The sequence below is a fragment of the Clostridium gasigenes genome (assembly GCF_900104115.1).
GTDB classification, from domain to species: Bacteria; Bacillota; Clostridia; order Clostridiales; family Clostridiaceae; genus Clostridium; species Clostridium gasigenes.
In genome coordinates this window covers 1-57,671 of sequence record NZ_FNJM01000008.1, presented here as the reverse complement: position 1 = coordinate 57,671, position 57,671 = coordinate 1, and the positions used below count along the sequence as shown (strand labels likewise).

Sequence of the window (57,671 nt, the reverse complement as noted above, 5' to 3'; positions counted from 1 at the left end):
TATAAAAGCAGGATATATTATAGCTATAAGCAAAGCATATAATCCATATTTTTCATTAAATATTTCTTTTATAATTAAATATATTAAATATGCCGATCCAATAGATAATAAAACATTTATAAATTTCACAACAAATAATGGATTCGGAAACAGTATTTGAATATACCCTAAATAAAGCATAGTTATAATAAGATGTGGAAACCTGCCCATATATGAGGTCCCTTGCATTGCCGAATAATCACCCTTAAAAGCATTTGGGGCTAAGTCCCATATCAAGCTAAAATCAGATGCAGGTAATGTTTTTACTGTGCATATCCACAAAAACCTAAACAAAAATCCTATTAATAAAAGAATCCCTATTAACTTTATATTATCATTTTTTATGTAACATTTGTTAATTATTTTTACCCCATAAAATATAAACCCTCCAATAGCTAATGTTATTATTAATGATAATATTAATAATAATATATAGCTTGTCTTATCTTTATTGGCATAGTATAAGGTAACTAAAAAATATGATGCTATTGTTAAAATAACTGAATAAGCAATAAGTACTGGCATTATAATTTTTAATCCTCTGTTCATTAGTTTAGAAAAACTACAACTTAATTTATCCATATTTCCCCCTTGATTATTGTAACTTTATCTAATTATACCATATTTATCCCTATTTATAATAATAAAAAGAAAAGTAAAACACTTATAAAAGTATTTTACTTTCCTTTTTTGCAAAATATCAAAACTCTCATAGAGAGATTTAAACTAATTAAATTATCCTCTAAGCAAAGCTACTCTTTGCTATTCCATAGCAATAAAATCCACCTTTTCTACATTTGGTATTTTAGCTAAATCTTCAAGTAAAGTTTTTATATCTCCATCTAATGATGATATATCTACTGTTAATGTTAGACTTGCCGCTTCATTTATTGGTATGCTTTGGTTTATTGTTAAAATGTTTCCACCTTCTTCAGATATATAATTTAATATTTCTGACAAAACACCTTTTTTATCTTTTATAATCATGCTAAATGTTACTTTTTTCCCTTGAGATGTTTCTGCAAATTCAAAAACAAAATCTTTGTATTTATAATAAACGCTTCTACTTATTCCAGCTGTTTTAGCAGCTTCAGTAACATCCTTAACTTTACCATCTTTTAAAAGATTCTTAGCATTAACTACTTTTTCATAAACATCTGCAAGTACTCTTTTATCAATTACTAAATAATTATCCTTCATTAGTTTTCTCCCTTTAAAATAACAGCCCCAGGATTATCTACTTTTAATTCTACTACATCCCAATTTATATTATTATTTTTTAAGTACTTTTTTATACCTATTAAAAAATCTTTATTATCATCTTTTATCATAGTCATAATAGTTGGCCCTGCACCACTTAAAAAACAACCTACTGCCCCAAGTTCATATGATTTATTATATACTTCATCATAATGATTAATTAATTTACTTCTATAATTTTGATGAAACATATCATCACATGCATATTTCAAAAGCTCATAGTTTCCAGTTGAGAAACAAGAAACCATTAAAGCTGCTCTGCCTACATTATAAACTCCTTGCTTTAAGGATATTTCTCGTGGCAAAATTTCTCTAGCTTCCTTTGTTGATAATCTGAAATCTGGAATTAATCCAATAAAACTAATTCCAGGTTTTATATGAACTTTATTATATAGAGACCTTCCATTATCTATTATAGCCACAACCATATCTCCAAACATAGCTGGTGCCACATTATCTGGATGTCCTTCCATTTCTACTCCAATATTGAAAAGTTCATCTTTGCTAAATTTATTTTCCGCAATACAGTTTGCTGCAACAAGTCCCGCTACAATACAACTAGAACTTGATCCAAGCCCCCTTGATATTGGTACACCCTGCTTAATTACTTTTATTTTTAAACCTTTAGCCTTATAATTAGCTTTTTCAAAACACTTCATCATAGCTTCATATATAATATTCTTTGTGTTACAAAATTCTTCTGGAATTCCCTCAAACACTAGCCCAGTATCTACTTCGGAAATTTCATACTCATTATATAAATCAAAAGCTATTCCTAAAGAATCAAATCCTGGCCCCATATTTGCTGATGTAGCCGGAACTCTAACCCTTATCATTATTATTACCTTTTAAATATGAAAGTAATGCCTCTTTCATATTACCACTATCCCATACCTCATTATGAAGAATAGGCTTTTTATCTAATTTTTGTAAGTTAGTTGGAATATTCACCCCTGTATATTCCTTTAACTTATTTACAACTTCGAAATCATTTATTTGCGCTACATCTAGCCCTAGTGCAGTGCAAATACTTCTTGGAAATTTATAAGGACTAGCTGTTGATACTAATAGGTATTGCGTATTATCACCTGTTTCTTTTACATACTTTTGATTAACTACATAAGCAACAGCTGTATGAGTATCCATTAAATATCCTTCAACCTCATATACGCTTCTTATAGCAGTATAAACTTCATCCTTAGTTGCATATTCTCCATAAAAATCTTTTAAAAATTCTTTATAATTTTCTTTAACAGTATATATTCCATCATTATTTAATGAATCCATTAAATTTTTAACTTCCTCACAATTTCTATTACTGGCTTCAAATAATAATCTTTCTAAATTAGATGAAACTAGAATGTCCATTGACGGTGATTCCGTAAGTTTAAGTTCACGACGTTTGTCATATACTGAAGTTTTAAAGAAATCTGTTAACACTTTATTTTCATTAGATGCACATATAAACTTAGCTATAGGAAGGCCCATTTCCCTAGCATAATATGCAGCTAATATATTTCCAAAGTTTCCTGTTGGAACTACTACATTTATTTTATCGCCCTCTTTTATTTTTTGCTTATTGACTAATTGTAAATATCCGTAGAAATAATATACTATTTGTGGTATTAATCTACCAATATTAATAGAGTTTGCAGAAGATATTATATGCCCCTTATCTTTTAACTGTTCTCTAAAATTTTTATCTCCTAAGATTTTCTTTACCCCAGTTTGCGCATTATCAAAATTTCCATTAATGCCTATAACTTTTAGATTTTTCCCTTCTTGAGTAACCATTTGCTGCTTTTGCACTTCACTAACTCCATTTTCAGGATAGTAAACTACAACTTTAAAACCTTCTACATTTTTGAACCCCTCAAGAGCTGCCTTTCCAGTATCCCCAGAAGTAGCTGTTAAAATTACTATTTCTTCTTCAACACTACAATTTTTTTTAGCCCTCTTCATTATTTGTGGAAGAAATAGTAATGCGGCATCTTTAAATGCAGAGGTTGGTCCATGATAAAGCTCTAGAAAACTTTTCTCTTCTTTAACCTGAAATTTACCTTTATAGGCTTCATCTATAGCTTTTTTTAGTTCCTCTTTTTTTATATCTGTGAAAAACTTACTTATTATTTCATTAGCTAAATCTTCATAACAAATATTTGTTCTATTTTTTATTTTTTCATAAATTCTAGGGAATTTTTCAGGAACATATAGACCTCCATCACTAGCAATTCCATTTATAATTGCTCTTGCGGATAAAATGTCTTTTTCAGCTCCTCTTGTGCTAATAAATCTCATATACCCACCCCAAGTTTTTTTTGATTTTTACATCTATTCTTTTATTTTCCATCCTATTATATTATATTATCATGTCTTTTATTTGTGCACAAGTGTTTTTCACAGAAACACAATTTATTTTTAAAAATATTAGTTTTTTCCCTATTTATGGCACTAAAAGAAAATAATATACTAGCCAATTAATCTTTTTTAAAGTGTCTTATTTAATTTCTAAATTAAATAAGAGTGATAAAAGTATATTTTTTTACTTTTATCACTCTATTTATTTCCTTGCATCTCCCTAAGACTTGTTTAAAATTATTTTTTAGATTTTATAAGTAAGTATACACTATTTATAATGAATATTACTCCTGAGAAAAATAAAACAAGCATCCATTGTCCTATATTTAATGCTACTGTATTAAATACCCCTGATAAAAATGGTATATAAAGTATACTTAAGACCATTATCATTGATATTGCAACAGAACCTACAAGCCATGGGTTTGAGAATATCTTTATTTCAAATATTGAATGTCTTTCTGATCTACATTCAAAGACATGTAAAAGTTGTGATACCACAAGAGTTGTTAATGCTAGTGTTCTACATGTAACTAAATCATAATTATAATATCTGCCTACCATAAATGATAACAGCGTGCATATACCAATTAAACATCCTCTTACTACTATTTTTGACCAAAGCCCTCTTGCAAAAATACTTTCTCCTTTTGATCTTGGTTGTTGATCCATAATGTCCTTATCTGCCGGATCCACTCCAAGTGCAATAGCTGGCAAACCATCTGTTGCTAAATTAACAAATAATATTTGTATTGGAGTAAGTGGATTTGGTAAGTAGAAAAGAGTTGCCAAAAACATTGTTAAAACTTCTCCTAAATTACAAGATAAAAGATATCTTATAAATTTTCTTATATTATCATATATAACTCTACCTTCTTCTATAGCCGAAACTATAGTTGCAAAATTATCATCCATAAGAACCATTGCTGCCGCTTCCTTAGTAACATCTGTTCCTGATATCCCCATCGCTATTCCAATATCAGCTTCTTTAATTGCAGGCGCATCATTAACTCCATCACCAGTCATTGCCACTATATTATTTCTTTTTTTAAATGCTTTAACTATCCTTAATTTATGATTTGGTGATACCCTTGCAAATACCCTTACATTATCAACTTTTTTCATTAACTCTTCTTCACTTAATTTCTCTATTTCATCACCAGTTAAAACTTGATCATCGCTACTGCAAATATTTATAGCCTTAGCAATAGCTAGTGCAGTATTTTTATGATCACCTGTAATCATAACAGGTTTTATTCCTGCAAGTTTACACTTCATAACCGCATCTCTAACTTCTAGCCTAGGTGGATCCATACTTCCAGCCACCCCTAAAAATACAAGCCCATTTTCTACTCTCTCATTTTTAACTAATTCCTCATCTTTATAAGCTGCTGCAATACACCTTAAAGCCCTATTTGACATAGATTCAATATATGATGCAACTTGCTTTTTCTTTTGAGGAGTTAATGGTTTTACTTTCCCCTGCTCAAGAATATGGGTACACTTATCTATTACTCTCTCCGGCGCACCTTTCATGTAGCAAGTTTCTTTGCCATCCTCTCTCATAATAACTGTCATCATTTTTCTAGTTGAGTCAAAAGGAATGTCAAATACTCTATTTGCATTTACTACAAAGCTTTCAAGTAATGGAACATCCTTAAAAAAACCTTTAATTAAAGCTGTTTCTGTTGGATCTCCATGCAAAGCCTCTTCTATATTTTTAACTTTAAAATTATAATTACAGTCATTACAATAAATAAATGCTTTCATTAACATAATATGTTCTGCAAGCTTTTCCTTTTCTAATTCATATATTTTCCCATTCATATACATTTCTTTTACAGTCATTTTATTTTGTGTTAATGTTCCTGTTTTATCAGAACAAATTACTGAAGTACATCCAAGTGTTTCCACAGCTGGCAACTTTCTAATCAATGCATTTCTTTTAAGCATCCTTGAAACCCCTAAAGCTAAAGCAACAGTTACAATAGCTGCAAGCCCTTCTGGAATAGCTGCAACTGCAAGTGACACTCCAAGTAAAAACATTTCAGTTATATCATTTCCACGCATTATGCCTAAAACTGTTACTACTACACATATAACTAGGCATAGTGCAACTAAAACTTTACCTAAGGAATCTAATCTTTCTTTAAGCGGTGATTTTTCTTCTTCTATATTATCTAATAAATCTGCTATTTTACCCATTTCTGTTCTCATACCAATGGAGTCAACTAGCATTATACCTCTACCTTTTAATATAGTAGTTCCCATAAAACATTCATTTTTACCTTTTCGAGTATCTTTTGATACTCCAGCTGATTCCCCTGTTAAAAGTGATTCATCAATCATCATCGATGAAGCTTCAATAAAAGTTCCATCTGCCGGAATTCTATCTCCAACTTCAAGAATAACTAAATCACCAATAGTTAATTCTATTGAATTTAATACTTTTAGGGAACCATCTCTTATAACTTTACAAGTTGGAGCCGCAAGTTCCTTTAATGCCTCTAGAGATCTCTCTGTTTTATATTCTTGAACAAACCCTAAAATAGCATTTACAACTACTATTATTAAAATAGTTATTGCATCCGCTTTATCCCCAATTATTCCTGAAATTACAGTTGCACCTATTAGTACCCAAACTATAAAATCATTAAATTGTGCTAAAAATATTACTATTGGAGATGTTTTCTTTTTATGTTTTAACTCATTTAATCCATAGTTTATGCTTCTTTTCTCTGCTTCTTTTGTAGTTAGTCCACGACTAACCTCTCTTTCTTGTATCACTGATTTTCCTCCTTAAATAAGGGAGCTTAAATAAAATAACAAATCAAATATTGTGACTAGTTATTTTTTTGTGGATCCCTAAGCCTTCTCTAATAATATATATTAGAATTTAATAAATTTATGAGGATTTTCGCAACAAAAAAATAGCAATGCATATGTATGCATTGCTATTTGTGTGAATAAAGGAGCTTAAATAATCTGGCTAGTTGTTTTTTAAATATCCCTTAGCCATGATTAGTTTTTAAAATCTTCTATTCTTATAATATTATCTATTTTCTTTACTGTTTTAAGTTCATAAATTTCATCTATAGCTTCTATAACTTTAGCTTCTTTTGTATAGTGAGTTACAAGTACAAGTGTTACCTTATCATGCTGTGGGCTTTCCACCCCTCTTTGTATAACTGAACGTAAACTTATACCACAATCCCCTAAAATAGTAGTTATTTCACCTAAAACTCCAGGCTTATCTTCTACTGTTGTTCTAATATAATATTTACTTTCTACACTTCTAATATCCCTTATTTTTTTATCCCATAAATTATTTTTAACTACTGGGTTTATATTTTCTAAATCTATATTACTTCTTAATATAGAAATCAAGTCACTAACTACAGCACTTCCTGTTGGCAGATCTCCTGCTCCTCTTCCATAAAACATTAAATCACCAACTGCATTCCCCTTTATAAAAATTGCGTTAAATGAATCATATACATTTGCTAGAGGATGATTTTTAGGAATCATTGTTGGATGAACTCTAAGTTCTAATTTCCCATTAACATCTTTTACTATTGCTAGTAATTTAATTACCATTTTAAACTCTTTTGCATAATCCATATCTATTGATTTTATATTTGTTATACCTTCTCTATAAACATTCTCTACATCTATTTTAGTTCCAAAAGCTAAAGATGATAAAATAGCTAATTTATATTGAGCATCAAAACCTTCTATATCTGAAATTGGATCTGCCTCTGCATAACCTTTCTCTGTTGCTTCATCTAATGCTGCTTTAAAGCTTAAGCCCTCTGTTTCCATTTTACTTAATATATAATTAGTAGTTCCATTAACTATTCCATATAATTGCTCAACTTTGTTAGCTGTTAAACTTTCGTTTATACCATTAATAATTGGTATTCCCCCAGCAACACTTGCTTCATAATGAAACATTACTCCCATGCTATCAGCCTTTTCAAAAATTTCATCCCCGCCAGTTGCAAGAAGCATTTTATTTGCAGTTACTATATGTTTCTTCTTATCCATAGCTTTTAACATATACTCTCTTGCCGGTTCTATGCCACCCATTACCTCAATTACAATTTTAATGTCTTTGTCATTTAATATTTCATTAAAATCCGTTGTTAAAATTTCTTCTGGTACAATAACCCCTCTATCCTTTTTAGTCTCTCTTACCAAAATTTTAGCTACTTCAATCTCATAACCAGAACGTTTTTGTATTTCTTCTTTGTTTGAATTTAAAATCTTCCAAACACCACAACCGACATTGCCTAGCCCCAGCAAAGCAATTTTAACTTTTTTCATTTTAATAGCCCCCTTTTTTTTGCAATTTTATAACTATAAAGTCCCTATTATGTTTTTTATTATATCCCTATTATATTTTTTTTTCCATAATAATAAAATATTCTGTTATTTTTATTTTTGTATTTATTTTTATTTCTTTTAAATATATATCATTTTAGAAACTATTATTTTATAGAACTCTTTACAAAACTCTCTCCTATATATAAAATAGTACTATATAAATATAATATTTAGGAGGTAACAACTTTGAAGGACATAATATACGTAACTGGACATAAAAACCCTGACTCTGATTCAATATGCGCAGCTTTTTCATATGCTGAGTTTAAAAATAAAACTGGAAACTTACCTGCAATTCCTGTTAGGCTTGGAGATGTAAGTCAAGAAACTCAATATATTCTTGATTATTTCGGTGTAGAAGCTCCACAATATCTAAAAACTGTTAAATTAAAAGTTGAAGATTTACAATTTGATACTATTAGCCCAGTCTCCCCTGACATCTCTTTAAAGATGGCTTGGAACATAATGAAGGATAAAAACATTAAAACTTTACCTGTTGCTGATTGTAACGATCATTTACTAGGTGTTTTAGCGGTATCTAACTTAACTTCATGTTATATGGACATATGGGATAATACTATACTTTCAAAAAGTAATACATCTCTTGATAACATAATTGATACTCTTTCAGCTAAAGAATCATACATAAGTGACTCAAAATCTTCATTTCCTGGAAAAATAGTAGTTACTGCTATGCAACCAGATAGTATGAAGGGATATATTGATAAAGGTGATATTGCAATAGTTGGCGATAGACACGAAGCTCAAGATGCTTTGCTGGATATTGAAATTTCATTAATGATAGTAACTGGCTCACATACACCAAATGATGAAATTATCGAAAAAGCTAAAGATAAAAACATTACTATTATTGTAACACCACATGATTCATTCACTACTTCAAGACTTATTGTTCAAAGCATACCTGTAGGTTATGTTATGATTCGAGATAATCTTATCACTTTCTCAAGTGATGATTTAGTAGATGATATTAGAGGTATAATGGCTGAAACTAGATTTAGAAGTTATCCTGTAACTGATTCTAATGGAAGAGTACTTGGAACAGTTTCAAGATATCATTTAATTTCAAACTATAAAAAGAAAATAATTCAAGTAGATCATAACGAAAGAGGTCAATCTATTGATGGACTTGAAGATGCAGAAATTCTTGAAATCATCGATCATCATAGAGTTGCTGATATTCAAACAAGTAATCCTATCTTCTTTAGAAATGAACCCCTTGGGAGCACTTCAACAATAGTTGGTAAAAGTTTCTTTGAAAATGGTATTAGACCATCAAAACAAGCTGCGGGACTTTTATGTGGAGCTATAATTTCAGATACACTATTATTTAGAAGCCCAACATGCACTTACCAAGATAAAAATATGTGCAAAAAGCTTTCTGAAATAGCAGAAATTAACATTGAAGAGTTTGCTAAAGAAATGTTTAAAGCAGGAACTTCTTTAAAAGGAAAAACTGTTCCTCAAATATTTAATCAAGATTTTAAACCATTCCAAATAGAGGATATAAAAGTTGGTATTGCACAAGTTAATACTATGGATATTGAAGGTTTCATGCCACTTAAAGATGAAATGCTTAGCTATATGGAAACTAAAGCTAAGGAAGCTAACCTTGATATGGTAATGTTGTTATTAACAGACATATTAAATGAGGGTTCACAAATACTAGTTGCAGGCGAAAAACCTGAAATAGTAGAAAAAGCTTTCAAAGTAGAATTAAAAGATAAAGGTGCTTTCCTTCCTGGAGTACTTTCAAGAAAGAAACAAGTTGTACCACCGATTACTACAGCTATAACTTCATCTTAATATTTAGAAGGCCTCTTTTATGAGGCTTTCTTTTTTTAGTAATTATAAATTTAAATTATATATATAAGGCATATCCAAATAAATAACTTTCAAATTAATTTTAGTTATAAATAAAAAAAGTGGTAACTAAATAATTGTATACTTAGTTACCACTATATTAAGAACACTATCTAGCTCTTAAATTATTTACCATTCCCCACATTTCATCTGCAGTTTTTACCCCTCTTGAACTTAATTCAAAGCTTCTTTGAGTAACTATCATATCTGCGAATTCTTCTGCTATATCAACATTTGACCCTTCAGTAAATCCTTGTGATAAATTAGCATTCCTTGTTCTGAAAACTTCTGTTCCATTCACTGGTTGAAATAAATTGTCTCCTATAGATACAAATGCTTTATCTCCAACTGCGCTATAAACAGGTATTTCTCCGATTTTTAAAAAAGTATCATTTTGTTTTAAATGAACTGAACCTTCTTTATCAATCAAGAAATTATCCTTTGTAAACTTCACATTATCACTGCTAAAGCCATTAGCATATTGAATGTCCAATTTATTTCCTCTTGCATCTACAAGACTTCCTGCTCCATCTACAGCAAATGCTCCATCTCTTGTATATGCACTTTCTCCATTTGAAGATATCACCCTAAAATATCCAGTCCCATCTATTGCTATATCAGTACTTCTTAATGTTTCCATTAATTGCCCCTGACTATTATCTCTATACCATTCTCCAGTCTTTATACCTGTCCCTATAACTGATTCTTTATTATTTATAGCATAACCTTTTCTATCTAAACTTTCTGTTAATAAATCTTGAAATCCAACTTCTGCTTTTTTATATCCTATAGTTGTTGAATTTGCTAAATTATTTGATATAGAATCTAATTTTTCTTGATTAGCATTCATTCCACTTTTAGCTGTCCATAAAGTTCTTAACACTATTTCCACTCCCTTTTAATCCTGTTTATTATCTAACAGCTCCAACTTCATTAGCTGCCTTTCCTAGTGACTCATCAATAGTCTGTATCATCTTTTGATTTGTTTCAAAACTTCTCATTGTAGTAATCATTTCTACCATTTCATTTGAAAGATTAATATTTGATTGTTCTAAAGCTCCCTGATTTGCCAGTACCTGTGTATTATAAACTGGATTTTCTGAAGTATATTGATTATCCCCAACTTTTTTCAAAGTTTTATAATCCTTAAAATCTGCTAAGGCTAATGAATGTGTGGATTTTCCATTAACATTAACCCCATTATTATTATCAATTACAAAATTATCAGTTCCAACAAAAATTGGCTCCATTGCTCCAGTACTTTTATTTATACCTAAAACAGGATCACCACCATTTGTAACTAAGTACCCATCATTTTTAACTCTAAAGCTACCATCTCTAGTAAAAACTGTTTGATCCCCGCTTTTAACTGCAAAAAAACCTCTTCCATCTATAGCTAAATCCGTAGGTTTATTTGTTGACTTTAATAGACCTTGTGTAAATCTAGTATCTATACTATCAATTTTTGTACCAAGGCTAAGAGTTCCTATTGGATTTTTTACATTATGCCCGCCAGATATTTTATCCTTATTTTGTATTAAAACTTCATCAAAGCTTTTCATTGATAAAGTATCACCTTTAAACCCTGTAGTATTAGCATTTGTTATGTTATTTGTTATTGTTGCCTGCTTATTTTCTAAAGTTATCATTCCTGATACTGCTGTATATAAACTTCTAATCATTTGTATCATCTCCTCCAAATAAAACTTTACACTCATAATCATAGTGCATGCCAAATCCTCTTGCTTTTTCTTCTATTTTATCATCTGAAATACTGGAGTTATATTTATAACTAAACATTATTACTGATGCTATAATCATTCCTATACCGATTCCCATTAATATTTTTCTATCACTTAGGAAACCTACTACACTTTTTAACTTTTGAATAATCCTTTTATTAATAGTACTTCCCCCTTACCTATAAACATCTTCGTGCAAATTTCTTCATCTGTAAATCCATCTTGAACTAACCTTTTCACTTCATCCACCTTATTAATTTTTTCAGGCTTATATGCGAAATTTATTTCTGATATAATATTCTTATCTTCAACTTTAATATCATTAGTTATAATATCGTCCTTTTCTATTTTTTCTTCAATACTTTCTAAATAATTTATTGTATTTTCTTTATTAGTTATGTCTAATACTGATGCTTTAATTTCTTCCATTTCTTTTTGTATATCAAAAATACTTTCTGCCAAATCTTTTCTTATTGATATAATCTCCACATCATAATCTCTATTTACAGTAGATTCTTCTCTTTTTAAAATTGAACTAAAAGAATTATCTTCTTTTTTTATTGCCCTAATATTTAATAGAATAAGTAACGCACCTATTATAATAAGTATAAATCCCATTACCATACCTCTTTTATATATATTTAACCTTTTCCATTATAACCCTTAAATTTCTAATTGCTCTACTATGTAATTGACATATTCTAGACTCAGATACTTCAAGTACATTTCCTATCTCTCTTAAATTTAATCCCTCAAAATAATATAAATTTAAAACTAATCTATCTTTCTCTTTTAACTTTTCTATACACTGTGCTAAAACATCTAATTTTTCTTTTTCTTCTAATGACCCTTCAGGACTTGGTGTTGTTTTATCTTCTACAAGACCCATAAATGATACATCATCATCTTCTGAATAAATTATTGTTTCTAGCGATACAATAGACATATAATTTATGTAATTTTCAATTTCACCAACTTCAAATAGTGTCATATTTAAATCTTTAGCAATTTCTGTTATAGTTGGCTCTCTCATAAACTTATTTTGAAGCCGTTCAATACTATCATTATATTTTGCAAGCTTATCCATAGCACCTTTAGATATAGGTCTATTTTTTCTAATTTCATCAATCATAGATCCTCTAATTCTAATAGATGCATATGAAGAAAACTTCATCCCCTTAGTTGGATCAAATTTACTAATAGCATCCATAAGTCCAATAATACCGTAGCTTACTAAATCTTCGTATTCTATATATTTAGTTTTCCCAATACTAACCCTAGACGCTAAATATTTTACTAACGGAATATATTTTTCTATTATTTGTTCTTTATACATTACTGGACTTTGGCTCTCCATAACTTATCCCCTTTTATCGTAATTTTCTTTGTTCTCTCATAATTCTAAAAACTATTTGTATAATTCTTTCTCTTGTCCTATTATCTAATTCTTCAAAACTAATTCCATAAATGTATCTTTTATCTTCGGTTATATCCACCCTTACAATTTTCCCTTTTATTAAAACTTCCTCATTTTCACTACCTATCTTTGCACTTATTACATCACTTTTTTCAAGCTTTTCTCTTAACTTTATTCTCATACCTCCGCCACTTAGGTCTAATAATAATGCATTAGAAATTTTATCATCTGCTTGTCCATTCGTTTCTTTCTCATATTTTTTTATATCCTTAATTACTTGAACTGTATCAACACGTACATAATTACGTCTTTGAATCTTAATTACATCATATGGTAATGTAATACTATAGTAAGATATATTATTTTCTTTTATTCTATTTATTACTCTACATTTAAAGCTGAATATATTTTCTCCATTATCATAATAAACTAGTTCTATTTCTTCACCCGTTTTCAATGTAAGATATACTCCACCTACTACTGGAATACTAATTAATATATTTTTACTATTACTATCTTGAACCAAAGTTTTGTAAATTCCATCTGCCCACTTAACCTCTAATTTACTATTTATAACCACATCAAATTTTTTCACTATAACACCCCTATGAAAATATATTAAAAAGTCTTTTAAATAGCCCTTCAACTCCGGAACCTTTTTGCTGTCTTTTTTCATTTATTATTTTTTTACTTATATCTTTTATACACTTTGCTGCGTTACTGTTTGGGTAAGATATTACAACTGGACTTTGCTCTCTTACTGCCATAACTAACTTTCTATCATCATCAATACAGCCTAAATATTTAGTTTCCAATTTTAGAAATCTTCCTACTGCTCTTTGAAATTTAAAGAAAGTTTCTTCGCCTTCCCCTTTATGAAAAGTTCTATTTACAACTATGCTTGTATCTTTATTTATTTTAAAGTATTTTACTGCTTTTAACAAGCTATATGCATCAGTTAGTGATGTTGGCTCTGGTGTAGTTACTATAATTACATCATCTGCACAGGCAATAAATGCCAATACACTTCTACTTATTCCAGCTCCTGTATCAATAAATATATAATCAAAGCCCTCTATATTTTCTATTTTTTCAAGAAATCCTTCTCTTTCATTTTGCTGAAGATCTTCTATATTGTTTAATCCTGAACCACCAGGTAATAACTTTATTCCCTCTGGTCCATCAACTAAAACATCTTCAATTGACATGCCGCCTTTCATAAGATCTAGCACATTATATTTCGGATATATTCCCATTAAAACATCATCATTTCCCATTCCTATATCAGCATCAAAAATCATTACTTTTTGACCCTGCCTTTGAAGAGAAATAGCTAAATTAACAACGAAATTGCTTTTACCAACTCCACCTTTTCCAGATGTTATAGTTATTATTCTTGCTTTTTTTCTATTATTAAAATCATTTTTTTCACCACTTGCCAGTCTTCTTAAGCTTTCAGCTTGATCTAACATATGGTTTCCTCCCCGATTATTAATTTAATTAATCGGTCTTTAGTAGGAACCTTAATATCATCTGGTACATTTTGGCCCGTTGTTATAAATGAAACTGGTTTATTCGCTTTATTTATAATATTGAATATTCCTCCATAAACTGTTGTTTCATCAAGCTTTGTTATAATTATTTTATCATATTTAAGCTCTTCATATCCACTTAAAATTGTATCTATATCTCTATTTTTAGTTGTTCCACTTAGTACTAACGCTGTATGGTCTGGTTTTGCATTTTGTACGTATGCTCTAAGCTCTGAAATCTGCATTGTATTTTTGCTACTTCTTCCCGTTGTATCAATTAATATAACATCGCAATAGCTTAAAGCTTCTACAGACGACTCCATTTCTTTAATTGTGTTTACAACTTTAAATGGTAGATTCATAATTTCTGCATAGGTTTTCAATTGATCTACAGCACCAATTCTATAGGTGTCTATAGTTATTAATCCTACTTTCTTTTTTTCTATTAACGCAAGCCTACCTGCAAGTTTTGCAATAGTTGTAGTTTTACCAACTCCTGTTGGCCCAACTAGAACTACTCTTCCAAGTAAATCTTCACTATTTATTTGAATTTTAGAATTTAATATTTTTTTAAAATCTTCTTTAAAAATATCAAAATCCTCTGAACAGTTCTGCTTTATCTCTTTAAAATATTTTTCATTTATATCTATTTCTTTCATAAATTCAACTGATAAATCTTTCTCTTCTTCTTTTGATGTATTTTTAATAACTTTATTTAAAAGCTCTTTCATTTCCCTTACTTCTTCTGTAAGCTTACTATCTTCTTCACTACTTTTTTCTAATTCTTTAGATTTTACACTTAAAGTATCTTTATTATTTAATTCTTCAATATCCATAAGTTTTTTAAGTCCTTCTAAGGACTCCTTAAAGGATTCGTCCTCTTCTTCTTCTTTTTCAGCTTTAACTGCTTTTTTATTATTTTCCAAAGCAGCTGTTACCTCTATTAACTTAGGAGAAAAATATCCTTTAAATCCAGGAGATTTAATTTTCCTTTGACTTATTATAATTGCATCTTTACCTAATTCATATCTTATTCTAGTTAATGCTTCATTCATACTTTTAACTGTATATTTCTTAATTATCATTATAAAGATACAACTCCCTCAGTTCTTATTTCTACATCATTTGGTATTTCATTTAATGAAATTACCATTATATGAGGAAATACCATTTCTATAAGCTTCCTAAATACACAACGAATATTTGGAGAAACTAAAATAACTGGTTGATTATTAAAGAAGTAAACTATTTCCACAGTATTTTTTATACTATCTAAAATTCTAGTTGTAGTATCTGGATCTACTGCTGGAAATGATCCCTGCATAGATTTTTGAACATTAGCTGCTATTATTTCTTCTATTTGTGGTGACAGCGTAACTACTACTACACTTCTATTTTCATCTATAATTTGATTGCAAATTGTTCTTCCAAGTGCAAACCTTACATATTCAGTTAAAAGTTCTAAATCTTTTGTAATTCTTGAGTTATCTGCAAGAGACTCCATAATTGTAACCATATCTTTTATTGGAACTTTCTCTTTTAAAAGATTTTGTAATACCTTTTGAAGTTCTCCAATTGTCATTAAATCTGGAATTAACTCATCTACAACAGCACTATATTTCTCTCTTGTATTATCAACTACTAATTTAACTTCTTGTCTACCTAGTAATTCATATGAATGTGATTTTATAGTTTCTGTTAAATGAGTTACCATAACGGTTGTTGGATCCACTACTGTTAATCCCTTTATTTCAGCCTCTTCCCTTTGATCCTTATTTATCCAAGTTGCTGGCAAGTTAAAGGTTGGCTCTATTGCTCTTATCCCTGCAATGCTTGAATTATCTCCTGATGGATCCATACAAAGCAACATATTTGGCATAAGCTCTGAGGCTGCAACTACAGTTCCTCTTATTTTAATAACATACTCATTTGTTTTTAGTTGCAAGTTATCTCTTATTCTTATAGGTTGTACAACTATCCCCATTTCAATAGCACACTGTCTTCTAACAGATGCAATTCTTTGAAGTAAGTCTCCACCTGTAGATTCATCTGCAAGTGGAATTAACCCATATCCAATTTCTACTTCCATAGGTTCTACATGAATTAAATCCATAACATTTTCAGGTTCTTTTCTTTCCATTTCAGTATATTCTTCTTCAACTTTTGCAATTTCCATTTCTTCTTTTTCAGATTCATCCTTATATAGTGCATAAGATAAATATCCTACAGCTGCTGCTACAGAAAAAAATGGTATCTTAGGCATACCTGGAACTAATCCTAATGCAAATATTACAGCAGATGCTATTGCTGTTGCAACTGGAAATGCTGTAAGTTGTTTAGTAATTGTTTTACCAAAATTTTCAGAAGATCCAGAACGAGTTACTAATAAACCCGCTGCTGTTGATATTAAAAGTGCTGGTATTTGACTTACAAGTCCATCTCCAATTGTAAGCTTTGTATATAATTCAGCAGCGTCTGCAACTGACATCTTAAGTTGCATTACCCCAATAATAATTCCTGCTATAATATTTATTATAGTAATTATTATACCTGCGACTGCATCTCCCTTAACAAACTTAGATGCCCCATCCATTGCCCCATAAAAATCTGCTTCTGCTTGCAAATCTTGTCTTCTTTTCTTTGCCATTATTTCATCTATAAGACCTGAGTTTAAATCTGCATCTATACTCATTTGTTTACCAGGCATAGCATCTAATGTAAATCTAGCTGCTACTTCAGATACTCTTGATGATCCACTTGTAATAACCATAAATTGTATTATTACTATAATAAGGAATATAATTATACCAACTACATAATTTCCTCTAATAACAAAATCTCCAAATGCTGCAATAATTGATCCTGCATCTGCCTCTGTTAAAATTAATCTAGTTGATGACACATTAAGACCTAGCCTAATTAATGTAGTTACAAGTAGTAGTGTTGGAAACACTGACATCTGCAATACATTAGTTGTAAACATTGTTATTAGTATTATTACAGCCGAAAGTGTAATATTAAAAGCTAATAAAATATCTAGCATTGGCTTTGGTATTGGAATTATTATCATCATGACTATTCCAAGAACCCCAAAGGCAACTAGTATATCTAGATTCTGTTTTAACTTAAACTTATTATCCGAAATCACCAAAATCACATCCTTTTCTTAGTAGAGTTATTTTTTCTTTTGCTTTAACTTGTATATCATAGCTAAAATTTCAGCCACAGCTTGATACATTTCTTGAGGTATATCTTGTTCTAACTCAACTTCTTGATAAATTAGCCTTGCTAGCGGTTTGTTTTCTATAATAGGTATATCAGCCTCTTTGGCTAATTCCTTTATTTTAATAGCTATATTTTCTGCTCCCTTTGCAACAAGCTTCGGGGCTTCCATTTGTCCCTCTACATATTTTATAGCAATTGCTATATGTGTTGGGTTTGTAATAATAACTGTAGCATCTGCTACTGATTGCATCATTCTATTTTGAGACATTTCTTTTTGTCTTTGTTTTATTTTAGCCTTTAATTGAGGATCGCCCTCCATTTGCTTATACTCTTCTTTTACTTCTTGCTTAGACATTCTTAATTCTTTATTATGCAGTCTAAATTGAACAAAATAATCTATTGCTGCTAATGTTACAAGTAGCAATGTTATTTTTTTAAAAATCCCTAAAATTAATGATTTTATTTCAATACCAATTGTTGGTAAATATAAATTGCTAACCTGCATTATTTTATCGAAATTATCAGCAATATACTTGTATCCAATAAAACCAACTATAGATATCATTACTAGGTTCTTTACAAGTTCTACTAATGTTTTCTTAGAAAACATATTTTTAAAACCCTTTATAGGATTTAGCTTTCCAAGTGATGGTTTAATAGGTTCCCCTGTTACTAAAAAACCAGTTTGCATTAAGCTAGCAAATACTCCAGCTAGCATTATTGGAAGTGCTACTGGTAATATCCCCATAGCTATCCTTCCTACTACTGTCAAACTTATTGCTTTAATGCTTGTTTCTGTTAACTCCATTAAAAGATTATCTCCTAAAAAGTAAATTACATTTCCTTTTAATCCAGATATTAAAAACCCACTTAAAGCTATAATCACCAATGTACAAGCTGCCATAGTTAAAGCTAACCCTATATCTTTACTTCTTGCAATTTGACCTTTTTTTCTTGAATCTTGCTTTTTCTTGGAGGTTGCTTCTTCAGTCTTTTCTTCTGCTGCAAATATAAATACCACAGGCATTAATCCAATTATCTTCCTGTATATTTCTGGCAATGAACTAATTCCACTAATAAATATTTTTATTATTATTGGTAATGCGATTGTTATAGATATAAGTCCTACTACTATTTTAACTGGCATACCAAGAATCATTACATTAATCTGTGGTACTGCTCTTGATATAAGTCCCATACAAAGATCAGTTATTATAATTATCAATACAATTGGTATTGCAATTTTCAATCCTATTACGAAATATTTTGTTATTATTTCTATTAGTGCCATCATGGATTCTCCACTTACTATGGTATGACCAAGTGGAACTAACATAAAACTTTCAATTAAAGATTTTATTAACATATGATGTCCATTTATAGAAAAAAATACTATCATTGCGATAAAGTGTAGTAAATTACCTGTTATTGATGTATTAGATTTACTATTAGGATCTAATACGCTAATCATACTAAGCCCTATATGAACATCCATAAAACTACCTGCCATAATAACTACTTCAAAAGCTACATTAGTTATTAAACCAAGTATTAATCCTGTTGTTATTTCTGAAATTATGTATGTAATTAATATGTAGTTATTTGTTATTGCCTCTATCGCTTTAGTATCTATTCCTCCAACTAGTGTTATTGAAAAAATTAATGCAAAAAACATTTTCATTGTTGGAGGTGTGCCATTTGGAAAAAACACCTTTGTAATTGCAAAAAAGCTAGTTACTCTTATAAATATAAAGAAAAGGGCTAAAAACTGGGCTATATTAACCATTTAAATGCCCCCTATGTAGATATTTTAATTATTAATTCAAATATTCTTTCTGTAAATCCTACTATTGTATGAAGCATAAAACTTGCTGTTAAAAGACCTACCGCAGCTACCCCTATAAGTTTTGGAACAAATGTTAAAGTCTGTTCCTGTATTTGTGTTGTAGCTTGAAAAATACTTATTATAAGACCTACTACTATAGATACTAGTAGTATTGGACCTGCCATTTTCATTGATGTGAAAAGAGCATCTTTAACTATTCCTATTATTAAATTCTCACTCATTATAAGTCACCTCACCCAAAACTTAATACTAATGCTCTTGTAATTAAATACCATCCATCTACCATTACAAATAATAATAATTTAAAAGGTAGTGCTATCATAACTGGTGGAAGCATAAACATCCCCATAGACATTAGTACACTTGCAACTACCATATCTATAATTAAAAATGGTAAAAATAATAAAAACCCTATTTCAAAGGCGGTTTTAAGTTCACTTATTGCAAAAGCTGGTACCACAACATATAACGGCACATTCTCCCTTGTTACCTCTTCTTTATTTATTTTAGAAGTTTCAATAAATAATTCTAAATCCTTCTGCCTTGTTTCTTTAAGCATAAACTCTCTTAAAGGTTTTGCTCCTGCCTCAAAAGCTTGATCTTGATTTATAGTGTTTTCCATAAATGGTTTAAATGCATTATCATTTATAGTTGTATAAACTGGTTGCATTATAAATATTGTTAAAAACAATGAAATCCCTATTAAAACTTGATTAGGTATTGATTGTTGAGCCCCTAATGCACCTTTTAAAAATGAAAATACAACTACTATTCTTGTAAAACAAGTTGCCATCATTATTACTGATGGTAATAATGTTAAAATAGTTAAAAATATTAAAAGTTTTATATTATCTACATAATCTTTAGGAGTACCCTCTCCCCCTAAAGAAATATTAACATCTGGTATATCAACCGTATTTGGTGCTGCAAAGGCTTTCGTTGTGAAAAATATTGTTACTATTGCAAATGCTATTAACATAATACCTAAATACTTCTTTTTATTTTTCATTTCCTTTACCCCCGCCACAAATCTTCTTTTTTAGTTTTAAAGCTCTTTCTTTTATTAAATTAATTGTATTTTCATATTTAATATTTGTTTCTTCAAATCTTTTTAATTTTTCTTTTTGTATATTAATCATTTCCTCTTCAGATAAATCTTCTAACTTTTCTGTTTTTCCTTCAGATGATGACATGACATATCCTTTTTTCCCTATTTTCACAATTAATATGTAGCTATCTTTTGAGATTTGAACTTTATCTATTACATTAATATATTTATTATCATTAATATCATTAATCTTCTTATTACTTAGATTAAATAGTATAAGTATTAATCCTAGTATTATTGCTAATGATATTATTAATTTTATAATCATCATAAAAATATCCATTTAACGCTTCCTTTATTGTACAATTTTCTCTGTTATATAAACATTTAAAATTACACCCTTTGTTAGTTTTTGATTTAACCTTTTAATTAACTCACTTTTTAAAGCCTCTTCATTTGCTGCTTCCAAATTTTCTACAGTGCAAGATTCAAAATAATGTACAACAACATCTCTTATTACTGCATGCTTTTTTTCAACTTCCGCAGTTAACTCTTTATTTTTTTCATCAAACCCTATTGATAATTTTAATTTAACATATCTTTTCGCATCCGTATCACTTAAGTTTACAAATACTTCTCCAACTTCACTAGTTATTTCTTCTATAACTACTACTTTTGCAGTGTCTCCACCTTTCATTGATGTAAAATATACACCTGCAAAGGTAGCTCCTCCAATTACTAATAGTACAACTATAAACGCTATTATTTTTTTTCCTTTACTCATCTCTTTCTCCTTTAAACTTTTTTATTAATTGTTATCAATTGCCATAATCAATATATCAACTCTTCTATTTTTCGCCATATTTTCTTCTGAATCATTTGCAGCTACCGGTTGATATTCCCCATATCCAGCTGCACTAAATCTCGCTGGGTTTTGCCCCATATTTTCTATAAAGTACCTTACTACATTTACTGATCTATCTACCGATAGCTCCCAATTTGATGGAAACTTCGAGGTATTAATAACTCTGTTATCTGTGTGTCCTTCTACTAATATCTGATTGGGCACTGATCCTATTAATGAATTTATTTTTCCAAGTACTTCTTTACTATCGCCTCTTAATATTGAACTTGATGTTTCAAATAAAATATTATCTCTTAATTGAATTACAATTCCTCTTTCACTATTAATTATCTCTACTACTTTCTCTAAATTATTTTCTTCAACAAATTTTTTAACATTATCATACATTTGTTGTTGCGCTGTTGCTGCGTCATCAACAGGAGTTTCTATGTCCTCCTCCCCACCGATTAACGGAACCGTTCCATTATACAAATCATATTTCATTATAGTATCTCCAGATTCACCAGCCATAACTGTTTTAAAAGCTTGTGATAAGCTATCCATTTTTTCTTGTTCAACACTAGACATTGCATATAAAAGCACGAAAAATGTAAGTAGCAATGTTATACAATCTGCATATGTAGCTAACCATTCATCACCTGTAAGTCCACCTTCCTGCTGCTTTTTCTTCCTAGCCATTATTTACAACTCCTTCATTAAGTTCAGCTGTTGAATTTTGATATTCTAATCTAACTTTTGGCTGCAGATATGTTAAAAGTTTTTCTTCTACTATTCTAGGGTTAACACCAGATTGAATTGATAAAATCCCTTCTAACATCATTTCTCTTATTCCAACTTCTTTAGCACTTTTTCTCTTTAAATCAGTTGCAATTGGCACACAAAAAAGGTTAGCCAGTATTGTTCCATAGAAAGTTGTAAGTAATGCTACTCCCATCCCTTTTGCTATACTAGTTACATCAGTTAAGTTTTGCATCATTTGTATAAGTCCTATTAACGTACCTATCATACCAAATGCTGGTGCAAAACCACCCCAAGCACTAAAAATCCCTGCATTTTTTGAATGCCTATCTTCCATTTCTCCAATTTCAAGTTCTAATATATTCTTTATAGTTTCTGGTTCAATACCATCAACTACCATTTGAAGTCCTTTTTTTAAAAATTTATCATCAATTTGGGATATTTCATCTTCTAGTGATAATAACCCTTCTCTTCTAGCCTTTCTTGAAAGCTCTGAAAACTTCATAATTATTTCTTTACCTGAGGTATCTGCCTCTTTAAATGATTGTCCAAGTAACTTAGGTATTTTCTTAATATCTTCTACTGAGTATGCAATTAAAACAGCACAAAAAGATCCACCTACAGTAATAAACACTGATGCCAAGTCCCAAAATATTTTTAGACTTCCACCCATTAACATCCCATAAAGTATTAATGCAAGTCCAATTACTATTCCTGCTGGCGTTAATTTATCTAACTTTTTCATATCTTAACTCCTCCTAAAACTTATAATTAATAATTTTGCTTTTATATCTAATTACCTTTTCTCTTACTTCTTCAATACTATCTAAAACAATATATTTTTTACTATTAGTTAATGTAATTAGAGTTTCAGGCATCTCTTCAATTTTCTCTATATGATCTGCATTTAATGTAAATTCTTTATTATTCATACCAGTTAAAATAATCATAATTTTACCACCTTTTTTTAAATTAATTAAGTTTAGATAAACATTTTTATATTATATTTACCTAAAGTTAATTATTTTTTTAATATATACTTATATTTAGTAATTTATAAGCTATAGGCCAGAAAGTTCTTTCGAACTTTCCTTTAGTACTCTATTTTCATTTGCCCATAGCTTATTTTCTACTAATTAAAAACTATCTCTTTAAGTTAATAATATCTTGTAATATTTCGTCTCCTGTTGTTATCATTTTACCTGCGGCTTGGAATGCTCTAGTTGAGATTATCATATCAGTAAATTGCTCTGCTAAATCTACATTTGACATTTCAAGCATTCCTTGCAAATTAGCCCCATATCCCTTTGAGTTATCATCTCCAAGAGTTCCTATACCACTTTTAATTATAGCATCACCGGAGTTAACTGATGATGAATAAAGATTACCACCAAGTTTTGCTAATCCTTCTGGATTTTTAAAATTTGCCATTCCAATTTGTCCAAGTGCTGCAACTCTACCATCTTCTAATACTCCATTTATTATTCCTGTACTATCAATTGTATAAGTTTTAACTCTGAGCTCTAAATCTGTTCCTGGTATTCTTACCTTATCTGGTATTTTCATAGTTTTTAATTGTCCGTCATAAGCTTTAAGTGTTTTAGTTCCATCAACAAAATTTAACAATCCATCTGTTCCTAAACTTTGTATTGGTGTACCACCAAGAGTAAGTCCTGATTCGGTTCCACCAATTTCCATAGTTTTACCTGTCACCATTATTGATTGATTAATTCCTTTGTTTTGAAGAGCTTTGTTAATTGAGTTTTGAGCTGCATCTATTGTCATTGCTCCAGCTGTAGTGAAATCTCCATTAATTGTAATTGTCTTATTTTTTTCATCTATTTCAGTATCTGATTTTGTTCCTGCTGTTATTTTACCAATTTGAATTTTATATCCATTTAAAGATCCACCTGGTGTAAATGCGAATTGCATTGAACCGAGCTCAAGAGCTGTTGCTGTCATTAGCTCTCCACCACCCTCAATTGCATCTGCAGTTAATCCTGAATAAATCTTAGCAGTTCCACCTACCTTTATTTTATAATCAGCTGTAATTGCTACTCCTTTAGTTTTTAATGCTGCATTTATTGCATTTTCAATCTCCACTGCACTAGTTCCTGGATATGAAGCAAAGTCACCTGACAAAACAATTTTTGCAGGTCTATTATCTGCAGCAATTGGTTTAGTTGGATCTTGTAGAGTAACTTCAGCACCAGGCACAGATGCTCTTGTATCTCCTATTTCAATTTCAATACCATTAAATTCAGTTCCTTCTGGTAACTCAAATTTAAATCCACCTACATTAATTTCTTTAGGAGCCTTATTATCAGTTCCTCCAGCAATTTTTATTTTACTACTAATATTATTCACAACTGCTCCACTAACAGTTATTGTAGTTTTAATACTAGCATTTTTTAATGCAGTCTTCATCTTAGCATCTATATCTGCTGATGTAGGTACTTTTGTAGAATCAACTGATGAAAAGTTCCCCTTAATAATAATAGATGGTCCTTCTTTATTTATTAGCACTTCTGTTGGTCCATCAACTTGTTGTGCACTAATTGTATATCCATTTAGGTCTTTTCCGTTACCAAATGTAAAGTTCAAACCTGCTAATGGTTCAATTACTACTTTACCATCTTTATCTACTAAAGCTCCTGTTGGAGGTGCTGCTATAGTTCCACTTATATCTGTTTTACCTGTAATATTTGCTAAGTTCATAGCACTACCACCAATATTTAAAACTTGCTGTTTATAACCTTTACCTTTAATTTCTGCATTTATCTTTTCTTGTAAATTCTTAGCAGATACATTTCCGCCTACAAAATCACCATCTATTTTAATTTTTTTTGTATCTGGATCCAAATTAACTTTTAAATCTGTTCCTTTACCAACTTCTCCTATTTGAAAAGTATAACCATTTAATCCACTACCTTCACTTAATTGAAGTGTGAACCCACCAATTGTAACTGCATTAGGTGAAGTTGCATCTGCTCCTCCCTTAACACCTTCTGATGATAAATCCGCTATATTTATAGGTTTACCTGATACAAACACTTGTTGTGATATTCCAGCTGATGAAAGTCCTTTATTTATAGCTGATTCTACTTGTGCTGTTGTCAATCCATTTACAGTTGAAAAATCTCCATTTACAACAATAAGTTTTTGAGTTTTATCAACATCTGAAGTTGTTACCGTTCCAGGTCCTACAGCTCCTAAAACAACTTTATAACCATTTAATTGTGACCCAGGTCCGAATTTAAAATCTAGTCCTGCTGTTGATACGTCGTTTGGTTTCTTTGCTGTAGCTTCCATTGAGCTATCATCATTTGTTAATGAATATCCCATAACTCTGAATCCGTCACCAGTTAAAAGATTACCACCTTCATCTAATATAAATGATCCATCTCTTGAATACATAATCTCTGTATTTCCATTTGCAAGTGATTGTGAAGTTAGTCCATGTGCCCCAGCTCTATGATTTACTTCTAAAACCCCATCATTTATTGCAGGTCCCTTACTTACCATAAAGAATCCAGAACCATCTATGGCTACATCTAATGACCTTCCAGTTGGTTGCATCATACCTTGAGTCATTACTGAATCAATACTTGCAAGTTGAACTCCAAGTCCTACTTGACTTGCATTTACCCCACCTTTATTATTTCCAGGTGCCATTGCATCTGAAACATTTTGACTTAGCATATCACTAAATCTTGCTCTTGATGACTTAAAGGAAGTAGTACCTACATTTGATATATTATTTCCTATAACATCTAATTTTACTTGGTTAACCTTCATTCCACTTATTCCTGAATACATTGATCTTAACATAAAATTTGACCTCCACCCTTTTTTAAAAATACCTTGCTTCTATCTTTCCACAAGGCAATAGCCTCCATTTCTGGTCCAGCCTATAAAATAACTACACTATCTATATTGGTAAATATATTTTCCTTAGCTCTTTCTTTTTCAACTGCTGTAATAATTGTCTTATTTTCAATACTAGCTATTAAAGCTACATCTTTATACATTATCACAGAATTTTTCGCACCTTTAGCTTCTGCTATTTTAAATCCTTTTCCTATAGCATCCATGTCTTGCTCATTAAAGTTTATCTCCTTTAACCTATCTGCTGCATGTTTTGAAAGAGTATATCCCCTATTTTTTTCTATGGTTTTATCTAATATATCTTTAAATCTATTACTATTTTTCAGCTTATTTTGATTTATGGCATTTCCTGCACTAACATTCGGAAAATTTCCTACTGGATAAGCCCTTCCATCAACTATTCTAAATCCCATTAAAACTCACCTGTCTTTAATTTAATTAATTAAACACTTTCTTCTTTAGGTGTTTCTGTATCTGGAGTCTCTGGTACTTCGTCCCCCTTTTCTGATACTTTAATAACCTTATCATAAGTAAATTCTTTAATTTCATCTGTACCCTCTAATTTAATTCTAACCTTTATAACACCATCATCTTTAACAACACCTAAAACAGTGCCCTTTAAGTTTTTCTCATCTTTATCTTTTTCACTTAGTTCAACATTCTTACCAATAAATGCTGTTGCCACTAAGAAAGACATATTTCCATTCATATTAGTAATTGGAGGAAGGGTATAATCTGGTACATCTAAAACTGTTACAACATCAGCAATATCAAAAGGCTTAATCTCATTTTTACCATTTACATTAACTTCTACTGAAATAGTAGTCTTCCCAGCTGTAGTAGTAACAGCTCTAACTACTCCTGTATATGGTTTACCTTCATTATCAACAGCCTTCATGGTAACACCTTTTCCAGCTAAATCATGGGCTGTATAATTAGTCATTGTAGTGTTTAGATTATTCATTTGCTCCATTGATGAAAATTGTGCCATTTGAGTAACATATTTTGTTGAATCATTGTCTCCCATAGGATCCATATTAGATAATTCTGCTGATAATATTTTCAAAAAAGCATTTTTATCCATATCTTGCCCGGGTTTCATAATTTTAGTTCCTTTTTCTGTTGCTCTTTCACCTGTATAATTATTTATAGTTAAATCTGTCATAGTTTTCTTATTTACATTTATATCTGCCATAGTTTTCACTCCTTACACTAATAAATTTACACTACTATCATCATATAACTTTTCATCCTCTTGTAAATCCTCTGTAAAAAATCCTGATTCCTTAGATGAATTTCTACCTTGTTTATTTTGATTATTCTTAAACAATTCATCTTGACTACTTTCTCCACCGTGATATGTAGGATCATCACTATATAGTCCAATATTTACTTCATGTATTTTAATATTTTGTTGCTCTAAACTCTTTTTAATCTCATTAAGATTAGAATTTAATAAGTTATATGTTTCTTTTGATATAGCTTTAATATCAGCTTTTAAAATCCCCTCTTCAGAAAGTAATTTTATTGTCATTTCTCCAAGTTCTTTTGGATAAATTTTAACTTTCAATTCTGCTACAGCATTTTTCATCATAAACTTAACATTTTTAATTATATCTGTATCTATAGTCTCTTTACTTACAACCATTGGCTCTTTAATAACTTCGTTGGATTTAACATTTAATCTGTTTATTAAAGTATTTTGATTATTTAAGCCTGCATTTTCATTTCCACCTAATATTTTTGCAAGAAGCTTATCTTCTTTAGAAACTTCAGTCTTTAGTTCTTCTACTTCTAATAACGATTTATCAACTACACCATTATCTTTAACTTCGCTAAATCTTTTAGGATCTAAAGTTGCTTTTAAATCTGCTAATACACTCTTAACTTCACTTTCAATAGTATTATCAGTAGAAGTATCTACATTACTACTTTGCTTAACATCTATAAACCCCTTAGTTACTATTGATCTATCTTCAATTTTTTCAGTTCCTAAGATTGTTTTTATATTTGTTACTATACTTTCAACTTCGCTCTTAGCTTCATTGTCAATAGTATTAACCATAGAAATATCCACCGTACTATTTTGCTTAGCTACTTTAATTTCCTTAGTTTCAATTCCTTGCTTAGTAATTGTTTTTGGTACTATATCTACCTTATTAAACAAGTTTTCAGTTAAGCCTTCTAAAGCTGTTTTAAATTCTTGCATTTGATTAGTAGATAAAACTCCATCAATTTTTTTTGAATTTAAAGTCTCTAAAATAGTATTTGTTAAATTCAAAGCCTCTTTAGTAAGATTATTATTTTTTATTACTTCCATATCAACTTGAGTATCAATATTATTTAACAAAGGAATCTCTTTATTATTAACTTCTGCAATACTACTTTGCATAAGCATTGGATCTTCAAGTTTTACTGGTAATAAACTTTTAATCTCTGGTGAATTTAAAATTTGATTTAAAAGAGCTACTACTTCTTCAAGTATTTGGCCTTCAAATTTATTTCCTTGGAAATTTTCTTCATTACTAATAATTTCAACTACTTCTTTAACAGTCTCTTTAACCTTAGAATCTTCTGTTACTTTAACATCATTGCTATTTATAAATTCTTTTTTATTCAAACTATTATTTGATCTATTTTCATCATTAGTAGGTTTTTCTGTTTTTTTATTTAAAATCTTTTTGAAATTATTATCTGTAGTTATTTTTTCTACATTATTACTTTTCGAAATATTTTGAGTTGGCTCTTTAGTAGGTATGTTTAAACTAAATTTGTTATCTATCATCTATTTTTCACCTCCCTCCCCTTGGACATCTCTATTATTTTCTTTGAAGCTGCCTGATTTCTCATATATGCATAAAGAGCAAATTCATCATTATTTATTTGTTCAATTCTGTTTTGCTCCTTGTTATATGATATCAACTGATTTTCTTTAAGAATATCAACTGTTTTTCTTTCTATTTGCTTCTTTTTTAAGTCTTCTCTTCTGAAATCTAACTCTCGCTCTCTAAGCTTCAGTTCTTTTTCTGTTTCATCTATTCCCTTATTAATAGCAAACAAATAGTTCTTTTTAATTTTTTGATAAACTAAGGTTTCACCTTTATTTATGCCATTATATTTTTTATAATTATCATTTAAGTCATTTAACCTAATTTCAGTTTTTTTAGTTTCTCTTTGACTTTGGGTAAATTTTCTTTTACTTTCCTCTTCTTGTTTACCTCTTATTTCTAGAAGTTTTTCTAAACCAAATTTAAACCCTTTTGGCATATTACCCCTTCTTTCTATCTATTAAATAGCGATATTAAATTTCCTACTGAGTCTTCAAATTCTGATTTTTCTTCAACACTCTGCTTCAAATAATTTTCTAAAGCATCATGATATTCTATAGATAAATCAATTTTTTTATTGCTACCTCTTACATAAGCTCCCAGGTTAATTAAATCCTCTGATTCTTTATAAGTTGCAAGTAAATCTCTTGCTATTGATGCTGATTCTTTATGATCATTATCCGTAATTGAAGACATAAGTCTACTTACACTATTTAGAATATCAATTGCTGGATAATGGTTTTTATGGGCAAGTGCTCTTGATAACACAATATGTCCATCCAAAATACCTCTTACCGCATCTGCAATAGGTTCATTAAAATCATCACCATCAACAAGAACTGTATAAAAGCCTGTAATTGATCCCTTGTCTGAGGTCCCTGCTCTTTCCATTAACTTAGGTAACATTGCAAAAACTGAAGGTGTATATCCTTTTTGAGCTGGAGGTTCACCAATAGCAAGTCCAACTTCTCTTTGAGCCATAGCAAACCTTGTAACAGAATCCATCATTAAAATAACTTTCTTACCTTGGTCTCTAAAATATTCTGCTATAGCTGTTGCTGTTAATGCACCTTTTATTCTTACAAGAGCCGGTTTATCTGAAGTTGCACAAACTACAACTGATCTTTTCATACCTTCTGGTCCTAAATCTTTTTCAATAAACTCAAGAACCTCTCTTCCTCTTTCACCAATTAAAGCAATTACATTTATATCTGCTTTTGCCTCTCTTGCTATCATTCCAAGTGTTGTACTTTTACCAACCCCTGACCCCGCAAATATACCTATTCTTTGACCATCACCACAAGTCAAAAAGCCATCAATAGCTCTTACACCTGTAGGTAATACTTCTTTTATTCTTTTTCTTTTTAATGGATCTGGAGGTTGATTTTCTAAAGGATATGCTTTATCACTTAAAATATCATTTCCCTCTAAAGGATTTCCAAGTCCATCAAGAACCCGTCCTAAGAGTTCATTTGAACACTTAACTTCTAAAGGTCTCTTTTCTGGTATTACTCTACACCCCGGAGCTATTCCTATAAGTTCTCCAAGGGGCATTAACAAAACAGCATCTTCCCTAAACCCCACAACTTCACAGTTTACAGGCTTGTTTTCTAGATTATATATAGTACAAAGCTCTCCTACAAAAGCTTGTATGCCTTGCACTTCAATAGTTAATCCAATAATTTGTTTTACAATGCCTTCACAGTATGTTGTATTTATTTCTTGGATTTTTCTATTTAACATATCAAAATCTATGTTTATCATATTTTCCTCCAACATACTATTTAAGTATTAGTTCTTCTAATTTTTGCAGTGCAATATCCATTCCTACAATTGTCTTACCTGTCTTTTTTTGAACTTCAGCATTTCCAGGTTCCATAAGTGTATCTTCTAAAATAAATATTTCTCCCTTTATTGCATAAGCTTTTTGCCAATAACTTAACTTTTCTCTAATAGGTTCACTATGCACTGGGTTACATTTTATAACTATATTTTCTTCCCCTTTAGATTTTTCTAAAATAGGATCTATTAAATGTAATATTCCCTCTGACAATTTAAGTTCTTTACCTGAAATTACTTTAGCCATTTCTAAGGCAAGGTTAATTATTTCACTTCTTTTTTCACTCATATAGTTTTCATAATCACAAGCGGCTAAGGCTAAAATACTTTCTGCTTTTTCTATATCTTTTTTAACCTTATCCTCTGTATCCATTAAAGATTTTTCATAGCCCTTTTTATAACCATCCTCATATCCATTTCCAGTACCATTTGCATATCCACTATCATAAGCAACTCTTTCAGCTATAGCTGCTTCTTCTAAGGATTTTAAAACTATTACTTCTGCCTCTTTTTTAGCGTTTTTAACAATTCCTACACCAATATTTTCATAACTCTGTATTATGGAGTCAACATCTATAACCTCTTCTTGCTTTTGTTTTTCTTCTCTTAAAGTTTTATTAATGTACTTAGTAGCAATTATTTGATTATTTCCTATAGTTGCTACTGCACTCTTTATAAGGTTATATGATGATTGCATCTTCCCCACCTCTTGAGACAATTATTTCTCCTGCTTCTTCTAATCTTCTAATTATAGAAACAATTTTTTGTTGTGATTTTTCCACATCCATTAATCTTACAGGTCCAAGGAATTCCATATCTTCCTTTAATGAAGCTGCAGCTCTCTTAGATTGGTTCTTGTAAATAACATTTGCCACATCTTCAGAACATCCCTTAAGTGCAAGCGCAAGTTCTTTAACTTCAACTTCTCTAAGAAGTCTTTGAATTGAAACATCATCAAGAGTAATAATATCTTCAAATACAAACATTGAATTTCTAATTTTTTCAGCAAGGACCTCATCTTCTCTTTCTAAGCCTTCTGTAATATTCTTCTCTGTAGTTCTATCAACTTGATTTAGTATATCTACAAGTGTTTCTACGCCACCAAGAGTTGTCATCTCAGTTCTTAAAACACTAAACAATTTATTATTTAGTACTTTTTCAATTTCTTTAATTACCATTGGCGATGTATTGCTCATAGTAGCAATCCTTAAAGCCACATCACTTTGAACCTCTTCTGGCAGATCTGCTAAAACCTGAGCTGCTTTATCTGGTTGAAGATAACATAATATTAAAGCTATAGTTTGTGGATGCTCATAGTTAAGAACATTTAACAGTTGGCTAGCATCTGCCTTTCTTGCTATTGCAAATGGTCTATATTGTTGGTTTGCTTCTGATACCCTACTAAGTATTTCACTTGCTTTTTGAGGTCCTAAAGCCTTTGAAAGTAATGCTCTTGCATAATCCATTCCGCCTTCAACAATATAGTCTTTAGCTTTATTTGTTTCTAAGAACTCATTTAATATATTTTCTCTTTGCTCTGAAGAAACTGAAGCTATATTTGCAATTTCATAAGTAATTTTTTGTATTTCACTTTCTGGAAGCTTCTTTAATATACCTGAAGATGCTTCTGGTCCAAGAGTTATAAACAGTATAGCTACTTTTTGTATTCCATTTAATTTATTTATGTCTCTTGCCATTTCATCACCTCTCATTTTCAGATAACCAAGACTTAACAATGTCTACTACTTGTTCTGGTTTATCTTGTGCATATTTTTTAATTTCTTCTTCGAGCTGTGTCTTAGGACTATTATCACCAAAATCTATTGGAGTTAATGGTTCTTGTATATTTTTAGATATTCTATCCTCAATAACCACATCTAATAAATTCCCTTCTTCTTTGACTTCAGCATTTTTTCTTCTCTTTTTAAGTAGAACTACTATAATCGTAATAATTATTCCTAAACCAAGTAATCCTATAACAACGTATGTAATAATTTTATTTCTTTGTTCTGCCTTTAACATTTCATCCATAGCTGCAGCAGCTGCATCATCTTTTGCAAGCGGATCAAAGTTTATACCTTCAATAGTAATAGCATCTCCTCTTTCAAGGTTAAATCCTATAGCCGTTCCCACTGATTTTTCAATTGCTTTTTGCAAATTCGGATCTAAATCCCCATCTATAAATACTGTTGCTGTTAATCTTTTAACTTCCCCTGGCGCACTAATTACCTTACTTTCTATTTTTCCACTTTCATAATTAGTTTTTTGATCTTCCTTTGAAGATTTGGAAGTTGTATTTTTATCCGCTATAGTATTTCCCATATTATTATCTACAGGACTTTCTGTTGCTTGTCCATCATTTGTTCCATTAATTTCTTTTAAAGTTTGTTGACTTACTATAACTTTATTTGGGTCAATTACTGTTTTTGTTTCTTGCTTTGAATCAAAATCTAAGTCTACATTTACCTTTGTAGTTATTTTCTTTCCTACAACAGGTTGCAATAGGTCAAGTATTGATTTTTCAAGAGTCTTTTCATATTTTTGTTCTAATAAATTCTGTTTTTCAATTTCATCAGAACTAACAATACTTCCATCCTTATTATTTAAACCCTTAGTTAGTAAATTCATCTTATCATCAACAACTTCTATATTTTCCTTAGGTATATTTTCTGTACTTCCAGAAACTAAAGCTACAATTGAGCTAACTTGTTCCATAGATAGATCATTCCCAGCCACAAGTTTTAAATAAACTGCTGCTTTTCCTGGCTCCTTATCTTCTACAAATACAGAATCCTTTGAAGGAGTTATATGTACTCTTACATTATCAACTTGAGAAAAACTTCTTATAGTTTTTTCCAATTCCCCTTGTTGCATCCTAAGCTTCTTAATTTTAAATTCCTCATCAGTCATTCCAAAAGAACTACTACCATCCATAAGTTCAAAGCCCTTACTTCCTGTAGATAACTCTGGAGCAATTTCTAATCTTAACTCATCTACATTGTCTTTTGGCACCATTATTGCTTCGCCTTCTATTTTCATGTCTACTTTCTTTTCTTTTAGCTTACTTGTAACAAGCTGTGCGTCACTTGGCTCAAGCCCTGAAAATAGAATTTTATATTTATTATTGGCCGAATAAAAAAACATTGATATTATAGCAATAATTAATGTAACTAATGCTATAACAATCGCAATTTTTACACCTTTGCCTAAAGCTTTAAATCCTGTCCAAAGTTTCTTGAAGCCTTCTTTAAGCTTATCCATCTACACTCAATCTCCTTACACTATAGCTGCATTCTCGTTAGTTCTTGTACTGCCTCTACTACTTTATTTCTAATTTGAACTGCTAATTGAAGAGATATTTTCGCCTCTTCACCAGCTAACATAACATCATTTATATCTACATCTTGTCCTGATGCAAGCCCTTTAGTTAATTCATCAGCTATAACTTGTTTATCATTTACTTTATCTAAGCTCTCTTTGAAAAAGCTATCAAAACTTACCCCACTTGATTGTTTATCATTCTTTAAAGGATTATTAAATATAGCTTCACTTGGTACAAATTCATTAATTTTCATATTTACAACTCCTACCTTCCAATTTCTAATGATTTCATAAACATGCTTTTACTAGCATTTAAGGTATCAACATTAGCTTCATAAGATCTTGAAGCCGATATCATATCTGCCATTTCATTTAAAACATTAACATTTGGCATTGTTACATAACCTTCTTTATTAGCATCTGGATGACTTGGATCAAAAACAGTTCTTAAAGGAGACTTGTCCTCAAGTATTCCAACTGCTTTAACTCCATTTAATCCTTTTTCATTATCTAATGATTCTTGAAAAACAGCTACTTTTCTAACATAAGGTTTTCCATCTTTTCCTCTTGTAGTTGTTGCATTAGACATATTAGATGTTATTGTATCCATTCTTAACCGCTCTGCTGAAAGACCACTTGCACTAATTCTCATAGAATTAAACATACTCATTATTATTTACCTCCCACCTGCTATTATATTTTTCATAGAATTTAACTTCCCATTAGCCTGAGTAATTAAAGCATTATACATAAGTGTATTTGAAGCTTGATTTACTTTTTCCAAATCTAAATCTACGTTATTTCCATCAGTTCTCATACTAGTACTTTTATCTTGTTTTATAGATATACTTCCTAACTCATTATCATCTTTTATATGACCAGGCTTAGTTTGTTTTAACTCAAAGTTTTCTTTTTCATTTTTAAAATTCTCTTCAAAAGTTACATATGATTTTTTATATTCTTTTGTATTTATGTTTGCCATATTATTTGCTATAACTTTTCCTCTTAAAGTTGACGCTTTAAGCCCCTGTTTAATCAAGCTATAGGTTTCATTATTGCTTATATCCAATGTTCTTCTCTCCTCTACAATCTTTTTATATTAATTCGTCAAATTGTTATCATATAGAACATTATATGATAACCGGCTTCTTTTTCATAGTCCTTTTTTGAAATACATTAACTTTTATATTAAACTTTTTTTAATTTTTTTATAATAATATTTGCTTGTTTTTTTTATATTTCGCTTATATATTCTAGCTATTTCCTCCTTTAACCTACTATTTTTTCCATATAATAGATTAAACATATTAATTTTATTATTTTGCAAATAATTTTATTCTATTTTATTGTATTAGATTAATTTTTCACGCGAATATATTATTAAAAATGTCGAATTATAGTTTTCCATTTAAATAAGGACTTTACATTTTGAAATTATTGTGGTAAAGGATTTTTATCCATAAATTCAAAAAAACCTGCCAATTTTTATTGGCAAGTTCTTCTTTATACTTAAATATATACTTTTACTGTTATATTTACTAAAACAATTTCTATTTAACTCTTTCTAAAATGCTTAATATATCTGATGGGAATCTATTTGTTTGAGCAAGCAAAGCTGTTGAAGTTTCATGTAAAATTGAAGTTCTTGCATAATCAGTCATTTCTAAAGCAATATCCGAATCTCTTATACTACTATCAGCTTTTTCTAAACTAGCCATACTACCACTTAAATTATTTGCAGTACTTTCCATTCTATTTTGAATAGATCCATACCTACTTCTAACTCTATTAACATTATCTATAGCTTCATCAATAGACGATAAATTTTTATTAATATTTTCAACTTTAGTAACATCAACTTCACTTAAGGGATTATTCCCATCTTTATCTCTTAATGCATCCGTAGTTACATTAACCATAGGTATTTTAATATCCTCTTTAGCATTAGCCCCTATCATAGATGTTTTATACTCTGGTTTATCATTATTACTAACAAATTTATTACTTATTAAGTTAACTCCATTAAAATTAGAATTTGTAGCAGTATAATCAATATTTTTTTTCAATTGATCAATTTCTAATTGAATAACTTTTAAATCTTCAACATTATTAATCCCATTACTAGCTTGAACAGTAAGTTCCTTCATTCTAACCAAAGAATTACTTACAGTTTCTAAAGCGCCATCTGTCGCTTGCATCATAGAAACTCCATCTTGAAGATTTTTTGATGCTGATTGTAATCCTCTAATTTGCATTCTAAAATTTTCACTTTGTCCAAGTTTATTTGGATTATCCTTTGCACTATTAATTTTTTGCCCAGTTGATATTCTATTAAGAATTCCAGCTTGAACATTTAAATTTTTCTTATAATTTTGATATACATTTAACGAATCCATATTTTGATGTAATCTCATAAAACTATCACTCCTATAACTACTTAGGCATCATAAAATAAATAACTATACAAAGATTCTTAGGCTTTTTTGTACTAAACCATAAATTTAAGGCAGTTAATACTATCTACACTAGCTGTCATTTACTTGTAGCGTAAGTATAAAAAAGATAAAAATACTAATTAGATATTTATTTGCAGATTCCTTACTTATATATTATATCGTCCAGTTCCTATAAATCTTAATACATATTTAAATTGCCCAATTATATATTATTCCCTTTTCCCTAAGTCACAACTATATTTATTCAAATTCTATGTTAATTTATGCTATTGATTCTTCTTTACTTCACTATAACTTCACCATGTTTTGATATTATTTTTCTTTTATAATTATAAAACATTAAAGATAAAAATTCTTATTGTCCCCTCTTCTGAAAATAGGTATCCTTTATAATTTCGCTTTAAAATATCCACTAATTCCTCTATTCCTTCATTTAATATAATATACAAAAAAAAATGGCAAAAGCCATTTTTTTAAGATTTTATATCAATAATATTCCCCTTACTATTATCTACAGCCATGATTTTCATCATTTGCTTCATTCCCACTTCCATTTCACTATTAGTATTCAGTTGTAATTTCATTACAGAAAGACTAACTGCATTCTTAAGATTATTTTGACTCATATTCATTGATATTCTTCCAATATCCATATTATTTCTCCTCCTTAAAATTATATAACATATTCATTAACTAATTACTAAAAAAAGCATCTACTTGTGTTGTTATATATTCAAGCTTTTCTTCTGTCATTCCTGGATATACTCCTAAGAAGAATGTTCTTTCAACAACTTGATCTGTATTTTTCAAATCTCCAACAACCTTATGTTCTATGTTTTTATATCCTGGTTGTCTTAATATATTCCCTGCAAATAACATTCTTGTTTCTATTTTCTTATCTTCTAAGAATGTTACAAAATCCTTCTTAGTAAATCCTGCATTTGCTCTTACTGTTAGTGGAATTGCAAACCATGATGGTTCTGCTTTTAGAAGTGCTCTTGGTAATATAAATTTATCTTCATATTTCTTAAAGCAATTATATAACACATCAAAGTTATGCTTTCTTTTTTCTGAGAACATAGGTAATTTATCTATTTGTTCTACTCCCATTGCACATTGTAAATCTAATGGCTTTAGATTGTATCCTATATTATTGTAAACATATTTATGATCATATCCGTCTGGTAACCCTTCAAATTTAAAGTTAAATCTGTTTTTACATGCACCAGCCTGATCTGCTTCTCCTGTTTGACAGAAGCATGCTCTTCCCCAATCTCTTATTGAAAGCGCTGCCTTGTATAATTCCATTGAATTAGTACAAACTGCGCCACCTTCTCCCATAGTCATATGATGAGCTGCATAAAAACTATATGTTGAAAAATCTCCATATGTCCCACAATATTCTCCATCATATTTAGAATCTAATGCATCACAAGTATCTTCAATCACATATAAATTATGCTTCTTTGCAATAGCCATTATCTTATCCATTTCTGCTGGGTTTCCAAGCGTATGTGCAAATATTATTGCTCTTGTCTTATCTGTAATTGCAGCTTCTATTTTAGCTGCATCTATATTATAAGTATCTTCTTCAATATCTATGAATACTGGTATTAATCTATTTTGTATAATTGGGTTTAAAGTTGTTGGGAAAGTCATTGCTGTTGTTATTACTTCATCCCCTGGCTTCATTGGATTCTTTATTGTTGGTGAACATAGCGCTGATACTGCTACTAAGTTTGATGATGAACCTGAATTTGTAACTAAACAGTTCTTCATGCCTAAATAGCTCGAGAACTTTTCACAAAACTCTTTACCTTTTTTCCCTAATGTTAACCAAAAATCTAAAGCAGAATCTACAACTGCAACCATTTCTTTTTCGTCAAAAACTCTACCAGCATAATTAACTTTACTTTCTCCTGGTATAAATTTCTTTTCTATCTCTCTAACATTATATAATTCAACTACCATTTTAAGTATGTCTTCTCTTATTTCATTTTCATTTCTCATTCTCATCATCCTTCCTCCTGTTACTATTTGAAATTATCCCCAACATTTTTTCTTATCTATTAACTCTGGTGTTCCTTGAGAAGCTGCATATCCTAGCACCTTTTTGTCATAGCCCTTTATTGCTTCAAAATACCCTCTTAGAATTTCAATATCAGGTTGACCAATATTTAAGTAATATACCTTCATACCTCTATCTATAGCCATATTAGCAAAAGGAATTAGTTTTCTAACAGGAGATGTCTTCATTAATTTTATCCTTTGCTAAAAATTTATATCATACTCTCTATTGTTTTTTTAATCCCCTCTTCAAATGAATACATAGGTTTAAATCCAGTATCCCTCGTTAATGAAGTTATATCTGCACATAGGTGCATAATTTGATTTTCATTATACTCAAAATCACCAATTCCAAGAGGTAGACTTTCATCTATTAAATCTCTCATTTTTATTATATACTCAGATAATGGTTTAGCAACACCACTCCCTATGCAATAAACAGATTGATCTACTCCATTTTTACCTATTAGATAAAACGCTCTTGCAGCATCTGCGCAATATAAGTAATCCCAAAGTTGCTCTGATTTGGTAAATGATGGCCTCTCTCCATTTAGTAATTTTTCTAAGCATGACAAAATCATTGTTCCATCATTATCATGAGGCCCATACACACTAAATATTCTAGTCCATACATGTTTTATTCCAATTTCTTTACACAGTATTGAACTTAGCTTACATGAGGCATATTTCGCTACTCCATATGCACTTAAAGGATCTACAGGTGTATTTGGTGATATTACATCTGATACTAGTCCGTATTCAGCCTGTGATCCAGCACCTATAAACATTTTACATCCTATCTCTTTTGCAACTCTTGCAGCATTTAGTGTATACCCTATATTTTTATTTTGTATTTCTGGACTATATCTTACATTTCTTGCTGTTGCTTCCCATCCAAAGTGATAAAAAGCATCATAAGAATCTTTTTCAAGTTCTTTTAATCTATGAATTTCATCAAGCTTACACTCAACTACAGTTATTAAATCTGATTTAGGTAATCTATCTATATTTCTTGAATTTGGTCTAGTAACCGCTATAACTTTAGTATTATTTAAAATACATTCATTTATTAGTGCCACACCAAGCATGCTAGTTGCACCTGTTAAAATTATTTTTTTCATTATAACCCACCTTAATAACTACTACTTACTCACAATTATATTCTTTTCATATTCTTCCCTATCTAAGAACGGGAACATATCATCATAAGCTCTTGAAACTAATGTTCCATCTGGTAATTTATCTGATGCTATTCTCGGCATTATTAATTGCCATTCTAGAGTCATTACATCACATATAACTGGTCCATCGTAATTTAATACTTCATCAAGCTTAGAATCTAAATCTTTAATATTATCAATTCTTACGCCTTTAATTCCATATGCTTTTGCAATTTCAATAGAATCCGGACACCACACCCCTGAAGTTGGACCTTCACCAAACATTCTATCATTCATAAAGTTATGTTGTGTTTGTCTAATTAATAAATATCCATTGTTATTAAAAATAAATACCTTAATCGGTAAGTTATTATGCTTAATTGTTGCAAACTCTTGAATGTTCATTTGAAGACTTCCATCTCCAGTTATAACTATAGTTTTCTTATAATCATTAGCTACACATGCACCAAGTGCACCTGCCCAATATCCCATTGATGACAATCCACCAGTAGTTAAAAATCTTTGACCTTTTTTTATCTTCCAAGTTTGACAAGCTACATGGAAACATGAACCAGTATCAACAAGTATCATATATTCATTATCAGCTTTTTCACATAACTTTTCTGTAAGATAATATGAATTTACAGGGTTAGAAGTTCTATATTCAGGTTGCACTACAGGATATGTTTTCTTCCATATTTTACACTGTTCAACCCACTTACTTGTATCTTCCATTTCATTCTTATCAACAACTTTTAATAATGCTTTAAGATATAACTTTGCATCATCATTTATTTTATAATCTATATTTATTCCTGGTTTATCCAGTTCTTTTCGATCAATATCTACAACTATTTTCTTAGCATTTCTTCCAAACTGCTTAGCATCATGTCCTACCGAAGAAGTTGATAATCTACTACCTATTGCAAGTATTACATCTGCATTTTGAATAGCAAAATTAGCTGATCTCTCTCCATAATTACCTGGTCTACCAACATATAAATCATGATCTGATTCTATTAAATCTATACCGAGTCTTGTAGTTACTACAGGAATTCTTAGAGATTCTAACAATTCAATTAACTCTTTTTGAGCATCCCCAAGTCTTATCCCTTGCCCCGCTACTACAAGTGGTCTTTTAGCCGCTTTAAGAATTTTCCAAGTATTTTTAATATATATTTCTCTATCTATTTCAGAATACTTTTCTTCATCTGGTGTAAACCCATATGATAAATGTTCTGGAACTTCCATACGCTGTATATCAAGAGGTACATCTACCCAAACAGGTCCCGGACGTCCTGATAAAGCCATATAATAAGCTTTTTCCATATAATATTTAATTTTTGCTGGATCATCTACAGTAACAAAATATTTTGTTCCTTTTTCAACAAAAGGACGAATAAATATCCCTTGCACTCCATATTGTCTTATTCCACTTTCTTCTTGATAATTTACACAAGATAGAGCTGATTGCCCTGAAATAACCATCATTGGAGCTGAATCTGTCCATCCCCCAACTAATCCATTAACGACATTAATGCTACCTGGACCTGCTGTAACCACAGCTAATCCTAATTTCCCTGTTATTCTTGAATATGCATCTGCCGCCATTCCACAAGTCTGCTCATGATGAGTACACATCGTCTTTATTTCTGGACATCTAGCTAATGCATCATTTAAATGCATCGCTTGACCACCAGTTACTAAAAATGCTGTATCTATACCTTTGCCTTTTAGAAATTCAAATATATATTCAGATACGTTCATATTTCTCACTCCTTCTACATTCAATTATAGTAATGATTCAAATATATAGCTTATATCATCTTGTTTTTTTCTTTGTGCTAAGTTCATAGCAATCTCAATCACCATATCCTCTTGCCCACCAACAACTTTTTGATTTCCAAGTTCCATAAAAATATCTCTTGGATCTACACCAAATTTTTCTGCTGCTTTCTTCACATGCGGTGCAAATGATGAAAATACTTCTGCCATACCACTTATAATGCTAAGTGCACTAAGTCCAGTGTCTCTATCCATAATTTTAGAAACAATCTCTTCACTCGCATCTAACATTTTATATAAGTTTAACCCTGTATTAACTCCAGTTTTATGTAATAATGCCACTAAAGCCTCTAATTGACAATTTCCAGCTCCAGCTCCAAATCCTCTTAATGTTCCATCTATAATACTTGCACCTTGTTCTATTGCAATAAGTGCATTAGATACTGCAATACCCATATTATTATGAGGATGGAATCCTACCCTTATATCTAGTTTATTAACTAGTGCATTTATTGTTCTTTTCACTAAATCAGGTGTTGATGCTCCTGCTGAATCCATTATAACAATTCCCATAGCACCATATTCCTGCATCTTCATAGCTTCTTCAACTAACTTTTCTGTAGTTGTCATATGATACATCATAAGTATACCATATACCTCTTTACCTTCTTTTCTTAAATATTCTATATGTTGTCTCGTTACATCTGCCTCTGTACAATGTGATGCAACACAAAACAAATCAACACCTGCTTCAATCGCCGGTACTACATCGTCCTTTATTGTTCCAAACCCAGGTATTAAAAAAACACCTAACTTTGTTCTTTTCAAATGTTTCTTCGCTGTTGTTAGCATTTCATTATCACTAAATAATGATAAACCAACTTGCAGTGAACTTGCTCCTAATCCATTTCCATGACCTACAATTATTGTATTCATACCGCTATTATCCATAGCCTTACAGTAATCCGCAATATTTTCTTTTGTTAATTGGTGTTTTATAGCATGTGATCCATCTCTTAATGTTGAATCAAAAAAAAGTAACTTTTTCATTAGACATTACCTCCACATACTATTTTTTTTATTGCGTATTCCTCTGCTATTTTTATAGCAGCACAAGTAATTATATCTAAGTTCCCTGAATATGCAGGTAAATAATCACCTAAACCAACAACTTCTACGGTTGTTGTTACCCTACCATTTTCATATATCGGTCCTAGTACCACTCTATATCCTGGCACATATTCTTTTATTCTTGTAGCCATCTCATGTATACTCTTACTTATTTTATCCATATTAGGATTATCAATAATTGCATATACAGTATTTCTCATTATTGTAGGTGGTTCTGCCGGGTTTAGTGTAATAATTGCTTTTGTATTTTCTATTTCACTAAATTGTCTTAATGCATCCCTTGTTGTTTGTGTAAACTCATCAATATTAGCTCTTGTTCCCGCTCCTGCTGATTTCGATGCTATACTAGCCACAATTTCAATATACTTAGTTTCTGGGTGAATACGTGAAATAGCATATGCTATTGGCACTGTAGCCTGACCTCCACAAGTTATTAAATTTACACTGTCGCCTTCAATACATCTATCTAAATTTATTACCGGTACACACATTGGGGCAATTTTTGCTGGAGTTAAATCTATAACAAATTTACCTAACTTTTTTAATATTTTAGCATTATGTACATGAGTACTCGCCGATGTAGCATCAAAAACAATATCACAACATGATGGATCTTCTTCAAACGCATGAATTGATTCTATTGATGTTTTAATTCCTATATCTTCTGCCATTTTAATGCCCCTTGAATGTGAATTTCTTCCTGCAAACATTCCACACTCTAAAATTTCAGAACGTTGAATTTTCATAAGTAAATCTGTACCGATATTTCCAGTTCCTATAATGCCTACTTTAACTTTTTTCATATACCCCTCCTATGACAATATTAAGCAATAATATTCTTAATTTTACCAATCCCTCTATTTACTAATATAACTCTTATAACAACTTATATAATACTTATTTTTCACAATAATTCTCAATTTGTCTTACACATAAATCATATACATTTTTATTTTCAAAGTTTTTATACCAATCAACAGTACACTTAAGTGCCTCATCTAATTTAAGCTTCGGATTCCAACTTAGGAATTGCTTAGCCTTAGTACAATCTAAGCTTAATAAGTTAGCTTCATGGACATGTTCTCCATTAGAAACATCTTTCCAATTACCAGAACCCCAAAACTCAAGTATATATTCAACTACATTTTTAACCGGTTGTATTCCATCAGCATTTGGTCCAAAGTTCCATCCTTCTGAATATTTAATTGGGTTATCATACATCTTAGATGCTAATGATAAATACCCACTTAATGGTTCAAGCACATGTTGCCATGGTCTTGTAGCATATGGGCTTCTTATTTCAATAGTCCTATTTTCTTGTATAGCTTTTATACAATCTGGAACTATTCTATCTTTGGCCCAATCTCCACCACCAATTACATTACCAGCACGTACAGACGCTATTGATTTACCATGATTTTCGTAATCTTTAGGGTTAAAGAAAGAGTTTCTATATGATGAAATTAATAATTCAGCACACCCCTTACTTGAACTATAAGGATCATATCCACCCATAGCATCATCTTCTCTATATCCCCATATTTGTTCTTTATTTTCATAGCATTTATCAGTTGTTATCATTACCCCCACTTTTACACTGCTAGATTTTCTAATACATTCTAAAACATTTAAAGTTCCCATTACATTAACTTCATAAGTTTCTTTTGGAATGTCATAAGATAATCTTACAAGTGGTTGAGCTGCTAAATGAAAAACAAACTCTGGTTTATATTCATCAAAAACCTTTTCTAGTTTTTCTGAATCTCTTAAATCTCCACGTATATCTACAACTTTATCCTTTAATCCTGTAACTACAAAGTTGTCATTTTGAGTATATGGGTCAAGCCCATACCCAATTACTGTAGCTCCAAGTTTTTTTAACCAAATAGATAACCAAGAACCTTTAAAACCTGTATGGCCTGTAACTAATACAGTTTTATCCTTGTATATTCCATCAAACATTTCTGTATTAGTTATTTCCATATTTTCCATGGTCTATCACCCTTATCCCACATTTTATTTACTTCTTCTACATCTTTAAATGTATCTATTGCTTTCCAAAAGCCATTATGTTCATAAACTGCAAGCTCGTTATCCTTAGCAATACTCTTTAATGGATATTCTTCAAACATACAATCTTCTTCTGGTATATGTTTAAATACTTCTTTATTTAGAACCATGTATCCACCATTTATAACATCATTTAATATTGGTTTTTCTTTAAATGACTTGGCAATACCATCTTCTATTTCTATTAGCCCAAATGGTGACATTGGATGAACACCTGTTAAAGTTGCTATTTTACCAGTTTTTCTATGGTGATTAATTAACTCTTCTATATTTATGTCACTTACTCCATCACCATAAGTCATTAAGAAGTCATCACCATCTATATATTTTTCAACTGCTTTTAATCTACCAGCTGTTAATGTTTCATCACCTGTATCAACAATTGTAATATTCCAATTTTCATTTTCTTCTGTATGATACTCTAATTCCTTATCTCCACCCATATGTATAGTAAAATCATTATTTCTCCAGTACATATCCATGAAATATTGTTTTATCATATCCCCCTTATAACCAGTACATAAAATAAAATCATTTATTCCATATTCAGAATATATCTTCATTATATGCCATATAATTGGCTTTCCACCTACTGGCACTAATGGCTTTGGTCTATATTCAGTTTCCTCTCTCATTCTTGTACCTTTACCCCCACATAGTATAACGGCCTTCATTATATAACACTCCCTATTTATATTAATTTTTATAATTTACTAAATATGTAGTTTAAATTTACATACTATTATTTAAATAGGACATAACACTTTAACCTATTATATTTTCTAAACAATTAATTGTTTCTCAACACACCTTTTGGAAGTATATTTACTATATTTAGTAGATATATTCCTTTTATAGTCCTCATAGACCGTATTAATTATCTGCTTATCAGACTCATAATAGTATAATTTTCCTTTATTTTTTAAATAAAGAGTGTCTAAACACTTCAAACATATATCATATGCTGAATCAATTAAATTAATTAGGTTTGTTTCACTATTGCTATAAAATACATCTATAGATAATGTAACCAAAATCATGGTTTTACTACATAAGTTAATATACATTTGTCTAAAAATATTAAAATCACTTCTGCAAATTTCTAGCTGTTCCATGACCTTGAAGAACCCTATATGTTGTTCTATCCTTGACTCTATAGTTGCATAACTATATATACTCTTGTCTTCTCTTTTCTCTGCCTTCCCTTCCAATATTACTATATCACTCAGACCTATAACATCACCATATTGGCATAATATTAATTCCCATACCATATGGGGATAATACGAACATGTAACATTATCTAAATTATTAATTATATACTCTCTGCATTTATATTTTTTTAAAATATTTCTATTAAATATAACGCCGGACATGTAATTAGATGATAGCATATAGCCTAGCATTGCATCTTTACCAGCCTTTTTTAAAGTTGTTAACGGTGGCCCTGCTTGAATAGTTCCGCTCGTCCTTATTATAGATATTTCATCTTTTTTGCTTCTCATTATATCCATAATTTTAAAAACATTGTTAACATCAATAAAATCCTCATCACTTAGAAGCAGTATAAAATTTCCTACAGCTATTTCACATACTTTACATAAATTTTTAGCAAATCCCTGATTTTCATCAAATCTAAAATACTTTACTCTAGAATCATTTATTTGTTTTATTTTATCATAATACTCATTAGTATCATTATTTGAGCCATTATTAGAAATAATCACTTCAATTTCTTCATCATAGCAACTTTTTAGAGTGTTAATGACATTATTATAAGCCTTATCTCCCCTATTATAACTTGGGATACAGATACTAAATAAAACATTACTTCCTTTTCTGCCATTCTTTGATATTCTATTTTTGTGTATATTATCTATCACTTTTTCTATATTACTAAGATTGCCAGTATAATCTATTATATTTCTTGGTATATACTGATCAGTTTTTTCAAAATACTCATTCATTTCTTCTAACCCATTAAAAATCAAAATATTTTTATATATCTCACCATCTATCAACATACCTTGAAAAACACTTTGGAATTTTTCCATATCACTTATTACTATGTATGCCTTTCTATTTGTTTTCTTAATAATATCTATTACATTACTTATTTTTCTCCAATCATAATTTTCTACTATTATGAAATCTGAAAATTTATCTTTTATTTCATATTTCATACAATAATTGTTATCATATTCCATTCTCTCGATAATTTTATTACTACTTTTATCAAATATATAATATATATTCTTATTCATAGTAGGAATTAAAGAAAATTTAAGATTTTCAAATCCGATTATTTTCTTTGTATGTAACTTATTTTTAACTTTTTTTATATTTCCCTTATAATTTCCCTCAAATTCATTTAAATTAGGTTGTATAAATCCTTCAAAAATAAACCCCTTTACTTCATTTAAAGCATATCCATAGTTTTGAGCCTCCATAAACATATTTAAACATTCATCGTACGCTTGCAAATTAAATAAGAAATATCCAAATGAAGCATAAAACTCCGCCTTTACCGCACCTTCAATTGTGTTAACCTCAATATATTTTAAATAATCAATATATACTTGAAGTTCATCGTCAATCATATCTTTATTAATTAGGTTTTCAACCCTACTTAATAAGCTTTTAAAATTTATCATATTCCTCCATTCATACCCGGATAGTTCCCTACCCCAAAAGTATTTTCCATAATTTTATATTTATTATTTAATTATTACCTTTACTCCCATTACTAAATTGAACATTAAGATCCCTTATTCTAACTAAAGAATTACTTATAGTTTATAAGGTACTATCTTTTATAGCCTTACTCTTGAATATTTCTCTGTACTGATTGTACCCATCTCATTTACATTCTAAATTTTCACGTTTTCCAATCTTATTATGATTATCCTTATCAATATTAATTTTTGGGCCAGTGGTTATTCTATTTTAAACCCTACTTGACCATTTAAATTTCGCCTATAATTTTGATATATAATTAATGAATACATATTTTTATGCAATCGTGTAATGTTCTGCTCCTATAACTACTTATTTTTTTATATTAATAATATCGTACAGTCATCATAAATCTTAACCCCTTAAACTAATACAAAAAAAAAAGTGTCAATTTCTACTTCTTGAGCTTTTAACTCAATAATATTATCAACACTTTTAACAATCTATCCATTTACCTTTCCTAATTTTTTCTATTTTTTTAATCTAACCTTATTATTATCTTTTAATAATAATTCTGCTATCTTAAAATCTAAGTCATTATCTATATCTATTGAATCTTTATTATCCATTATATATGCCCTACTTCTCTCACCATAGAAATTTTTATTTATTAGATATTCATTTATCTCTATTATATATATAGCTCCATTTATTCTGTAGTATGTATCTAATTCTTGTCTTCTTTTATTATCACTTTTCTTCAAAAATCCCTCTAATGACAAATCCTCTTTTAATGTATTATAAATCGTAAGTGAGTGTTCTGCCTTACTTACACTTACCACCGATTTCAGATTATTATCTAATAATAAATCTATAGCTTCTTTTATATTATTACTATCCCTAAGTGGCGAAGTAGGTTGTAGTATTACAAAGTAATCATATTCTTTATTCATTAACTTTAACTTCTCTATCATATCTATTACTACAGCTTCAGTTGTAGCTATATCACTTGCTAAACTTTCTTCCCTTAAAAATGGTACATCTGCACCATATTCTTTAGATATATCTGCATACTTTACTGAATCTGTGGATACTATTATATCTTCAAATATATTGCTTTTAACAGCAGCTTCTATTGTGTATGCTATTAACGGCTTACCATTTAATAATTTTATATTCTTATCCCTTAATCCCTTAGACCCACTTCTTGCTGGAATTATAGCTAAAATTTTTTTTCCTTTATACATTTTATCACCTATTCTTATTATAATATTACATTATACTATATCGTAAAACTTCTTTTTTAAGTTTATATTCTGTGATAGAGTTTGTTTTATTATATTTATTATTTTACTCGATGTATTTCCATCCCCATATGGATTGATTGAATTCTTAATCTTCTCTCTAAACCATTTACTCAAAGAAATATTTATAGCGTTAACTATATCATCCTTGCTCGGGTTACAATTAATTACTGATTCAGCTTGCATTCTTCCTTTTTGTCTATCACCTATATTAATAGTAGGCTTATTAAATGATGGTGCCTCTATTATTCCACTAGATGAATTACCTATAACCGAATTACAATACTTCATAGCACTTAAATATCTTAAATACCCCATTGATGTAAATGCAATTATTTTGTCTTTATTATCTTTTTCATACTCATCAATTATCTTATTTATAATTCTTCCATCACTATCTGAATTAGCTTTTGTAATAATGAATTTCATACCATCCATTTCATCCAAAGCCTTTAAAAGTTCCCTAAACTGATATTCCGAAGTATTGTTTTCAAGAGTTACAGGATGAAATGTAACTAACCCGAAAGGTTTATCTAATGTAAATTGTATACTTTTTTCTATTTCTCTTTTTTCTAGCAAATCTAATGAAACTATATTTTCAACACCAATAGCACCTACATTAAATACTCTACTAGGATTTTCACCTAATTGAATAACTCTTTTTCTGTATTCTTCAGTACTTGTAAAATGAAGATAGCTCATTTTAGTTATACAGTGTCTAAATACTTCATCAAAAGCTCCTTCTGTAGTTTCTCCACCATGAAGATGAGCTATTGGTATTTTCGCTGTAACTGCTGCACTACATACTGAAAATATTTCATATCTATCACCTAAGACTACTATTATATCAGGTTTTAATCTTTCAAAAGCTTCTGCAAAGCTAATTGTCGCAAGGCCCATAGACTTAGAAATACCTACTGATGTATCAGAACTTAATAGTATCTCTATTTTCTCATTAATTTTATATCCATCATCAATTATATTTGTATAAGTCATTCCAAACTCTGGAGATAAATGCATACCAGTAGCTATTAATTGTAATTCTAAATCATTATCTTCATTCACTTTATCTATTAAAGGTCTTAATAATCCATATTCCGCTCTAGTTCCAGTTACAATGCAAATTTTCTTTACCATAAATTTATCATCTCATCTTTGCTATAATTTTTATTTGCCTTTTTACCAACAATATCATCCCAATGCTTAGGTGATAATCCCGTTCCAGGTCTTTTAGCAATTAGATTCTCCGCTGTGAACATTTCTCCTATTTTAATATCTTTATTACACATTAAGCTCTTTCTTGCAACTTTCATATTCTTTTTTTCAGAAGGCGTTAATTTTTTTATTCCATCACCTAAAGCTTTTTCTATATTTCTTATAGCAATAACCATTGCCTTTAAATCTCCTGGTTCTAAACTAGCCTTATGATCCGGTCCCTCCATTGTTTTATCAAGGGTAAAATGTTTTTCTATAACTTTAGCACCTAAAGCAACTGCTGCAATTGCTACTTCTATTCCTTGAGTATGATCTGAATATCCAACTTTGACACCAAAGGTTTTTCCTATAGTATTCATTGCTTTCAAATTCACTTCTTGCATTTTAGTAGGATAATCTGTATTACAATGTAAAACTATAACATCCAAAGCGCCTTCTTCTCTTAAAATTCCTAAAGCAAATTCAATATCGTGTAAGTTACACATTCCTGTAGATAGTATAATTTGTTTTCCTGTAGATGCTATCTTTCTTAAATATGGAACATTCTCTACTTCTCCTGATGGTACTTTAAATATGTTTATTCCAAGTTTATTTAACAAATCTATATTTTCTAAATCAAATGCTGATGATAAGAACATTATACCTTTTTCTTTGCAATATTTAAGCAATTCTAAATGCTCATTATAGCTTAACTCAAGAGCCTTTAACATTTCAAATTGAGACATATTCTTATTCATATTTTCACTTTGATACTCAGCTTGCTCAGCTTCTTTAGTTACTAAATTTTCTGCATTAAAACTTTGAAATTTTATAGCATCAACACCTGAAATTGAAGCAGCATCAACCAATTTCTTTGCAATTTCTATATTTCCATTATGATTTACACCCGCTTCTGCAATAATAAATACACTATCTCTCATTATATTTTCCTCCCTGGATTTCCGCATATTTTGCTGTTTGATTCTACATCTCTAATTATTACACTTCCAGCACCTATAAGACAATTATCCCCAACCTTTATCCCTTCAATAACTACAGCTCCTGCGCCTATATGACTATTATCCCCTATAGTAACACCACCACTTACTGTACTTCCTGGCGCAACATGGACAAACTCCCCAATTATGCAATCATGTTCAACTATAGCTCCTGTATTTATAATAGCATTTTTTTTAATTACTGCTGAAACATTAACTATGGCTCCTTTTCCTACAAACACACCATCTTCAATAATTGCATTTGATGATATAAGTGCATCTGAGTCTATTATTGACGGAATTTTAAATCCTATTCTTTTTAAATTTTCCTGTATTTTAATTCTAATCATAGGATTTCCAACGCTTCCAACTGTAATAAAAGCATATAAAATGCCACTATTATATAACTCATCTAACATACTATCATCACCAATTACTTTTACTCCCAATATCTCTTTTCCAATATCTACATAATCAGTTATGCACACCGGATTAAATTCGCCCATTTTGAGTATAGAGTCTAAAACACTACTACAATGTCCGCCTCCGCCAACTAATACTATTTTCTTCATATAATCATCCCATCTATAATATTTAATTCTAATTTTAATTTTAAAAATAAGGTATCTCATAATATTATCAGATACCCTTTTCTTAATAGTCTTATTAAGGACTATATTCTATTTTCCTTCTAATCTATTTATCATTTCTTGCATTTCATCAAGTTGTCCCATGTCCATCCAAGCCCTCTCAGTTATAGGATAAACCCCAACTCTCATTCCCAACTCCATACACTTACTAGCAATATCCGGTAGATGTATAAAAGTATCATCCTCTATTAAATCTAACACTTCTGGTTCTATAATATATACACCTGTATTAGTCAAGAAAGAGTATTCTGGCTTTTCAGTCATGTTATTTATTTCTCCACCATCTGTTAAGTTTATAACTCCATATGGTATAGTAATATTTTTAACTGCACATATCATAGTAATTAAATTCTTTTTTTCCTTATGATATTCATACATAGCTGCATAATCTCCATCTATTAAGATATCGCAATTAGATACAAAAAACGTTCTATTAATTTTTCCTTTAAGTAAATATAAACTTCCACCAGTACCTAATGGTTTATCTTCTTCTAAATAAGATATATTATAATTCTTTTCTATATCTCCAAAATAAGATTTAATCATATTTTTCCTATAGTTAACAGCCAAGTAATAATCTGAACATCCGTATGCTCTAAATTTATTTATTATCCTTTCTACAATTGGTATATCTCCAATTGGTATAAGTGGCTTTGGTAAAATCTTTGTATATGGATATAATCTAGTTCCTAGCCCCCCTGCCATTATTACTACAGGAGTATTCAAAATTGTCTTTTCCTGATTTTCTTCTTCTAACTCTACATCATCCCAAAAAATTATTGATTTAATTTCACCTTTTATTCCAATCACTGGAATAGAATTAATAGAATACTTCTTCATTAAGTCTTTAGCCTGAGACTTTTCTGTTTCAGTTATATATTTAGGCGTATAGTTAGTTATCTCTTTAGATTTAGCTGATAAATCTCCATTTCTTAATATCCATCTTCTAATATCACCATCAGTTATTACGCCTTTTAATTTGCCATTCTCAGTTATAATCAAAACTCTTTTTGCAGTTTTGTCTAATATTTTAATAGCCTCTCTAATTGTTATATTATCATCTATAATAATATCTTTAATATCCATAATCTACTCCCTACCCTAATATTAGGCTTATATATTCTTCAATATGCTTAAAACATAATTAACATCTTCTGTAGTTAAATTACTACTACATGGTATGTTTAGTATGTGATTCAAATAGTATTGTGCCTTTTCTATTTTGTAAGCTCTTGAATTTTTATATGGAATTTGATTATGAATTAAATTCCATATTGGCCTAGTTTGAATCCCCTTACTTTGAAGGTACTTTATTGCTTCATCAATATTTAAAGGATATATTTCACTATCTATTATTAGTGAATAGAACCAATAATTCGGGTTAATATCACCATTAAAGTCTAATATATTTATTCCATCTATATTCTGTATCCCTTTTTTATATAAATTATAGTTATCTTTCTTTATTTTTATAAATTTATCTAATTGTTCTAATTGTGCTACACCTAAAGCCGCTTGTAAATTTGTCATTCTATAATTATATCCAATTTCTCCATGTATATAATAAAGTTCATCATCTTTAGCTTGAGTAGATAAATACTTAGCCTTTTTCAATAACTCTGGATTAGTAGACACCATCATTCCTCCACCACCAGTTGTTATTATCTTATTCCCGTTAAATGAATAAACTCCAAAATCACCTATAGTACCTGCATACTTTCCATCATATTTCCCTGAAATATATTTTGTACCTAATGCTTCTGTAGCATCCTCAATAACCATTAAATTGTATTCTTTTGAAATAGTCATTATTTCTTCCATATTTGCTATATTACCAAATACATGAACTACTATTATTGCTTTTATATGCTTTCCAGTAGTTTTATTTATTAGTTTATCATCTACTAATTCACACTCTACATCGCAGAATTCCTTAAGTTTTTCAACGTCCATAGTTAATGTATCATCACAATCCATAAATATTGGATCTGCTCCAACATATTTAACTGGATTGACTGCTGCAATAAATGTTAGTGTAGGTACAATAACTTCATTTTCTGATGTAACCCCACTTAATATTAATGCTAAGTGTAAACCTGCGGTACCACTTTGACATGCTACAGCTTCATCAACATTTAAGTATTTTGATATATTTTTTTCAAAATCATTTATGTATGATCCTCCAGTAGAAACCCATTCCTTTTCTACTGCATCTACAACATACTTAAGCTCATTACCCTTTAAGTTTGGTACTGAAAGTGGAATAAATTTATTCACAAGAAACACCTCCATTAAATATTATAAATATCTGATTTATATCTTTGTAAATTACCTTCTTCTTTAAACCATTCAACAGTTTCTTTTATACCTTCTTCAAAAGTATGACTTGGACTCCATCCTGTTAATCTCTTTATTTTTTCATTAGACCCTAACAATCTATTAACTTCACTCTTGTCAGGTCTTAATCTTTGGTCATCACAAATTATCTTAGCCTCAGGATTTATTTGTTTGATTAACTCTTCTGCTAATCTACCTATTGATATTTCATCTTGAGTAGCTATATTAATTTCTTCACCAATAGTATTATCACATTTGGCTATTTCGATAAACCCTTGTACTGTATCTTTAACAAAGTTAAAATCTCTAGTTGGAGTTAGTGAACCTAACTTTATTTCTGTCTCTCCTGATAATAATTGAGTAATTATAGTAGGAATAACAGCTCTTGCCGATTGTCTTGGCCCAAAAGTGTTAAATGGTCTAACAATTGTTATTGGCATATTAAAACTTCTGTAGAACGATTCTGCTAACCTATCCGCACCTATTTTAGTCGCGGAATATGGTGATTGCCCTTGGTATGGATGTAACTCATCTATTGGTACATATTGAGCTGTTCCATATACCTCTGATGTAGATGTAACCAATATTCTTTCAGTACCTAAATCTCTTGCTGCTTGCAAAACATTTAAAGTTCCTTTTATATTTGTATCTACATAAGAATCAGGTGAATGATAACTAAAAGGTATTGCAATTAATGCTGCAAGGTGAAAAACTATATCTATTCCCTTCATAGCTTCCCTTACACCATTAGGATCTCTTATATCTCCACTAAATACTTCTATTTGTTTTAATTTTTCCTTAGGTAATGTGTCTAACCATCCCCAAGAATTAAATGAATTATAATAAACAAATGCTTTAACCTTATATCCATCATCTAATAATGCTTCTACTAAATGACTTCCTATAAATCCATCTGCCCCTGTTACTAAAACCTTTTTTATCATATACTTCCTCCTAACTATAATTATATTTACTTATACATTTTTTATTTTGTATTTAAATATTTGTTTTATACATTTCAAACTATTTATGCAAACATTATTTTAATATCCTCAATAATAGGAATTATTTCATATTTGAAAATGTCGGCTATTAAAACATAATCACCATTTTCTATGCCTCCGATAATCTCTTCCAATTGTGTATTCAAATTTTCTATAGTTTCTTCTTCCTTTAATTCTATTTTTAATAGTGCTATTACATTTATTATATATTCAATGCCTTCACCTATTAATGGAATCATTTCTACACCCTTTTTCTCATTTCCGGATTGTATGAATTCTACAGTTTCATTTATTCCAACTATTAATCTTTCTATATATTCTTTAGCTGTGTTAAATACTTCTATTTCTTCCTTATTCATTTAAATCTACTCCTATATCTATATATTTTTAAAAACTTCTTCATAAACTCTATATTATTAGCACGTTATATAAACGCACCTTTACTACAGTTATAAACCTCAACATTATTAACTCTATTTGGCTTTTAAAATAATTATATGTTTCTGTTATCAACATTCTCTAATCTAAGCTATGGACTTGGTGTTAAAATTAAGAATTTTTTATTTAAGATACTTATATCATTAATATTTTTTTGATTTCCTCTTCCATTTTAGGTATAATCATTTCCATAAGTTCTACTGTTACTACATAAATATCTTCATTTTTATCAAATTTTTTCTTAACAATTTCGCTTTTACTATCCGTTAAGTTTATTAAGTATTTTTTATTATTATTTATAGTGTACATTGCATCAAACACTAAATCATTTAATATTTCAGTATCTGCATAACTTTTTTTTAATTTTAAATCTAATTTATTCAATTTATTATTTAAACTATTTAACTTTTCATTTTTATTCAAATAATATGTATTTTTATATTCCTTGAATATTTTAATCGCTTCTTTAGCTATTTTTTTACACTCTTTCATAGAGCTTAATATATTTTCAAGTTCCTTTACAATTTTCCCTGTTCTATTTTCACTTATACTTTCTTTTAATGTTACTTTATTAAAATCATTTAAACAATATTTTTCTAAAACCTCTTCCAACTTCATCACAATTGTTCCATTAATATTAGCTCCACCTTCTGTAGCATTTATAAAGGTTATATTTTCTCTTAACTTTATAAGTGTTTCTAATTGTAACCTAAAATTATTTAGTACTAAACTAGTTCGAACTTTTTCCCCATATATATCATCTATGTATATATCCTCAGCTCTACCATATCCATCTAAATTGTTTTCAAACTGTTCAATTCCATCTGCATGTCCTTTATTATTGGTGAAGGCTAAATCTTGACCAATAAATATAATTGGATTACATCCCATTTCCATTGCAAAATATGTCATAGAATGGGCAACCGAACCACCATAATCTATAGTATCTATTTTATTATCAAACACTCTTTTAATAAATTTATTTCTTGTTGCAACTATTTTTTCGCCCTTATGAATTTTAGTTGCTTGTGAACTCGTCGTTTCATTCATCACTAAAGGACATTTTATATTTTCTATCCAATCTTTTACTATATCAAATGAAGCCTCACTTGAATCAACTATGGTAAGAAAATCCGGTTTTATATTTTTTTCACATAAAGCTTTTAATGGTCTTCCTCCAGTTATTATCAAATTATTAGTATTACTTTTTAATAAATCTATATTTTTATTTAGAGACGGTCCTGCTGAAACAATAATTGCAGGTCTATCTTTATATTTATCTTTATATTCAAGTATTGATTTACCATAAGCATAAAACTTCATGTTTTCAAGTAATGTATTATACCACTCTAATGAAAACATCTTTATTGTATTTCTCTCTATACAAACCTTAACTATAAATTCTTTTATTGCACTAAAATATTCTGTCAATTGCTTTGAATATAATTTAGCATAATTAGTAGTTTCTATCATTCTAAAAAATTCAACATTCATCTCATTTATTACTTTTCCAGCATTATCTAACATATCATTTACTTTAGATGTAATTATAATATCACTTCTATTAATTAAATCCTCAACAGCTTTATTTTCAATAATAAATTCTAATAATTTTTCATCAACTTCAACTATTATAATTTTACTATTTTTATCTTTCCTTTTAATTAATTCTCTTACTAAATTTCCTGTACCTATACCAAAAACTATATAATTTGTATTTTCAGTTATTATTCCTTGATTCTCTATAATTTTATTAACTTCTTCATTTTCTTTATATTTACTTCCTAAATATAGTTTTTTATCATCTTTATTTATTTTTAAAATATTATAATTATCCTTTGTTTTATCTAAGGTATAACAATTGATCATAATATCACCTCATAAATATTATCGAAATATTTTTCATATACTTAATGACTAAAAAAAAAAGAGTGAGAAATCTCACTCTTTTAATTTTATTAAGACCATTCTAATTTAATTAGTAGATATAAGTCCTAATATCAAATTCACTACCTAAGTGTTACTATCTTAATAATTGTAACACACCTTGTGGTTGTTGATTAGCTTGTGAAAGCATTGCTTGAGCTGCTTGAGATAAGATATTAGTCTTTGAGAAATTCATCATTTCTTTAGCCATATCTACATCTCTAATTCTTGATTCAGCAGATTGTAAATTTTCTGATGC

Annotated in this window: 57 protein-coding genes (1 of these 57 running past the window's edge); 1 reads left to right on the top strand and 56 read right to left on the bottom strand. The window is 29.7% G+C overall.

The genetic code is table 11. The features are described 5' to 3' along the window. From BLS77_RS13025 to BLS77_RS13000, 6 genes are all read right to left on the bottom strand, one after another. A protein-coding gene (locus tag BLS77_RS13025) for a glycosyltransferase family 39 protein (protein WP_089970612.1) crosses the window boundary here: on the bottom strand, positions 1-621 show its start. Its footprint begins 903 nt before the window's first position; only the first 621 of its 1,524 coding nucleotides appear in the window; it begins with the start codon at positions 619-621; its stop codon lies beyond the left edge, outside the window. Positions 622-801: 180 nt separating this feature from the next. Continuing rightward, positions 802-1,239 (bottom strand): ACT domain-containing protein, encoded by a 438-nt coding sequence (locus BLS77_RS13020; RefSeq protein WP_089970609.1) that lies wholly within the window; start codon positions 1,237-1,239, stop codon positions 802-804. Beyond that, on the bottom strand, positions 1,239-2,135 hold the full coding sequence (gene thrB, locus BLS77_RS13015; RefSeq protein ID WP_089970607.1) for a homoserine kinase: 897 nt from the start codon (positions 2,133-2,135) through the stop codon (positions 1,239-1,241). Before thrB ends, BLS77_RS13020 begins: the two co-directional genes overlap by 1 nt. Beyond that, positions 2,122-3,597 (bottom strand): threonine synthase, encoded by a 1,476-nt coding sequence (gene thrC, locus BLS77_RS13010; RefSeq protein WP_089970604.1) that lies wholly within the window; start codon positions 3,595-3,597, stop codon positions 2,122-2,124. The genes thrB and thrC overlap by 14 nt, the downstream gene beginning before the upstream one ends. A gap of 297 nt (positions 3,598-3,894) precedes the next feature. Beyond that, positions 3,895-6,444, bottom strand: a complete 2,550-nt coding sequence (locus tag BLS77_RS13005) for a calcium-translocating P-type ATPase, SERCA-type (RefSeq protein ID WP_089970601.1) — start codon at positions 6,442-6,444, stop codon at positions 3,895-3,897. Positions 6,445-6,678: 234 nt separating this feature from the next. Then, on the bottom strand, positions 6,679-7,983 hold the full coding sequence (locus tag BLS77_RS13000; protein WP_089970598.1) for a homoserine dehydrogenase: 1,305 nt from the start codon (positions 7,981-7,983) through the stop codon (positions 6,679-6,681). Between the two features lie 246 nt (positions 7,984-8,229). On the opposite strand from BLS77_RS13000, the gene BLS77_RS12995 reads away from it, so the two are divergent. Beyond that, positions 8,230-9,870, top strand: coding sequence for a putative manganese-dependent inorganic diphosphatase (locus tag BLS77_RS12995; RefSeq protein ID WP_089970595.1), 1,641 nt, complete (start codon positions 8,230-8,232; stop codon positions 9,868-9,870). A 166-nt stretch (positions 9,871-10,036) separates the two neighbouring features. On the opposite strand, the gene BLS77_RS12990 is transcribed toward BLS77_RS12995, so the two are convergent. The 50 genes from BLS77_RS12990 to BLS77_RS12750 all read right to left on the bottom strand — a co-directional run. Further along, on the bottom strand, positions 10,037-10,810 hold the full coding sequence (locus BLS77_RS12990; protein ID WP_089970592.1) for a flagellar hook-basal body complex protein: 774 nt from the start codon (positions 10,808-10,810) through the stop codon (positions 10,037-10,039). 28 nt (positions 10,811-10,838) lie between these two features. Further along, a complete protein-coding gene (locus BLS77_RS12985; protein ID WP_089970589.1) occupies positions 10,839-11,609 on the bottom strand; it encodes a flagellar hook-basal body complex protein in 771 nt (256 codons plus the stop codon). Further along, the gene (locus BLS77_RS19930; protein ID WP_167866105.1) at positions 11,602-11,766 is read right to left on the bottom strand and encodes a hypothetical protein; all 165 of its coding nucleotides are present in this window, start codon (positions 11,764-11,766) and stop codon (positions 11,602-11,604) included. Before BLS77_RS19930 ends, BLS77_RS12985 begins: the two co-directional genes overlap by 8 nt. A 38-nt stretch (positions 11,767-11,804) precedes the next feature. Then, a complete protein-coding gene (locus tag BLS77_RS12980; protein ID WP_242873987.1) occupies positions 11,805-12,287 on the bottom strand; it encodes a hypothetical protein in 483 nt (160 codons plus the stop codon). A gap of 13 nt (positions 12,288-12,300) precedes the next feature. Next, a complete protein-coding gene (locus tag BLS77_RS12975) occupies positions 12,301-13,026 on the bottom strand; it encodes a FliA/WhiG family RNA polymerase sigma factor (protein WP_089970584.1) in 726 nt (241 codons plus the stop codon). Between the two features lie 13 nt (positions 13,027-13,039). Beyond that, entirely contained in the window at positions 13,040-13,681 is a 642-nt protein-coding gene (locus BLS77_RS12970; protein ID WP_089970844.1) for a flagellar brake protein, read from the bottom strand. A gap of 10 nt (positions 13,682-13,691) precedes the next feature. After that, positions 13,692-14,558 (bottom strand): MinD/ParA family protein, encoded by an 867-nt coding sequence (locus BLS77_RS12965; RefSeq protein WP_089970582.1) that lies wholly within the window; start codon positions 14,556-14,558, stop codon positions 13,692-13,694. Beyond that, positions 14,552-15,703: a flagellar biosynthesis GTPase FlhF gene (gene flhF / locus BLS77_RS12960; protein ID WP_089970579.1), complete on the bottom strand. Its 1,152-nt coding sequence runs from the start codon at positions 15,701-15,703 to the stop codon at positions 14,552-14,554. Before flhF ends, BLS77_RS12965 begins: the two co-directional genes overlap by 7 nt. After that, positions 15,703-17,769 carry a flagellar biosynthesis protein FlhA gene (flhA, locus tag BLS77_RS12955; RefSeq protein WP_207720964.1) on the bottom strand — a complete coding sequence of 689 codons (2,067 nt, stop codon included), beginning with the start codon at positions 17,767-17,769 and terminating at the stop codon, positions 15,703-15,705. The genes flhF and flhA overlap by 1 nt, the downstream gene beginning before the upstream one ends. A gap of 24 nt (positions 17,770-17,793) precedes the next feature. Then, complete coding sequence (locus tag BLS77_RS12950; RefSeq protein ID WP_089970573.1) at positions 17,794-19,629, bottom strand: fused FliR family export protein/FlhB family type III secretion system protein; 1,836 nt, start codon at positions 19,627-19,629, stop codon at positions 17,794-17,796. Between the two features lie 11 nt (positions 19,630-19,640). Continuing rightward, positions 19,641-19,910, bottom strand: coding sequence for a flagellar biosynthesis protein FliQ (gene fliQ, locus BLS77_RS12945; RefSeq protein WP_089970570.1), 270 nt, complete (start codon positions 19,908-19,910; stop codon positions 19,641-19,643). An 11-nt stretch (positions 19,911-19,921) separates the two neighbouring features. Beyond that, complete coding sequence (fliP, locus tag BLS77_RS12940; RefSeq protein WP_089970568.1) at positions 19,922-20,698, bottom strand: flagellar type III secretion system pore protein FliP; 777 nt, start codon at positions 20,696-20,698, stop codon at positions 19,922-19,924. Then, positions 20,688-21,080, bottom strand: coding sequence for a flagellar biosynthetic protein FliO (locus BLS77_RS12935; protein WP_089970566.1), 393 nt, complete (start codon positions 21,078-21,080; stop codon positions 20,688-20,690). The genes fliP and BLS77_RS12935 overlap by 11 nt, the downstream gene beginning before the upstream one ends. A gap of 12 nt (positions 21,081-21,092) precedes the next feature. Then, on the bottom strand, positions 21,093-21,521 hold the full coding sequence (locus tag BLS77_RS12930) for a flagellar basal body-associated FliL family protein (protein ID WP_089970563.1): 429 nt from the start codon (positions 21,519-21,521) through the stop codon (positions 21,093-21,095). Positions 21,522-21,545: 24 nt separating this feature from the next. Beyond that, complete coding sequence (locus BLS77_RS12925; RefSeq protein ID WP_089970560.1) at positions 21,546-22,280, bottom strand: flagellar motor protein MotB; 735 nt, start codon at positions 22,278-22,280, stop codon at positions 21,546-21,548. After that, positions 22,273-23,085, bottom strand: a complete 813-nt coding sequence (locus BLS77_RS12920) for a motility protein A (protein ID WP_089970558.1) — start codon at positions 23,083-23,085, stop codon at positions 22,273-22,275. Before BLS77_RS12920 ends, BLS77_RS12925 begins: the two co-directional genes overlap by 8 nt. 13 nt (positions 23,086-23,098) lie before the next feature. Beyond that, positions 23,099-23,290, bottom strand: a complete 192-nt coding sequence (locus BLS77_RS12915) for a flagellar FlbD family protein (RefSeq protein WP_089970555.1) — start codon at positions 23,288-23,290, stop codon at positions 23,099-23,101. A 193-nt stretch (positions 23,291-23,483) separates the two neighbouring features. Further along, a complete protein-coding gene (locus BLS77_RS20860; RefSeq protein WP_089970552.1) occupies positions 23,484-26,171 on the bottom strand; it encodes a flagellar hook-basal body complex protein in 2,688 nt (895 codons plus the stop codon). 80 nt (positions 26,172-26,251) lie between these two features. After that, the gene (locus BLS77_RS12905) at positions 26,252-26,641 is read right to left on the bottom strand and encodes a TIGR02530 family flagellar biosynthesis protein (RefSeq protein WP_089970549.1); all 390 of its coding nucleotides are present in this window, start codon (positions 26,639-26,641) and stop codon (positions 26,252-26,254) included. 29 nt (positions 26,642-26,670) lie between these two features. After that, positions 26,671-27,423, bottom strand: coding sequence for a flagellar hook assembly protein FlgD (locus BLS77_RS12900; RefSeq protein ID WP_242873986.1), 753 nt, complete (start codon positions 27,421-27,423; stop codon positions 26,671-26,673). A 12-nt stretch (positions 27,424-27,435) separates the two neighbouring features. Further along, entirely contained in the window at positions 27,436-29,013 is a 1,578-nt protein-coding gene (locus BLS77_RS12895) for a flagellar hook-length control protein FliK (RefSeq protein WP_089970546.1), read from the bottom strand. Next, positions 29,010-29,495: a flagellar export protein FliJ gene (fliJ, locus tag BLS77_RS12890; protein WP_089970545.1), complete on the bottom strand. Its 486-nt coding sequence runs from the start codon at positions 29,493-29,495 to the stop codon at positions 29,010-29,012. The genes BLS77_RS12895 and fliJ overlap by 4 nt, the downstream gene beginning before the upstream one ends. Positions 29,496-29,509: 14 nt before the next feature. Next, entirely contained in the window at positions 29,510-30,820 is a 1,311-nt protein-coding gene (gene fliI, locus BLS77_RS12885) for a flagellar protein export ATPase FliI (RefSeq protein WP_175490857.1), read from the bottom strand. Between the two features lie 16 nt (positions 30,821-30,836). Continuing rightward, on the bottom strand, positions 30,837-31,592 hold the full coding sequence (locus tag BLS77_RS12880; RefSeq protein ID WP_089970540.1) for a FliH/SctL family protein: 756 nt from the start codon (positions 31,590-31,592) through the stop codon (positions 30,837-30,839). Beyond that, entirely contained in the window at positions 31,576-32,592 is a 1,017-nt protein-coding gene (fliG, locus tag BLS77_RS12875; protein WP_089970537.1) for a flagellar motor switch protein FliG, read from the bottom strand. Before fliG ends, BLS77_RS12880 begins: the two co-directional genes overlap by 17 nt. 4 nt (positions 32,593-32,596) lie before the next feature. Next, positions 32,597-34,156 carry a flagellar basal-body MS-ring/collar protein FliF gene (gene fliF / locus BLS77_RS12870; RefSeq protein ID WP_089970534.1) on the bottom strand — a complete coding sequence of 520 codons (1,560 nt, stop codon included), beginning with the start codon at positions 34,154-34,156 and terminating at the stop codon, positions 32,597-32,599. 20 nt (positions 34,157-34,176) lie between these two features. Next, positions 34,177-34,470: a flagellar hook-basal body complex protein FliE gene (gene fliE, locus BLS77_RS12865; RefSeq protein ID WP_089970531.1), complete on the bottom strand. Its 294-nt coding sequence runs from the start codon at positions 34,468-34,470 to the stop codon at positions 34,177-34,179. 11 nt (positions 34,471-34,481) lie between these two features. Next, a complete protein-coding gene (flgC, locus tag BLS77_RS12860; RefSeq protein ID WP_089970528.1) occupies positions 34,482-34,886 on the bottom strand; it encodes a flagellar basal body rod protein FlgC in 405 nt (134 codons plus the stop codon). A gap of 6 nt (positions 34,887-34,892) precedes the next feature. Next, entirely contained in the window at positions 34,893-35,285 is a 393-nt protein-coding gene (gene flgB / locus BLS77_RS12855; RefSeq protein WP_089970526.1) for a flagellar basal body rod protein FlgB, read from the bottom strand. Positions 35,286-35,766: 481 nt separating this feature from the next. Next, positions 35,767-36,630 carry a flagellin N-terminal helical domain-containing protein gene (locus BLS77_RS12850; protein ID WP_089970523.1) on the bottom strand — a complete coding sequence of 288 codons (864 nt, stop codon included), beginning with the start codon at positions 36,628-36,630 and terminating at the stop codon, positions 35,767-35,769. A gap of 515 nt (positions 36,631-37,145) precedes the next feature. Next, complete coding sequence (locus tag BLS77_RS12845; RefSeq protein WP_089970520.1) at positions 37,146-37,325, bottom strand: YjfB family protein; 180 nt, start codon at positions 37,323-37,325, stop codon at positions 37,146-37,148. 40 nt (positions 37,326-37,365) lie between these two features. Further along, positions 37,366-38,688 (bottom strand): lipopolysaccharide biosynthesis protein RfbH, encoded by a 1,323-nt coding sequence (rfbH, locus tag BLS77_RS12840; RefSeq protein ID WP_242873985.1) that lies wholly within the window; start codon positions 38,686-38,688, stop codon positions 37,366-37,368. A 27-nt stretch (positions 38,689-38,715) separates the two neighbouring features. Next, entirely contained in the window at positions 38,716-38,928 is a 213-nt protein-coding gene (locus BLS77_RS12835; RefSeq protein WP_089970518.1) for a hypothetical protein, read from the bottom strand. Positions 38,929-38,951: 23 nt separating this feature from the next. After that, the gene (locus tag BLS77_RS12830; RefSeq protein WP_089970515.1) at positions 38,952-39,860 is read right to left on the bottom strand and encodes an NAD-dependent epimerase/dehydratase family protein; all 909 of its coding nucleotides are present in this window, start codon (positions 39,858-39,860) and stop codon (positions 38,952-38,954) included. A gap of 21 nt (positions 39,861-39,881) precedes the next feature. Then, positions 39,882-41,666, bottom strand: a complete 1,785-nt coding sequence (locus BLS77_RS12825; RefSeq protein WP_089970513.1) for a thiamine pyrophosphate-binding protein — start codon at positions 41,664-41,666, stop codon at positions 39,882-39,884. A 24-nt stretch (positions 41,667-41,690) separates the two neighbouring features. After that, complete coding sequence (gene dmpG, locus BLS77_RS12820) at positions 41,691-42,734, bottom strand: 4-hydroxy-2-oxovalerate aldolase (protein ID WP_089970510.1); 1,044 nt, start codon at positions 42,732-42,734, stop codon at positions 41,691-41,693. Beyond that, a complete protein-coding gene (locus BLS77_RS12815; RefSeq protein WP_089970506.1) occupies positions 42,734-43,618 on the bottom strand; it encodes an acetaldehyde dehydrogenase (acetylating) in 885 nt (294 codons plus the stop codon). Before BLS77_RS12815 ends, dmpG begins: the two co-directional genes overlap by 1 nt. 94 nt (positions 43,619-43,712) lie before the next feature. Continuing rightward, complete coding sequence (gene rfbG, locus BLS77_RS12810) at positions 43,713-44,807, bottom strand: CDP-glucose 4,6-dehydratase (RefSeq protein ID WP_089970503.1); 1,095 nt, start codon at positions 44,805-44,807, stop codon at positions 43,713-43,715. Further along, the gene (rfbF, locus tag BLS77_RS12805) at positions 44,789-45,559 is read right to left on the bottom strand and encodes a glucose-1-phosphate cytidylyltransferase (protein ID WP_089970500.1); all 771 of its coding nucleotides are present in this window, start codon (positions 45,557-45,559) and stop codon (positions 44,789-44,791) included. The genes rfbG and rfbF overlap by 19 nt, the downstream gene beginning before the upstream one ends. Before the next feature lie 108 nt (positions 45,560-45,667). Continuing rightward, complete coding sequence (locus tag BLS77_RS12800; protein WP_089970497.1) at positions 45,668-47,539, bottom strand: glycosyltransferase; 1,872 nt, start codon at positions 47,537-47,539, stop codon at positions 45,668-45,670. Positions 47,540-48,091: 552 nt separating this feature from the next. Further along, positions 48,092-48,808: an acylneuraminate cytidylyltransferase family protein gene (locus BLS77_RS12795; RefSeq protein WP_089970494.1), complete on the bottom strand. Its 717-nt coding sequence runs from the start codon at positions 48,806-48,808 to the stop codon at positions 48,092-48,094. A 30-nt stretch (positions 48,809-48,838) separates the two neighbouring features. Next, complete coding sequence (gene neuC / locus BLS77_RS12790; RefSeq protein WP_089970491.1) at positions 48,839-50,002, bottom strand: UDP-N-acetylglucosamine 2-epimerase; 1,164 nt, start codon at positions 50,000-50,002, stop codon at positions 48,839-48,841. After that, entirely contained in the window at positions 49,996-51,000 is a 1,005-nt protein-coding gene (neuB, locus tag BLS77_RS12785) for an N-acetylneuraminate synthase (protein WP_089970488.1), read from the bottom strand. Before neuB ends, neuC begins: the two co-directional genes overlap by 7 nt. Further along, the gene (locus BLS77_RS12780) at positions 51,000-51,629 is read right to left on the bottom strand and encodes an acetyltransferase (RefSeq protein WP_089970485.1); all 630 of its coding nucleotides are present in this window, start codon (positions 51,627-51,629) and stop codon (positions 51,000-51,002) included. The genes neuB and BLS77_RS12780 overlap by 1 nt, the downstream gene beginning before the upstream one ends. A 108-nt stretch (positions 51,630-51,737) precedes the next feature. Next, positions 51,738-52,793, bottom strand: coding sequence for a nucleotidyltransferase family protein (locus BLS77_RS12775; RefSeq protein WP_089970482.1), 1,056 nt, complete (start codon positions 52,791-52,793; stop codon positions 51,738-51,740). A 27-nt stretch (positions 52,794-52,820) separates the two neighbouring features. Further along, entirely contained in the window at positions 52,821-53,984 is a 1,164-nt protein-coding gene (locus BLS77_RS12770) for a LegC family aminotransferase (RefSeq protein ID WP_242873984.1), read from the bottom strand. Positions 53,985-53,998: 14 nt separating this feature from the next. Further along, positions 53,999-54,988 carry an NAD-dependent 4,6-dehydratase LegB gene (locus BLS77_RS12765; RefSeq protein WP_175490856.1) on the bottom strand — a complete coding sequence of 330 codons (990 nt, stop codon included), beginning with the start codon at positions 54,986-54,988 and terminating at the stop codon, positions 53,999-54,001. An 83-nt stretch (positions 54,989-55,071) separates the two neighbouring features. Beyond that, the gene (locus BLS77_RS12760; RefSeq protein ID WP_089970476.1) at positions 55,072-55,407 is read right to left on the bottom strand and encodes a DUF8042 domain-containing protein; all 336 of its coding nucleotides are present in this window, start codon (positions 55,405-55,407) and stop codon (positions 55,072-55,074) included. Between the two features lie 214 nt (positions 55,408-55,621). Next, positions 55,622-57,355, bottom strand: a complete 1,734-nt coding sequence (locus tag BLS77_RS12755; protein WP_089970473.1) for a motility associated factor glycosyltransferase family protein — start codon at positions 57,353-57,355, stop codon at positions 55,622-55,624. A gap of 154 nt (positions 57,356-57,509) precedes the next feature. Further along, on the bottom strand, positions 57,510-57,671 hold a 162-nt coding region (locus tag BLS77_RS12750), incomplete at its 5' end, for a flagellin (protein ID WP_278336672.1).

Coding starts and splice junctions, on each gene's coding strand:
- BLS77_RS13020 (WP_089970609.1), bottom strand. CDS start 1,239: ATGAAGGATAATTATTTAGTAATTGATAAAAGAGTACTTGCAGATGTT.
- thrB (WP_089970607.1), bottom strand. CDS start 2,135: ATGATAAGGGTTAGAGTTCCGGCTACATCAGCAAATATGGGGCCAGGA.
- thrC (WP_089970604.1), bottom strand. CDS start 3,597: ATGAGATTTATTAGCACAAGAGGAGCTGAAAAAGACATTTTATCCGCA.
- BLS77_RS13000 (WP_089970598.1), bottom strand. CDS start 7,983: ATGAAAAAAGTTAAAATTGCTTTGCTGGGGCTAGGCAATGTCGGTTGT.
- BLS77_RS12985 (WP_089970589.1), bottom strand. CDS start 11,609: ATGATTAGAAGTTTATATACAGCAGTATCAGGAATGATAACTTTAGAA.
- BLS77_RS19930 (WP_167866105.1), bottom strand. CDS start 11,766: ATGGGAATCGGTATAGGAATGATTATAGCATCAGTAATAATGTTTAGT.
- BLS77_RS12980 (WP_242873987.1), bottom strand. CDS start 12,287: ATGGGATTTATACTTATTATAATAGGTGCGTTACTTATTCTATTAAAT.
- BLS77_RS12975 (WP_089970584.1), bottom strand. CDS start 13,026: ATGGAGAGCCAAAGTCCAGTAATGTATAAAGAACAAATAATAGAAAAA.
- BLS77_RS12965 (WP_089970582.1), bottom strand. CDS start 14,558: ATGTTAGATCAAGCTGAAAGCTTAAGAAGACTGGCAAGTGGTGAAAAA.
- flhF (WP_089970579.1), bottom strand. CDS start 15,703: ATGATAATTAAGAAATATACAGTTAAAAGTATGAATGAAGCATTAACT.
- BLS77_RS12950 (WP_089970573.1), bottom strand. CDS start 19,629: ATGGTTAATATAGCCCAGTTTTTAGCCCTTTTCTTTATATTTATAAGA.
- fliQ (WP_089970570.1), bottom strand. CDS start 19,910: ATGAGTGAGAATTTAATAATAGGAATAGTTAAAGATGCTCTTTTCACA.
- fliP (WP_089970568.1), bottom strand. CDS start 20,698: ATGAAAAATAAAAAGAAGTATTTAGGTATTATGTTAATAGCATTTGCA.
- BLS77_RS12935 (WP_089970566.1), bottom strand. CDS start 21,080: ATGGATATTTTTATGATGATTATAAAATTAATAATATCATTAGCAATA.
- BLS77_RS12930 (WP_089970563.1), bottom strand. CDS start 21,521: ATGAGTAAAGGAAAAAAAATAATAGCGTTTATAGTTGTACTATTAGTA.
- BLS77_RS12925 (WP_089970560.1), bottom strand. CDS start 22,280: ATGGCTAGGAAGAAAAAGCAGCAGGAAGGTGGACTTACAGGTGATGAA.
- BLS77_RS12920 (WP_089970558.1), bottom strand. CDS start 23,085: ATGAAAAAGTTAGATAAATTAACGCCAGCAGGAATAGTAATTGGACTT.
- BLS77_RS12915 (WP_089970555.1), bottom strand. CDS start 23,290: ATGATTATTTTAACTGGTATGAATAATAAAGAATTTACATTAAATGCA.
- BLS77_RS20860 (WP_089970552.1), bottom strand. CDS start 26,171: ATGTTAAGATCAATGTATTCAGGAATAAGTGGAATGAAGGTTAACCAA.
- BLS77_RS12905 (WP_089970549.1), bottom strand. CDS start 26,641: ATGGGATTTAGAATAGTTGATGGAAGGGCTTATCCAGTAGGAAATTTT.
- BLS77_RS12900 (WP_242873986.1), bottom strand. CDS start 27,423: ATGGCAGATATAAATGTAAATAAGAAAACTATGACAGATTTAACTATA.
- BLS77_RS12895 (WP_089970546.1), bottom strand. CDS start 29,013: ATGATAGATAACAAATTTAGTTTAAACATACCTACTAAAGAGCCAACT.
- fliJ (WP_089970545.1), bottom strand. CDS start 29,495: ATGCCAAAAGGGTTTAAATTTGGTTTAGAAAAACTTCTAGAAATAAGA.
- fliI (WP_175490857.1), bottom strand. CDS start 30,820: ATGATAAACATAGATTTTGATATGTTAAATAGAAAAATCCAAGAAATA.
- BLS77_RS12880 (WP_089970540.1), bottom strand. CDS start 31,592: ATGCAATCATCATATAACCTTATAAAGAGTGCAGTAGCAACTATAGGA.
- fliG (WP_089970537.1), bottom strand. CDS start 32,592: ATGGCAAGAGACATAAATAAATTAAATGGAATACAAAAAGTAGCTATA.
- fliF (WP_089970534.1), bottom strand. CDS start 34,156: ATGGATAAGCTTAAAGAAGGCTTCAAGAAACTTTGGACAGGATTTAAA.
- fliE (WP_089970531.1), bottom strand. CDS start 34,470: ATGAAAATTAATGAATTTGTACCAAGTGAAGCTATATTTAATAATCCT.
- flgC (WP_089970528.1), bottom strand. CDS start 34,886: ATGAGTATGTTTAATTCTATGAGAATTAGTGCAAGTGGTCTTTCAGCA.
- BLS77_RS12850 (WP_089970523.1), bottom strand. CDS start 36,630: ATGAGATTACATCAAAATATGGATTCGTTAAATGTATATCAAAATTAT.
- BLS77_RS12845 (WP_089970520.1), bottom strand. CDS start 37,325: ATGGATATTGGAAGAATATCAATGAATATGAGTCAAAATAATCTTAAG.
- rfbH (WP_242873985.1), bottom strand. CDS start 38,688: ATGAGAATGAGAAATGAAAATGAAATAAGAGAAGACATACTTAAAATG.
- BLS77_RS12835 (WP_089970518.1), bottom strand. CDS start 38,928: ATGAAGACATCTCCTGTTAGAAAACTAATTCCTTTTGCTAATATGGCT.
- BLS77_RS12830 (WP_089970515.1), bottom strand. CDS start 39,860: ATGAAAAAAATAATTTTAACAGGTGCAACTAGCATGCTTGGTGTGGCA.
- BLS77_RS12825 (WP_089970513.1), bottom strand. CDS start 41,666: ATGAACGTATCTGAATATATATTTGAATTTCTAAAAGGCAAAGGTATA.
- dmpG (WP_089970510.1), bottom strand. CDS start 42,734: ATGAAAAAGTTACTTTTTTTTGATTCAACATTAAGAGATGGATCACAT.
- BLS77_RS12815 (WP_089970506.1), bottom strand. CDS start 43,618: ATGAAAAAAGTTAAAGTAGGCATTATAGGAACTGGAAATATCGGTACA.
- rfbG (WP_089970503.1), bottom strand. CDS start 44,807: ATGGAAAATATGGAAATAACTAATACAGAAATGTTTGATGGAATATAC.
- rfbF (WP_089970500.1), bottom strand. CDS start 45,559: ATGAAGGCCGTTATACTATGTGGGGGTAAAGGTACAAGAATGAGAGAG.
- BLS77_RS12800 (WP_089970497.1), bottom strand. CDS start 47,539: ATGATAAATTTTAAAAGCTTATTAAGTAGGGTTGAAAACCTAATTAAT.
- BLS77_RS12795 (WP_089970494.1), bottom strand. CDS start 48,808: ATGTATAAAGGAAAAAAAATTTTAGCTATAATTCCAGCAAGAAGTGGG.
- neuC (WP_089970491.1), bottom strand. CDS start 50,002: ATGGTAAAGAAAATTTGCATTGTAACTGGAACTAGAGCGGAATATGGA.
- neuB (WP_089970488.1), bottom strand. CDS start 51,000: ATGAGAGATAGTGTATTTATTATTGCAGAAGCGGGTGTAAATCATAAT.
- BLS77_RS12780 (WP_089970485.1), bottom strand. CDS start 51,629: ATGAAGAAAATAGTATTAGTTGGCGGAGGCGGACATTGTAGTAGTGTT.
- BLS77_RS12775 (WP_089970482.1), bottom strand. CDS start 52,793: ATGGATATTAAAGATATTATTATAGATGATAATATAACAATTAGAGAG.
- BLS77_RS12765 (WP_175490856.1), bottom strand. CDS start 54,988: ATGATAAAAAAGGTTTTAGTAACAGGGGCAGATGGATTTATAGGAAGT.
- BLS77_RS12760 (WP_089970476.1), bottom strand. CDS start 55,407: ATGAATAAGGAAGAAATAGAAGTATTTAACACAGCTAAAGAATATATA.
- BLS77_RS12755 (WP_089970473.1), bottom strand. CDS start 57,355: ATGATCAATTGTTATACCTTAGATAAAACAAAGGATAATTATAATATT.